64 protein-coding genes (1 of these 64 running past the window's edge) are annotated in these 57,098 nt (G+C 50.4%); 56 read left to right on the top strand and 8 right to left on the bottom strand.

Going from position 1 to position 57,098, the window contains the following annotated elements; all coding sequences use genetic code 11:
* The 33 genes from KB559_RS00320 to KB559_RS00160 all read left to right on the top strand — a co-directional run.
* Positions 1 to 1,011, top strand: partial view of a M24 family metallopeptidase gene (locus KB559_RS00320; RefSeq protein WP_211019607.1) — the 3' portion only. Its footprint begins 63 nt before the window's first position; 1,011 of the gene's 1,074 nt are visible here — the last part of the coding sequence; its start codon lies off the left edge, out of view; it ends in the stop codon at positions 1,009 to 1,011.
* 78 nt (positions 1,012 to 1,089) lie between these two features.
* The gene (gene efp, locus KB559_RS00315) at positions 1,090 to 1,647 is read left to right on the top strand and encodes an elongation factor P (protein WP_211019606.1); all 558 of its coding nucleotides are present in this window, start codon (positions 1,090 to 1,092) and stop codon (positions 1,645 to 1,647) included.
* Positions 1,648 to 1,887: 240 nt separating this feature from the next.
* Positions 1,888 to 3,141: an aspartate kinase gene (locus tag KB559_RS00310; protein WP_211019605.1), complete on the top strand. Its 1,254-nt coding sequence runs from the start codon at positions 1,888 to 1,890 to the stop codon at positions 3,139 to 3,141.
* A 196-nt stretch (positions 3,142 to 3,337) separates the two neighbouring features.
* Positions 3,338 to 3,604, top strand: a complete 267-nt coding sequence (locus tag KB559_RS00305; RefSeq protein ID WP_211019604.1) for a YqhV family protein — start codon at positions 3,338 to 3,340, stop codon at positions 3,602 to 3,604.
* Positions 3,605 to 3,709: 105 nt separating this feature from the next.
* A complete protein-coding gene (gene spoIIIAA / locus KB559_RS00300) occupies positions 3,710 to 4,702 on the top strand; it encodes a stage III sporulation protein AA (RefSeq protein ID WP_211019603.1) in 993 nt (330 codons plus the stop codon).
* On the top strand, positions 4,695 to 5,213 hold the full coding sequence (gene spoIIIAB, locus KB559_RS00295) for a stage III sporulation protein SpoIIIAB (protein ID WP_211019602.1): 519 nt from the start codon (positions 4,695 to 4,697) through the stop codon (positions 5,211 to 5,213). The genes spoIIIAA and spoIIIAB overlap by 8 nt, the downstream gene beginning before the upstream one ends.
* A gap of 60 nt (positions 5,214 to 5,273) precedes the next feature.
* Positions 5,274 to 5,477 carry a stage III sporulation protein AC gene (gene spoIIIAC, locus KB559_RS00290; RefSeq protein ID WP_009225775.1) on the top strand — a complete coding sequence of 68 codons (204 nt, stop codon included), beginning with the start codon at positions 5,274 to 5,276 and terminating at the stop codon, positions 5,475 to 5,477.
* A gap of 12 nt (positions 5,478 to 5,489) precedes the next feature.
* Positions 5,490 to 5,879: a stage III sporulation protein AD gene (gene spoIIIAD / locus KB559_RS00285; RefSeq protein ID WP_211019601.1), complete on the top strand. Its 390-nt coding sequence runs from the start codon at positions 5,490 to 5,492 to the stop codon at positions 5,877 to 5,879.
* A 17-nt stretch (positions 5,880 to 5,896) separates the two neighbouring features.
* Entirely contained in the window at positions 5,897 to 7,090 is a 1,194-nt protein-coding gene (gene spoIIIAE / locus KB559_RS00280; protein ID WP_211019600.1) for a stage III sporulation protein AE, read from the top strand.
* A 34-nt stretch (positions 7,091 to 7,124) separates the two neighbouring features.
* A complete protein-coding gene (spoIIIAF, locus tag KB559_RS00275; RefSeq protein WP_211019599.1) occupies positions 7,125 to 7,943 on the top strand; it encodes a stage III sporulation protein AF in 819 nt (272 codons plus the stop codon).
* A gap of 19 nt (positions 7,944 to 7,962) precedes the next feature.
* Positions 7,963 to 8,607, top strand: a complete 645-nt coding sequence (spoIIIAG, locus tag KB559_RS00270) for a stage III sporulation protein AG (protein WP_211019598.1) — start codon at positions 7,963 to 7,965, stop codon at positions 8,605 to 8,607.
* A 31-nt stretch (positions 8,608 to 8,638) separates the two neighbouring features.
* Positions 8,639 to 9,451, top strand: coding sequence for a SpoIIIAH-like family protein (locus tag KB559_RS00265; protein WP_211019597.1), 813 nt, complete (start codon positions 8,639 to 8,641; stop codon positions 9,449 to 9,451).
* 209 nt (positions 9,452 to 9,660) lie between these two features.
* Positions 9,661 to 10,143, top strand: coding sequence for an acetyl-CoA carboxylase biotin carboxyl carrier protein (gene accB, locus KB559_RS00260; protein ID WP_211019596.1), 483 nt, complete (start codon positions 9,661 to 9,663; stop codon positions 10,141 to 10,143).
* A 59-nt stretch (positions 10,144 to 10,202) separates the two neighbouring features.
* On the top strand, positions 10,203 to 11,546 hold the full coding sequence (accC, locus tag KB559_RS00255) for an acetyl-CoA carboxylase biotin carboxylase subunit (protein WP_211019595.1): 1,344 nt from the start codon (positions 10,203 to 10,205) through the stop codon (positions 11,544 to 11,546).
* Between the two features lie 128 nt (positions 11,547 to 11,674).
* The gene (locus KB559_RS00250; RefSeq protein ID WP_211019594.1) at positions 11,675 to 12,082 is read left to right on the top strand and encodes an Asp23/Gls24 family envelope stress response protein; all 408 of its coding nucleotides are present in this window, start codon (positions 11,675 to 11,677) and stop codon (positions 12,080 to 12,082) included.
* A gap of 79 nt (positions 12,083 to 12,161) precedes the next feature.
* Positions 12,162 to 12,704 carry an alkaline shock response membrane anchor protein AmaP gene (gene amaP / locus KB559_RS00245; RefSeq protein WP_211019593.1) on the top strand — a complete coding sequence of 181 codons (543 nt, stop codon included), beginning with the start codon at positions 12,162 to 12,164 and terminating at the stop codon, positions 12,702 to 12,704.
* An 11-nt stretch (positions 12,705 to 12,715) separates the two neighbouring features.
* The gene (locus KB559_RS00240; RefSeq protein ID WP_211019592.1) at positions 12,716 to 12,949 is read left to right on the top strand and encodes a DUF2273 domain-containing protein; all 234 of its coding nucleotides are present in this window, start codon (positions 12,716 to 12,718) and stop codon (positions 12,947 to 12,949) included.
* A gap of 205 nt (positions 12,950 to 13,154) precedes the next feature.
* Entirely contained in the window at positions 13,155 to 13,610 is a 456-nt protein-coding gene (nusB, locus tag KB559_RS00235; protein ID WP_211019591.1) for a transcription antitermination factor NusB, read from the top strand.
* Positions 13,611 to 13,645: 35 nt separating this feature from the next.
* Positions 13,646 to 14,503, top strand: a complete 858-nt coding sequence (gene folD, locus KB559_RS00230) for a bifunctional methylenetetrahydrofolate dehydrogenase/methenyltetrahydrofolate cyclohydrolase FolD (protein ID WP_211019590.1) — start codon at positions 13,646 to 13,648, stop codon at positions 14,501 to 14,503.
* Between the two features lie 93 nt (positions 14,504 to 14,596).
* Positions 14,597 to 15,925, top strand: coding sequence for an exodeoxyribonuclease VII large subunit (gene xseA / locus KB559_RS00225; protein ID WP_247681521.1), 1,329 nt, complete (start codon positions 14,597 to 14,599; stop codon positions 15,923 to 15,925).
* Complete coding sequence (gene xseB / locus KB559_RS00220; protein WP_211019588.1) at positions 15,900 to 16,157, top strand: exodeoxyribonuclease VII small subunit; 258 nt, start codon at positions 15,900 to 15,902, stop codon at positions 16,155 to 16,157. The genes xseA and xseB overlap by 26 nt, the downstream gene beginning before the upstream one ends.
* Positions 16,150 to 17,061: a polyprenyl synthetase family protein gene (locus KB559_RS00215; RefSeq protein WP_211019587.1), complete on the top strand. Its 912-nt coding sequence runs from the start codon at positions 16,150 to 16,152 to the stop codon at positions 17,059 to 17,061. The genes xseB and KB559_RS00215 overlap by 8 nt, the downstream gene beginning before the upstream one ends.
* A gap of 113 nt (positions 17,062 to 17,174) precedes the next feature.
* Entirely contained in the window at positions 17,175 to 19,085 is a 1,911-nt protein-coding gene (dxs, locus tag KB559_RS00210; protein ID WP_211019586.1) for a 1-deoxy-D-xylulose-5-phosphate synthase, read from the top strand.
* 131 nt (positions 19,086 to 19,216) lie between these two features.
* Positions 19,217 to 20,062 carry a TlyA family RNA methyltransferase gene (locus KB559_RS00205; RefSeq protein ID WP_211019585.1) on the top strand — a complete coding sequence of 282 codons (846 nt, stop codon included), beginning with the start codon at positions 19,217 to 19,219 and terminating at the stop codon, positions 20,060 to 20,062.
* Positions 20,063 to 20,217: 155 nt separating this feature from the next.
* A complete protein-coding gene (locus KB559_RS00200; RefSeq protein WP_211019584.1) occupies positions 20,218 to 20,718 on the top strand; it encodes a hypothetical protein in 501 nt (166 codons plus the stop codon).
* On the top strand, positions 20,715 to 21,164 hold the full coding sequence (gene ahrC, locus KB559_RS00195; RefSeq protein WP_211019583.1) for a transcriptional regulator AhrC/ArgR: 450 nt from the start codon (positions 20,715 to 20,717) through the stop codon (positions 21,162 to 21,164). The genes KB559_RS00200 and ahrC overlap by 4 nt, the downstream gene beginning before the upstream one ends.
* A 44-nt stretch (positions 21,165 to 21,208) precedes the next feature.
* Entirely contained in the window at positions 21,209 to 22,933 is a 1,725-nt protein-coding gene (gene recN, locus KB559_RS00190; RefSeq protein WP_211019582.1) for a DNA repair protein RecN, read from the top strand.
* A 125-nt stretch (positions 22,934 to 23,058) separates the two neighbouring features.
* Entirely contained in the window at positions 23,059 to 24,393 is a 1,335-nt protein-coding gene (gene spoIVB / locus KB559_RS00185; protein ID WP_211019581.1) for a SpoIVB peptidase, read from the top strand.
* Between the two features lie 228 nt (positions 24,394 to 24,621).
* Complete coding sequence (gene spo0A, locus KB559_RS00180) at positions 24,622 to 25,422, top strand: sporulation transcription factor Spo0A (RefSeq protein WP_211019580.1); 801 nt, start codon at positions 24,622 to 24,624, stop codon at positions 25,420 to 25,422.
* A gap of 248 nt (positions 25,423 to 25,670) precedes the next feature.
* Positions 25,671 to 26,000: an ArsR/SmtB family transcription factor gene (locus tag KB559_RS00175; RefSeq protein WP_211019579.1), complete on the top strand. Its 330-nt coding sequence runs from the start codon at positions 25,671 to 25,673 to the stop codon at positions 25,998 to 26,000.
* Entirely contained in the window at positions 25,993 to 26,970 is a 978-nt protein-coding gene (locus KB559_RS00170) for a cation diffusion facilitator family transporter (RefSeq protein WP_211019578.1), read from the top strand. The genes KB559_RS00175 and KB559_RS00170 overlap by 8 nt, the downstream gene beginning before the upstream one ends.
* A gap of 12 nt (positions 26,971 to 26,982) precedes the next feature.
* Positions 26,983 to 27,579, top strand: a complete 597-nt coding sequence (locus KB559_RS00165) for a methyltransferase family protein (RefSeq protein ID WP_211019577.1) — start codon at positions 26,983 to 26,985, stop codon at positions 27,577 to 27,579.
* 57 nt (positions 27,580 to 27,636) lie between these two features.
* Complete coding sequence (locus KB559_RS00160; RefSeq protein ID WP_211019576.1) at positions 27,637 to 27,852, top strand: hypothetical protein; 216 nt, start codon at positions 27,637 to 27,639, stop codon at positions 27,850 to 27,852.
* Between the two features lie 164 nt (positions 27,853 to 28,016).
* Here KB559_RS00160 and KB559_RS00155 read toward each other — a convergent pair whose 3' ends face one another.
* Positions 28,017 to 28,406: a potassium channel family protein gene (locus tag KB559_RS00155; protein WP_211019575.1), complete on the bottom strand. Its 390-nt coding sequence runs from the start codon at positions 28,404 to 28,406 to the stop codon at positions 28,017 to 28,019.
* Positions 28,407 to 28,460: 54 nt separating this feature from the next.
* On the bottom strand, positions 28,461 to 28,754 hold the full coding sequence (locus KB559_RS00150; protein WP_211019574.1) for a DUF2627 domain-containing protein: 294 nt from the start codon (positions 28,752 to 28,754) through the stop codon (positions 28,461 to 28,463).
* A gap of 152 nt (positions 28,755 to 28,906) precedes the next feature.
* Here KB559_RS00150 and lpdA point away from each other — a divergent pair, with 152 nt between their 5' ends.
* The 5 genes from lpdA (at position 28,907) to lipB (ending at position 34,593) form a co-directional block, all read left to right on the top strand.
* Complete coding sequence (lpdA, locus tag KB559_RS00145) at positions 28,907 to 30,328, top strand: dihydrolipoyl dehydrogenase (RefSeq protein WP_211019573.1); 1,422 nt, start codon at positions 28,907 to 28,909, stop codon at positions 30,326 to 30,328.
* Between the two features lie 124 nt (positions 30,329 to 30,452).
* Positions 30,453 to 31,475, top strand: coding sequence for a thiamine pyrophosphate-dependent dehydrogenase E1 component subunit alpha (locus KB559_RS00140; protein ID WP_211019572.1), 1,023 nt, complete (start codon positions 30,453 to 30,455; stop codon positions 31,473 to 31,475).
* A gap of 2 nt (positions 31,476 to 31,477) precedes the next feature.
* Entirely contained in the window at positions 31,478 to 32,464 is a 987-nt protein-coding gene (locus tag KB559_RS00135; protein WP_211019571.1) for an alpha-ketoacid dehydrogenase subunit beta, read from the top strand.
* Between the two features lie 19 nt (positions 32,465 to 32,483).
* A complete protein-coding gene (locus tag KB559_RS00130) occupies positions 32,484 to 33,887 on the top strand; it encodes a dihydrolipoamide acetyltransferase family protein (RefSeq protein WP_211019570.1) in 1,404 nt (467 codons plus the stop codon).
* A 19-nt stretch (positions 33,888 to 33,906) separates the two neighbouring features.
* Complete coding sequence (lipB, locus tag KB559_RS00125; protein ID WP_211019569.1) at positions 33,907 to 34,593, top strand: lipoyl(octanoyl) transferase LipB; 687 nt, start codon at positions 33,907 to 33,909, stop codon at positions 34,591 to 34,593.
* Here lipB and prli42 read toward each other — a convergent pair.
* The gene (gene prli42 / locus KB559_RS25340; protein ID WP_280520358.1) at positions 34,590 to 34,688 is read right to left on the bottom strand and encodes a stressosome-associated protein Prli42; all 99 of its coding nucleotides are present in this window, start codon (positions 34,686 to 34,688) and stop codon (positions 34,590 to 34,592) included. The two genes, lipB and prli42, sit on opposite strands and share 4 nt — an antisense overlap.
* Before the next feature lie 79 nt (positions 34,689 to 34,767).
* Here prli42 and KB559_RS00115 point away from each other — a divergent pair, with 79 nt between their 5' ends.
* Complete coding sequence (locus KB559_RS00115) at positions 34,768 to 35,904, top strand: M20/M25/M40 family metallo-hydrolase (RefSeq protein WP_348772871.1); 1,137 nt, start codon at positions 34,768 to 34,770, stop codon at positions 35,902 to 35,904.
* 85 nt (positions 35,905 to 35,989) lie between these two features.
* Here the strand turns inward: KB559_RS00115 and KB559_RS00110 are convergent, their stop codons facing one another.
* The gene (locus KB559_RS00110; RefSeq protein ID WP_211019567.1) at positions 35,990 to 36,784 is read right to left on the bottom strand and encodes a hypothetical protein; all 795 of its coding nucleotides are present in this window, start codon (positions 36,782 to 36,784) and stop codon (positions 35,990 to 35,992) included.
* 76 nt (positions 36,785 to 36,860) lie between these two features.
* Positions 36,861 to 37,007, bottom strand: coding sequence for a Z-ring formation inhibitor MciZ (locus KB559_RS00105; RefSeq protein ID WP_211019566.1), 147 nt, complete (start codon positions 37,005 to 37,007; stop codon positions 36,861 to 36,863).
* Positions 37,008 to 37,090: 83 nt separating this feature from the next.
* Here KB559_RS00105 and KB559_RS00100 point away from each other — a divergent pair, with 83 nt between their 5' ends.
* From KB559_RS00100 to spoIIM, 3 genes are all read left to right on the top strand, one after another.
* A complete protein-coding gene (locus KB559_RS00100; protein WP_211019565.1) occupies positions 37,091 to 37,654 on the top strand; it encodes an NUDIX hydrolase in 564 nt (187 codons plus the stop codon).
* A 5-nt stretch (positions 37,655 to 37,659) separates the two neighbouring features.
* On the top strand, positions 37,660 to 38,853 hold the full coding sequence (locus KB559_RS00095; RefSeq protein WP_211019564.1) for an endonuclease Q family protein: 1,194 nt from the start codon (positions 37,660 to 37,662) through the stop codon (positions 38,851 to 38,853).
* Positions 38,854 to 38,932: 79 nt separating this feature from the next.
* Positions 38,933 to 39,571, top strand: a complete 639-nt coding sequence (spoIIM, locus tag KB559_RS00090; RefSeq protein ID WP_211019563.1) for a stage II sporulation protein M — start codon at positions 38,933 to 38,935, stop codon at positions 39,569 to 39,571.
* 81 nt (positions 39,572 to 39,652) lie between these two features.
* Here the strand turns inward: spoIIM and KB559_RS00085 are convergent, their stop codons facing one another.
* Positions 39,653 to 40,126 (bottom strand): GNAT family N-acetyltransferase, encoded by a 474-nt coding sequence (locus KB559_RS00085; protein WP_211019562.1) that lies wholly within the window; start codon positions 40,124 to 40,126, stop codon positions 39,653 to 39,655.
* Between the two features lie 544 nt (positions 40,127 to 40,670).
* On the opposite strand from KB559_RS00085, the gene KB559_RS00080 reads away from it, so the two are divergent.
* The 3 genes from KB559_RS00080 (at position 40,671) to KB559_RS00070 (ending at position 43,035) form a co-directional block, all read left to right on the top strand.
* Positions 40,671 to 41,687, top strand: a complete 1,017-nt coding sequence (locus KB559_RS00080) for an ATP-binding cassette domain-containing protein (RefSeq protein ID WP_211019561.1) — start codon at positions 40,671 to 40,673, stop codon at positions 41,685 to 41,687.
* Complete coding sequence (locus KB559_RS00075; RefSeq protein ID WP_211019560.1) at positions 41,684 to 42,499, top strand: ABC transporter permease; 816 nt, start codon at positions 41,684 to 41,686, stop codon at positions 42,497 to 42,499. The genes KB559_RS00080 and KB559_RS00075 overlap by 4 nt, the downstream gene beginning before the upstream one ends.
* 161 nt (positions 42,500 to 42,660) lie before the next feature.
* Entirely contained in the window at positions 42,661 to 43,035 is a 375-nt protein-coding gene (locus tag KB559_RS00070) for a hypothetical protein (RefSeq protein ID WP_211019559.1), read from the top strand.
* A 158-nt stretch (positions 43,036 to 43,193) separates the two neighbouring features.
* Here KB559_RS00070 and KB559_RS00065 read toward each other — a convergent pair whose 3' ends face one another.
* A complete protein-coding gene (locus KB559_RS00065) occupies positions 43,194 to 47,129 on the bottom strand; it encodes a discoidin domain-containing protein (protein ID WP_211020185.1) in 3,936 nt (1,311 codons plus the stop codon).
* Positions 47,130 to 47,589: 460 nt separating this feature from the next.
* Here KB559_RS00065 and fur point away from each other — a divergent pair, with 460 nt between their 5' ends.
* The 11 genes from fur to deoD all read left to right on the top strand — a co-directional run bounded on the left by fur (position 47,590) and on the right by deoD (position 56,924).
* The gene (gene fur, locus KB559_RS00060; RefSeq protein WP_211019558.1) at positions 47,590 to 48,066 is read left to right on the top strand and encodes a ferric iron uptake transcriptional regulator; all 477 of its coding nucleotides are present in this window, start codon (positions 47,590 to 47,592) and stop codon (positions 48,064 to 48,066) included.
* 169 nt (positions 48,067 to 48,235) lie between these two features.
* Positions 48,236 to 48,472, top strand: coding sequence for a DUF4227 family protein (locus KB559_RS00055; RefSeq protein WP_211019557.1), 237 nt, complete (start codon positions 48,236 to 48,238; stop codon positions 48,470 to 48,472).
* 19 nt (positions 48,473 to 48,491) lie between these two features.
* A complete protein-coding gene (xerD, locus tag KB559_RS00050; RefSeq protein WP_211019556.1) occupies positions 48,492 to 49,502 on the top strand; it encodes a site-specific tyrosine recombinase XerD in 1,011 nt (336 codons plus the stop codon).
* 69 nt (positions 49,503 to 49,571) lie between these two features.
* Positions 49,572 to 50,759, top strand: coding sequence for a phosphopentomutase (deoB, locus tag KB559_RS00045; RefSeq protein WP_211019555.1), 1,188 nt, complete (start codon positions 49,572 to 49,574; stop codon positions 50,757 to 50,759).
* An 18-nt stretch (positions 50,760 to 50,777) separates the two neighbouring features.
* Positions 50,778 to 51,605, top strand: a complete 828-nt coding sequence (locus KB559_RS00040) for a purine-nucleoside phosphorylase (RefSeq protein WP_211019554.1) — start codon at positions 50,778 to 50,780, stop codon at positions 51,603 to 51,605.
* Between the two features lie 21 nt (positions 51,606 to 51,626).
* Positions 51,627 to 52,958 carry a pyrimidine-nucleoside phosphorylase gene (locus KB559_RS00035; RefSeq protein ID WP_211020183.1) on the top strand — a complete coding sequence of 444 codons (1,332 nt, stop codon included), beginning with the start codon at positions 51,627 to 51,629 and terminating at the stop codon, positions 52,956 to 52,958.
* Positions 52,959 to 53,201: 243 nt separating this feature from the next.
* The gene (locus KB559_RS00030; protein ID WP_247681485.1) at positions 53,202 to 54,398 is read left to right on the top strand and encodes a D-alanyl-D-alanine carboxypeptidase family protein; all 1,197 of its coding nucleotides are present in this window, start codon (positions 53,202 to 53,204) and stop codon (positions 54,396 to 54,398) included.
* A gap of 89 nt (positions 54,399 to 54,487) precedes the next feature.
* Complete coding sequence (gene spoIIAA, locus KB559_RS00025) at positions 54,488 to 54,841, top strand: anti-sigma F factor antagonist (RefSeq protein ID WP_211019552.1); 354 nt, start codon at positions 54,488 to 54,490, stop codon at positions 54,839 to 54,841.
* Complete coding sequence (gene spoIIAB, locus KB559_RS00020) at positions 54,838 to 55,290, top strand: anti-sigma F factor (protein ID WP_211019551.1); 453 nt, start codon at positions 54,838 to 54,840, stop codon at positions 55,288 to 55,290. Before spoIIAA ends, spoIIAB begins: the two co-directional genes overlap by 4 nt.
* A gap of 11 nt (positions 55,291 to 55,301) precedes the next feature.
* Positions 55,302 to 56,057, top strand: coding sequence for an RNA polymerase sporulation sigma factor SigF (gene sigF, locus KB559_RS00015; protein ID WP_211019550.1), 756 nt, complete (start codon positions 55,302 to 55,304; stop codon positions 56,055 to 56,057).
* Positions 56,058 to 56,216: 159 nt separating this feature from the next.
* On the top strand, positions 56,217 to 56,924 hold the full coding sequence (deoD, locus tag KB559_RS00010; protein ID WP_211019549.1) for a purine-nucleoside phosphorylase: 708 nt from the start codon (positions 56,217 to 56,219) through the stop codon (positions 56,922 to 56,924).
* A gap of 89 nt (positions 56,925 to 57,013) precedes the next feature.
* On the opposite strand, the gene KB559_RS00005 is transcribed toward deoD, so the two are convergent.
* Positions 57,014 to 57,098: IS3 family transposase (locus KB559_RS00005; RefSeq protein ID WP_211020181.1), on the bottom strand; the 85-nt coding region annotated here is incomplete at its 5' end.

The raw sequence follows: 57,098 nt of genomic DNA, 5'->3' as shown, positions 1-57,098 counted from the left end.
TGGATTACCGGTGATGTGAACCGCCGCTATTTGACGGGCTTTACCGGTTCATCAGGATATGTTTTGATCACGATGCATAAAGCTTTTCTGTTGACGGATTTCCGTTATATGACTCAAGCTGCCGAACAGGCTGCCGGGTTTGAAATCGTGGAGCACGGTGCTTCCGTAACGGATAGTCTTAAGCAGCTTCTTGCCGCAGAAGGCATCAAACGGCTTGGTTTTGAGGAAGATATTGTGGTATTCTCCACTTATCGCGCATACGAGCGCGAGCTGCAGCCTTGCGAGCTGGTACCCGTGACGGGACTTGTGGAAGGCTTGCGTCAATTCAAGGACGAAGGCGAGTTGTCTTTGATGAAAGCGGCGGCAGATTTAGCCGACCGGACCTATCTGCATATGCTCGAACAGCTTAAACCGGGTGTTACGGAATGGGACATGGCGCTCGAGCTTGAGACCTTTATGCGCAAGAATGGCGCATCAGGCCCTTCCTTTGATACAATCGTCGCTTCAGGAGAACGTTCGGCCATGCCGCATGGGGTGGCGAGCGGCAAAGTCATTCAAAAGAACGAATTCGTGACGCTGGATTTCGGCGCGTTGATGAACGGATATTGTTCGGATATTACGCGTACCGTGTTCATCGGTGAACCCTCCGCGAAGCATCGTGAAATTTATGACATTGTTCTCGAAGCACAGCTTCACACGTTGGAATTTCTTCGTCCAGGCATGACAGGCCGGGAAGGGGACGCACTGGCTCGCGATATAATTACTCGTTACGGGTATGGCGACCAGTTCGGACATAGTACAGGCCATGGTCTTGGGATGGAAGTGCACGAGAATCCGCGGGTGTCGAAACTGAGCGATACGGTATTGCAGCCGGGGATGGTTGTAACGGTGGAGCCCGGTATTTACATTCCTGGCTTCGGCGGCGTTCGGATTGAAGACGATGTCGTTATTACCGAGACCGGAGTACGGCGTTTGACGGAGTCGACCAAGGATTTTATCGTTTTAGGCTAGGAATGTCATGCAATACTGAGGAATGGGTAATTTTAAATTAATAATAAATAGTTTAACCCACTTGAGGAGGTTCTTTTAGTGATTTCAGTAAACGACTTTAAAACAGGCTTAACCGTTGAGGTAGACGGCGATATTTTTACAGTTCTCGATTTCCAGCATGTTAAACCAGGTAAGGGTGCGGCTTTCGTTCGCTCCAAATTGAAAAATCTCCGTAACGGCAACACAGTAGAGAAAACGTTCCGTGCAGGCGAAACGATCGGGCGTGCGTTGATTGAGAACCGTGACGTACAGTATCTGTATGCCAGTGGTCAAGACCATGCATTCATGGATAACGAAACCTATGACCAGTTCACGTTGTCGGAAGAACAACTGAAATGGGAACTGAACTTCTTGAAGGAAAACATGAACGTGAAGATCGTCAGCTACCAAGGCGAGATTCTCGGTATCAACTTGCCGAACAGCGTTGAGCTGCGCGTCGTGGAAACCGAGCCGGGGATTAAAGGCAATACCGCAACAGGGGCTACCAAGAACGCCAAGGTTGAAACTGGACTTAACGTTCAGGTGCCGCTCTTCATTAATGAAGACGATGTGCTGCTGATCGATACCCGCGAAGGAAAATATATTTCCCGCGCATAGCCGTAAGTTCGGCAGGTCTGCCGGAATTATACAGGACTTATGTTCCGGCGCCGTCCTCCATCCTTTTCGGGTGGGGGAATTTTTTCTATATTCCGAAGTTTTATTGTATTGTCATCAAAAGCATTGACTTCTTTCCGGGCTTTCGTATTATACTGGGTTAAAGCGTTACGATAGAAAAATGCAAAGAAACCCGCAGGTTAAGCTTGCAGGATAGGATGAGCATATTAGGGAGGGTCCGATTTGGCTTTATATGTAATGAAATTCGGAGGAAGCTCTGTTGGGGATACGGAGCGGATGCAGCGCGTCGCCAAACGCGTCGTGGCTAAACAAGAGGAAGGACATCAGGTGATCGTAGTCGTCTCCGCTATGGGAGACACCACGGACGACCTGATCGACCAGGCAAAACTGCTGAATAATGAGCCTCCTTTGAGGGAAATGGATATGCTGATGACGACGGGCGAGCAAATCTCGATCGCGCTGCTGTCGATTGCGATTCATCAGCTTGGCAAGAAAGCTATGTCGTTTACAGGCTGGCAGGCGGGATTCCGCACAGAATCAGAACATGGGAAAGCCCGGATTACGGATATCCGGCCAGAACGCGTCATTCGTGCGCTGGAAGAAGGCAACATTGTGGTCGTGGCCGGTTTTCAGGGCATGACGGAAGACGGAGAGATCACCACCTTCGGCCGCGGCGGCTCCGATACGACGGCCGTAGCCCTTGCGGCGGCGACAAATGCAGATTTCTGCGAGATTTATACGGACGTCGACGGTATTTATTCCACAGATCCCAGAATTGTTAAGAATGCTCGCAAGCTGGATGAAATTTCTTATGATGAAATGCTTGAACTGGCTAACCTGGGGGCGGCGGTCCTCCATCCCCGTGCGGTGGAGTATGCCAAGCATAATCAGGTTTGCCTCATCGTTCGCTCCAGCTTTAACCATAATGAAGGTACAGTAGTCAAGGAGGAAGTCAATATGGAACAAGGTGTAGTTGTCAGCGGTATTGCTTACGATAAAAATGTAGCCCGGATCAGCATTCTCGGCGTGTCCCACGTACCTGGCGTACTAGCCAAAGTATTCGGATCTCTTGCCGAAGCTAAAATCGACGTCGATATTATCGTACAGAGCGGCGTTACGGACGGAAAAGCGGATTTCAGCTTCACTGTGGCACTGTCCGACCGTGAGAAGGCGCTGAACGTATTGAGCGGTATTCGCGGAGAGCTGCCGTTCCAGGAAGTGACTTCCGAAGACAATCTGGTAAAAGTGTCGATCGTCGGCGCCGGCATGGTAAGCCACCCTGGCGTGGCCGCTCAAATGTTCGACGTCATTTCCAAAGAGGGTGTAAACATTAAAATGGTCAGCACCTCGGAAATCAAAGTGTCCTGCGTCATTGAAGGAAACAAACTGCATGAAGTCGTTAAGGCGCTTCATACTGCCTATGGTCTCGATACGGAAAGCCAAGTATTTGTGGGCGGCCCACAGGACCGCCGGTAATTATCGGAGTTTTTCTTCAATTTAATAACTAGAGTAGAGCTGTTCCTTTAAGCGGTATTCCGCTTCAAGGGACAGCTTTTTTTGTTTAGACTCTCTTTTCTTGGATTCTGGCAGGAGCGCTGCATACTAATAGAAATAAAATGGTGGGCTTGGGCATATCGATATAAGAGCACATAGGGACAAGAAGGAGGTTATTATGCTTGATAAATTCGTAACCGGCATGGCTTCGCTCCGAATATTCTCGGGGACCATCGAAATATTGGCCGCACTGCTCATGCTGAAATTGGGGCGTGTCGACAAAGCGCTTGCGGTAAACTCCGCACTGGCTTTTGTCGGTCCTAGCGTTTTGATTATTACGACCTCGATCGGGCTGGCCGGCATGGCGGATAAGCTCTCCTGGGGGAAAATGATATGGATCGGCTGCGGCGTCGCGTGTCTCTTAATCGGCATTTTGAAGAAATGATAGATTTACCGTCATAAACATGAAGTACAAGCATAAATATGATGTATAACCCAGAGAATGATTACACATTTCGATTTACGAGAAAGAAGGTTTGGGGGTACGCCTATGGACCAAAGCTGGCTAACCGTATTTCCCGACAATCTCCGCGTCCTGCTGGCCAAGCTTCCGCCCAGTCTGTACGCAGGTCTGGAGGAGGTTCGAATCCGGGAGGGGCGCCCGCTTGAAGTGAACGCCGGCGGACGTTACTATTTTGTGACTCCAGAGGGAGGAATGACCCGTGAGCCCGGCGCCGCTTTCATTCCGGGGAAGCAGGACGGAAACCGGCTGCTGGATCTGATTACGAATCATTCGCTCTACACGATGGAAGAAGAGCTGCGCAAGGGCTTTATCACCATCGCGGGCGGGCATCGGATCGGACTGGCTGGCAGGACTGTCTTAAGCGGGGGCAAGGTGGAGCACCTCCGGGATATTAGCGGATTCAATATCCGGATAGCGCGGGAAATCCGAGGGATCGCCGATCCCATGATGCCGCATCTTCTGGATTTTAAACAACACAGTGTATTTCACACCTTGATTCTATCCCCTCCCCAGCACGGAAAAACGACCCTGATCCGAGATTTGGCACGCCAAATCAGCAGCGGAACCTGGGGACACTCCGAAGCGAAGTGGCCCGGCCTCAAGGTTGCGGTCATCGACGAGCGCTCCGAAATTGCGGGAAGCAAGCGGGGAGTGCCGAGCTTCGATGTCGGACCGAGGACGGATGTCATGGATGGCTGTCCGAAAGCGGAAGGCATCATGATGATGATCCGTTCTATGTCGCCGGACGTACTGATTGTGGACGAGGTGGGACGGCCGGAAGATGCGGAAGCGTTGGCCGAAGCGCTTCACGCCGGAGTTCGGGTCATCGCCACGGCGCATGGCTCAAGCATCGAGGATCTGGCTTCCCGCCCCGCCCTGTCGAAACTGTTCGAGGCCTCTTTCTTCCAGATGTACGCCGTGGTGAGGCGAAGTGAGCGTGGAATGGCTTTCCGCCTTTGGGACGGAAAGAGGAGAAGGGTGCAGGATCCGGAATGGAAGGGCAGGGAAGATCATGCTTAAAATTCTGGGAGCTGTCCTAGTCATAACGGCAGCCACGCTCTCCGGCTGGATTCAGGCCCGGCAGTATGCGAACCGGCCTACCCAGATCCGCAAGCTGATTCTGGCGCTCCGGCGTCTTCAGACGGAGATCATGTACGGCTTTACGCCTCTGCCTGACGCGCTCCAGCGCATCGGGGAACAGAGCGGCGATCCGATCAAGTCGATCTTCACCGGGGCTTCCACCGACATGAATCCGCCGTTCAACCGGACGGCGCAGGACAGTCTTCAGGCCGCCATTGAGAGCAACTGGAAGTATACGGCAATGAAAGCGGCGGAGAAGGATGTGCTGAACCAACTGAGCTTCACCTTGGGAACAAGCGACCGGAAGGACCAGCTCGGTCACATCGCGACTGCGGTCCGTCAACTGGAAAGCGAGGAAGCTGCGGCACGGGAAGAGCAAAACCGCTATGAAAAAATGTTCAAAAGCCTGGGGCTGCTGTGCGGAGCGTTCATCGTCATTTTGTTCTACTAAATCCTCAACCCTCCCTACTCCTGTTATCGCCTGTGAATATGATAGCGAGGTGCCAAATCAATGAACATAGAAGTGAACGCCATTTTTCAAATCGCGGGCATCGGAATCATTATCGCCATGATTCACACCGTACTGAAGCAGATGGGCAAGGAAGACATGGCCCATTGGGTGACACTGATCGGTTTCGTGGTCGTACTGTTTATGGTCATCCGGCTGCTCGACAGCCTGTTTCAGGAAATAAAATCGATCTTCCTGTTCCAGTAGGTGATATAAACCGTGGAAATGATTCAGATCGTAGGACTTGGACTCGTAGCGACGGTGCTGATCCTGGTCATTAAAGAACAAAAGCCGTTGTTCGCTTTCTTGATCGCCGCATGCACCGGCATTTATATATTCATGTACCTGATCGGCAAGATTGGCGGAATTATTGAAGTGCTGGAACATCTCGCGGAATCTTCAGGAGTACAGATGATTTACCTGAAGACAATTCTAAAAATCATCGGTATTGCCTATATCGCAGAATTCGGAGCGCAAATCGTGAGAGACGCCGGACAGGAAAGCATCGCCTCCAAAATCGAGCTGGCAGGCAAAGTGTTAATTATGGTTTTGGCCATTCCGATTATTAGCATCATTATCGAGACAGTCATCAAACTGCTGCCGGCTTAAGCGAAGGTGGGACAAGAATGAAAACGAAGGATTCCGAATGGCGGCTAAAAACAATGTTCCTGATTATCTTCGGCTTTCTGCTTCTCTGGACGCCCGTCCGGGCGATGGCTGAAGGTCCGGCCGGGGATTGGATGCAGCGCCAGGCGGAGGAACTTCCCACCGATCAGGTGGAGACGTACTGGCAGAGTTTGATGAAAGATTACGGCGGGTTCTTCCCGGACGGGAACATGCCTTCCTTTATGGATATGCTCTTTTCTCAGGATCAAGGTTTTTCGGTGCAGTCGGGATTGACGGGGTTGCTGCGCTACATGTGGCAGGAGGTGCTGTATAACGGACACATTCTCGTGACGATCGTCCTCCTCTCCGTATTCAGCATGATTCTCGAAACGCTCCAATCCGCTTTCGAACGCAATCAGGTCAGCAAGATAGCCTATTCGATCTGCTACATGGTCATTCTTGTTTTGGCCATAAACAGCTTTAATGTAGCGATAAAGTACGCTACCGGTGCGATTACCGGCATGATCGACTTTATGATGGCGATGGTCCCTCTATTGTTCACACTGCTGGCTTCCATGGGAAATGTGGTGACCGTGTCGGTAACACATCCGCTTGTCGTCTTCATGGTGCATACCGTCGGCACGGTAGTTCACTCCGTCGTGTTTCCGATGTTGTTCTTCTCTGCTGTGCTTCACATCGTGAGCTCCTTGTCCGACAAATATAAGCTGACTCAGCTCGCCAACATGCTGCGGACCATAGCGATGGCATTGCTCGGCATATTGCTGACGGTGTTTCTGGGAGTGATCTCGGTCAAGGGCATTACGGGTTCTGTAGCCGATGGCGTCACACTGAGAACAGCTAAGTATCTTACCGGCAATTTTGTTCCGGTGGTAGGTAAAGTATTTGCGGATGCAACGGATACCGTTATCTCAGCTTCCCTTCTTGTCAAGAACTCCATCGGGCTTGTCGGAGTGATCATCCTGCTATTCCTCTGCGCCTTCCCGGCGATCAAAATCCTGACGCTGGCGCTAATTTTCAATCTATCGGCCGCCGTTATGCAGCCGCTGGGAGGATCGCCGATCGTAACCTGCCTCGAGACGATAGGAAAAAGCATGCTTTACGTGTTTGCGGCGCTGGCGGCGGTGGGAATGATGTTTTTTCTGGCGATTACGATCATGCTTACGGCCGGCAATGTCACGGTGATGATGAGATGACCCGGAAAAGTTCGGGCGAGGATGTGAATGTGGAGTGGACTTTCTAGCGGAATGGCTGAAAGAAATTATAATCGTAGTTTTGATTGCAGTGTTTATCGATTTGCTGTTACCGAACCGCGCGATGGAACGGTATGTAAAATTTGTGGTCAGCTTGCTGATCTTGTTGACCCTGCTGTCTCCGGTCCTGCGAATCTTCTCCTCCGACGCGAAGCAGAAGATTGAAACCGCATTTGCGGGCAGCTGGAACGACCAGGACGGCGGGAATACTGCAAACAGCACAGAAGCAATCCTTCTACAGGGAGAGCAGCTTAGAAAGCAACAAGAAGCGGAAGCCCTGCAGTGGGCGGGCGAAGAGGCTGCGAGGCAAATGAAGGAACAGATAGAGCGGACAACGGGACAGCCGGTGGAACGGGTGACGGTTACTTTGACGGAAGAGAAGGCTGCTTCAAAGAAGGATGCTGACACAAAAACGGAAGGGACCGGGCCTTCTATTAAGCAAGTGGAAGTCGTCATGAGAGAGGTCTCGGAAGGATCGGAGCAGGCCGAAGCCGTTGAAAGCCGAAAAATCGAGATACAGCCCGTTGAGAAAGTGAAAGTGGATATTGACGGTGGTTCCGAGGGGTCCGTCAATCCAAGTGACAGCAAGAATTTGGATCCAGTGACAGAAAGCGATGATATTCAGGCCAGCGAGGCAATGGCCGAAACGGAAAACGCCATATCATCGAACCGTGAAGATCAGCTCGAGCAGCGGCAACTCCAGTCCATCCTGGAAGGGAAGGTCGAAGAGCTGCTGTATCGGGAATGGGGAATATCCCCGGAATTCGTTACCGTAAAGAGCGGAAACGGGAAATAACGTAAAGGGGGTGAGGCTGATGCCGGGATGGCTTAAGAAACTGGAGCAATGGATCGGCAAAGGCGCTGATGGTAAAAAACGGAGCCAGACTTTTCGTTTGCTGCTGATCGTAGGCCTGATAGGGCTGGCGATCATGCTGTTCAATTCTTTTGTCAATGTGAAACGGGTGGAGCCCGGCGGGGAGGGGAGAGAGCCTCCGGTTATGCAGGAAATGCCGGATTCAACCTTTGCCGGGGGCAGTCCGGATGACAGCTCCTTCTCAAAAATTGAACTTTCCTTGGAAAGCAAAACGAAAGAGATATTGGAAAAGATCGTTGGCGTCGGCGCAGTCGATGTGATGGTCACGATCGATTCCACGGAAGAGATCATCGTCCAGCGCAATATGAAAGATACCCAGGAAATGACGGAGGAGACTGACGCGGACGGTGGGAAACGAAATGTCACTCAGTACTCCCGCGATGGCCAAATCGTCACTTACGACGCCTCCGGGAATGAACAGCCCATCGTAACAAAGAAGATTAAACCTAAGGTCCGAGGGGTGCTGATTGTTGCCAGGGGCGCCGAAAACAAGACCGTCAAAGCATTGATTGTCGATGCCGTCGAGAAAGGGCTGAATGTTCCGGCTTACCGGATTTCCGTCGTTCCGCGGAAGCAAGCACAATAATATCCAATCTATTTATTAGGAGGAATATTCAATGAGATCGAAAAGACAAACGGTATGGCTGGTATCTATGCTTAGTTTGATGGTGGTTTTATCCGCATACTATCTCTTCACCGAGGACAGCCCGGCGAAAAATCAGGCAGCCGACGGCAAACAGGTGTCCACCATGGATAAGGGGATGACTCAGGAAACAGTAACTGACAGCGGCTTAGGCCAAGATGGAGAAGTGATTCTTTCGGAAGTCGTTACCGATGGCGAGCAAAGCCCGGTTATCACGGACGAAGAAGCCGCCACGGATCCTGTTGCAAATTCCGGGGGCGCTCCAGACACTGAAAAAACTGCCGATAGCTCAGATCCAGGCAAAGACAGTGCCGTAAAAGAATCGGATGGCAAAAAGGAAGAAGCGGCTGGGAAAGATGGCGATTCCTCCACTGCCGGAAATACGGGCACCGGTGATGAAGATGTGCTGAAGCAGCTGGAAACGCAGGGGGTAACTGCGACAGATTCTCTGACCGCTTATCAGTTCCAGCGTAATGCCGAGAACATCAAAAAGCAGGATGAATTGGTGCAAGCGATCAATGACGGAAGCAAAACGCTGGAAGAAGCGGCTATGGCTCAAAAAGAACTCAGTGCATTAGAAGAACGAGAAGAAAAAATATATTCGATCGAAGAAAAATTACAACAAAAATACGCGAATGCCGTTGTCGAAGAAACGGATAACAAATATAAAGTGCTTGTCGTTAGCGAAAAATTGGAGGCTAAAGACGCAGTAGGCATTATGGACCTGGTTATCAAGGAACTCGGCGTTTCCCAAGATAAAGTCAGTGTCCAATATATAACGCAATAGTGAACATTGGGCGGTAAATACAAGAATATCGAATAATGGCGACATGCGAAAACCGTGTCGTATGGAGAAGAGTCCAAGGAAATCTTGGACTCTTTCCATTTTAGTCGATTGTGATATAATACATAAAGTTAAGTGATGGGTTACTTCAAAATGTTTGATTTGAGAAGGCCAAGGCTTTGTTTGAAAAAGCTGAAGGAGTGAAAAAGCACATGTTTAAATTGGATGAAATCAAGGAATTGATTGAACTGTTGGACAAAACGTCCGTGCAAGAACTTGAAATTGAGAACGAAGGCGCTCGTCTATGCATTCGGAAGCCTATCAAGACCGAATTGGTCCAAGTGCAGCCGACGGTTGTTTCCGGAACCGCGCCTACAGCAGTACCGGCGGTATCGGCTCCGGCAGTAATTACAGAGCCCGAAGCAGCTGTAAGTCCTGGGGAAAAGGCAGCAAACCTACATACGATTGTGTCCCCAATGGTTGGAACGTTCTACCGGGCAGCATCTCCAGACGCTAATGCGTTTGTGAACATCGGAGATAAGGTAGGCGAGAAAACGACGGTTTGTATTATTGAGGCGATGAAGCTGATGAACGAACTGGAAGCCGAAATCAAAGGCGAAATTACCGATATTCTCGTAGAGAACGGACAACTCGTCGAATACGGACAGCCTCTCTTTCTGGTGAAGCCGGAGTAATTTGCGTACCTGCGGCTGCTTAATGAAGCGCGGTTAGCTTTCAAGGAGGATGGGAACTAGTGAAATTTCATAAAATACTGATTGCGAACCGCGGCGAAATTGCGGTTCGAATTATTCGTGCATGCCGCGAGCTGGGGATTTCCTCCGTCGCGGTATACTCAGAAGCGGACAAGGATTCTCTCCATGTCCGGCTCGCGGACGAAGCGTACTGCATCGGCCCGACCTTATCAAAGGACAGCTACCTGAACTTTACGAATCTGATGAGCGTGGCCACGTTGACGGAATGCGACGCCATCCATCCGGGTTACGGATTTTTGGCTGAAAATGCGGACTTCGCGGAAATTTGCGGCTCCTGCAACATCACCTTTATCGGTCCGTCTCCCGAAGCGATCACCAAAATGGGTGATAAAGCGGTGGCGAAGCAGACGATGAAGGAAGCGAACGTTCCGGTCATTCCGGGTTCCGACGGATTGGTTGACGATCTGGACCAAGCGATGGCGGTAGCCCGCGAAATCGGTTATCCGGTCATCATTAAAGCTACGGCCGGTGGCGGCGGTAAAGGCATTCGTATTGCCGAGGATGAGGAGTCGCTGGTCAAGCAGATCACGACGGCTCAACAAGAGGCACAAAAAGCGTTTGGCAATGCCGGTGTCTACCTGGAGAAATTTTTGACGGGTATGAAGCATGTCGAGATTCAAATTATAGCCGATAAGCACGGGAATGCTGCTTATCTTGGCGAACGGGACTGCTCCGTGCAGCGACGTCGCCAGAAACTGGTCGAAGAAGCCCCTTGTCCGGTGCTCTCTCCCGAAAAGCGTAAAGAAATGGGCGAAGCTGCCGTACGGGCGGCGCTGGCGGTAAATTACTCCGGTGCGGGTACGCTTGAGTTTCTGCTTGGTCCGGACGGCCAGTTCTACTTCATGGAAATGAATACGCGGATCCAGGTTGAGCATCCCGTTACGGAAATGGTCACTGGAATCGACCTTATCCAGGAGATGATTTCGGTTGCCGAAGGCAATCCGCTTTCCTTTACACAGGACGAAGTCAAGCTGAACGGCTGGTCGATCGAATGCCGGATCAATGCGGAGGATCCTTCCCGCAATTTCATGCCTTCTCCGGGCAAAATCGGATTTTACCTCGCTCCTGGCGGACCGGGCGTTCGTGTTGACAGTGGGGCTTATCCGGGATATACCATCTCGCCATACTATGATTCCATGATCGCGAAGCTGATCGTATGGGGAGCTACCCGGGAAGAAGCGATTGCCAAAATGAAGCGGGCTTTGGCCGAATTCGCCATTGAGGGAATTCATACCACCATTCCGTTCCATCAGAAATTGCTGAAGCATCCCGTGTTCCTAAAAGGGGATTTTGACATTAAATTTTTGGAAGAACACGAGATTTAGAAACAAGTCTTCCGGTTTGTCATAATGACCCCGAAATGATATAGTATTTATAATAAGTGCGCGGTCTTTAGCTGTAAAATTGAGAGCTATAAAGGGAGCGTCATACTTATTGAGAGGTGGATGATAGAATGAGTTCTTTACCTACGGAATTCGAACGGACAGAGATCGGCGAGATTCAAATCGCACCTGAAGTGATTGAAGTAATTGCAGGTCTGGCCACCGTCGAAGTAAAAGGTGTAGCGGGCATGAGCGGCGGCTTTGCCGGCGGTATTGTCGAGCTGCTCGGACGGAAGAATTTGTCCAAAGGCGTCAAAGTGGAAGTAGGCCAGAAAGAAGCGGCCGTCGATGTATCCGTTATCGTAGAATACGGTCACAGGCTGCCTGAAGTGGCTACGGAAATCCAGCTTAACGTCAAGCGTTCTATTGAAACAATGACCGGGCTGACTGTGGTGGAAGTCAACGTACATATTCATGACGTTATTTTCAAAGCAGCGGAACGTAACGAAGAAATTGAATTGAGCCATCGGGTGAAATAATACCTGGCACCAAACCCCCGACCTCCGCGTCAGGGGTTTACTATAGTTTCAGACATTTGATAAGGGGGCTGTTCCCGTCGTGGCCAAAATTTTGGACAGACTTCTGCTGTTTGTATACAGCTTGAGTATCGCAATACTATCCGTATTAGCCATCCTTCTGCTTACGGATACGGTACCTTTTTCCCTAAGCAGTCTGGAGGAAGACAAAGGTCTTTTTATTGCGACAATTGTGGTTTCTGCGATCCTCTTCTTAATCAGCATCCGGTTCTTCTACATTTCAATTCGCCGCGACCGGCGCTCGCTTACGTCGATTGATCAGCGGACCGAATACGGCGATATTCAGATTTCCACCGAGACGATCGAGAATCTGTCCTATAAAGCGGCATCCCGCGTACGTGGCATCCGTGAAGTGAAAACGAGAATCCGGATTACGGAAGCGGGTCTGGACATTATGGTCCGGGCGATGGTTGACGGCGATTCTTCCATACCGGCCTTGACCGAAGAAGTGCAAAAGCAAGTTCATGATCATGTAGAGGAAATTACGGGGATACCGGTGTCTTATGTGTCGGTGTATATTGCGAACCTTGTCCAGTCGCCTGTCATGAAAAGCCGGGTTGAATAGGGGGAAGCGCCGTGTTTTGGAAGCAGTTGTGGGAGAGTCACAGGGGGCGCCTGCTCGGGCTGGCGGCGGCCGTGTTTTTATGCCCGATCTATCTGTTTTTCGGATTTTGGAACATGATGTTCTGCGCCCTCTTACTGTTTGTCGGGTATACCGTCGGCAAGTACAAGGATTTGGACCAAGGGTCCTTCTTGCCATGGGGGGAACTGAAGAACTGGCTGGCTTCGCGCTGGCGCCCATTTAAATGATTCCTGTGATATGCTTTCTCCGGAAAAAGAGCACCGTCTTCATCTTGCCCGTTTTGTGGAGAGAGCATGTTACAGGTTTTTTTGCGTAATGAAGGCCGTTGTAAATTTTCAGAAGGCTCATCTTTTTAAAATAAGGAAATTGTGATGATCCAAGCGTTTTTGGCTCATCATTAAGATAGGTTCAACTTAATCAAGGAGGCAGTCCATGAAACGGAGATTGGCGAGAGAAATTGCGGTGCAAAGTTTGTATCATATGGAAATGAACGAGGTTGAAGCTGAGGAAGCGGTGACGATGCTGTTGGCCGAAGCGGCCGGCGAGAATGAGGGAGAAGTCGAGGTTACCGATTTGACCGGGGCTAAAGCCAAGGATTTCATTTTGGAGCTCGTGAACGGAACGTGGAGCCGGAAGGAAGCGATCGACGGACTGTTGTCCGATTATTTGAAAGGCTGGCAAATCAGCCGCTTGTCCAAGGTTGATCGTCAAGTACTCCGTCAAGCCGTGTATGAAATGATTTTCCGTGATGATGTTCCCGGGAAAGTAGCGGTGAATGAAGCGATTGAGCTTGCCAAACATTTCGGTACAACGGAGTCCGGCAAATTTGTCAACGGTGTGCTCGGTAAGATGATACAGGACTTGGATCAGCTTAAGGCCAAGATCTAAACATATATAAACAAGCCATAAAAGGAGAGGATATCATGTCAGCACCACTCATTAACGGTAAACAAGTTTCGGAAGAGATCCGGGGAGCGCTTCGCGGCGAGGTCGAGCTTCTGACGAAGCAGGGATTAACCCCTGGTCTCGCGGTTGTTCTCGTCGGGGAAGATCCGGCTTCTCAGGTATATGTCCGGAATAAAGAGAAGGCATGTCATGACCTCGGCTATTACTCGGAGGTTCATCGTCTGTCTGCATCGACGACCCAAGAAGAGTTGTTGGCTCTTGTGGACAAGCTTAACCGCCAAGACAATATTCACGGCATACTCGTGCAATTGCCGCTGCCTAACCATATAGATGAGAAGTCTGTGATCAATGCGATTGCTGTGGAAAAAGACGTAGACGGCTTCCATCCAGTGAACGTCGGAAACCTCGTGATCGGGGACGACAGCCTGCTGCCGTGTACACCGGCAGGAGTGATTGAGCTTATCAAACGGACAGGAATTGAAATGGCCGGAAAGCATGCCGTAGTTATCGGCCGCAGCAATATTGTCGGCAAGCCGGTATCCCTTCTTTTGCAGCGGGAGAACGCCACGGTGACGATGTGTCATTCGCGGACGGCCAACATGAAGGAATTGACGCAGCAGGCGGATATTCTAGTAGTGGCAATCGGGCGGGCCAACTTTGTTGACGCGTCGTACGTGAAGCCCGGTGCTGTGGTTATCGATGTGGGCATGAACCGTTTGGAGAACGGCAAACTGGCCGGCGACGTGGATTTTGAATCCGTGAAGGAAGTTTCCGGTCCGATTACGCCGGTACCTGGCGGTGTGGGCCCGATGACGATCACGATGCTGATGCAAAATACGCTGATCGCGGCAAAACGGTTAGGCGGGCTGGCTTAGTAAGAACATTAGGACCCAGGCCAGAGCGGAAAGGGGGAAAGCCCCGTGGAACAGCGCGTTTTATCCATCAAAGAATTGAACCGGTACATCCGGATGAAAATGGAGTCGGACACCTTATTGTCCGAGGTGTGGATTCGCGGCGAGATTTCGAATTTCACGCACCACTCGAGCGGACATATGTACTTTACGTTGAAGGATGAAAGCAGCCGGATCAAGAGCATCATGTTCGCGACGCATAACCGGCGGCTTCCTTTCATTCCGAAGGAAGGCGCCCGGGTAATCGCCCGGGGGAACGTCACGGTTTACGAACGGGACGGCCAATACCAGTTCTATGCGACGCATATGCAGCCGGACGGCATCGGCAGTTTGTATCTGGCTTACGAGCAATTAAAGAACAAGCTGGAAGCCGAAGGTCTGTTTGCACCGGGACGGAAGCGGGCGTTGCCGCGGTTTCCGCATGTGATCGGCGTTATTACATCGCCGACCGGAGCGGCTGTCCGCGACATTCTTACGACGCTGCAGCGCCGTTATCCGCAGGCTTCCGTCGTCCTGTACCCGGTATTGGTGCAGGGGAAGGGAGCGGCTCCTTCGATCGTCAAGGCGATCCGGACGATGAACGAGAGCGGCGAGGCCGACGTCTTGATCGTCGGCCGGGGCGGCGGCTCGCTGGAAGAGCTGTGGGCGTTCAATGAAGAGCCGGTCGCGCGCGCGATTTACGAATCGGAGATCCCGGTCATTTCGGCGGTGGGGCACGAAACGGACTTTACCATCGCCGATTTCGTCGCGGATTTGCGCGCCGCTACGCCCACCGCCGCCGCCGAGCTCGCCGTGCCGCACACGGCCGAGCTGAAGGCGCAGCTGCGCCAGCGCGAGCAGATGCTGCAGCAGGGCTTGCAGCATCGCCTGGCCCAGGCGCGCGAGCGGCTCCGCCGGCTCCAGCAGTCGCCGGCCATGCGGCAGCCGCAGCGGGCGCTGCTCCAGCACGCGGAGCGGCTGGATACGCTGAAGACGCGGCTACAGGCGCGGATGATGTCCCGCAAGGAGCTGACGGATGCCCGGCACGGCCGGCTGCATCAGCGTCTGCTGCGGTACCATCCGCAGGAGAGCTTGCTCTTCGCGAAGCGTCGCCAGAGCGAAGGAGACCGGCTGCTCCGCCAGGCGATGACCGCCCTCCTGCGGGACAAATCACAGCAGCTGACGTCCGGAATCCGTCAGTTGGATATGTTGAGTCCTTTGAAGGTTATGGGACGGGGATACAGCCTGGTGTATGACGAGCAAGGCAAAAAGCTGATCAAATCGATGAATGATGTGGAACCCGGCGATATGGTGAAGGTTAAAGTCACCGACGGGGAACTGGATTGCCAAGTATGGGGCATGCGGAAAGGAGCAGGTGACGATGGCGGAGGAACAACAGGGTCTTAATTTTGAAGAGGCGATGAATCAACTGGAAGATATCGTTTCCCAACTTGAGCGGGGAGACGTGCCGTTGGAACAGGCGATCGATCTGTTCCAAAAAGGTATGCAGCTGTCACAGCTTTGCAGCCAGAAGCTGTCACAGGTGGAGCGCAAGATCGAAATGATCGTGGAAACGGACGGAGAGATCACCAAGAAGCCGTTCAATTCTTTGGCAGAGGAGAGCGATTCGCTTGGATAAGGCTTCGGGTACTTCGATTCAAAGCTATATCGGAGAGATTTCGGGGCTGGTTGGTTCCCGGCTCGAGGAGTTTCTGCCGGGAGCCTGGAACGTACCTGAACGGCTTGCGAAGTCGATGCAATACTCACTGATGGCCGGGGGCAAACGGCTGCGGCCGTTGCTCGTCGTTGCCGCGGCGGAGTCGCTGGGAGCGAGCCGTGAGGCTGCGCTGCCCGTCGCCTGCGCCGTGGAAATGGTACATACCTACTCGCTGATCCATGATGATTTACCGGCAATGGATGACGATGATTACCGGCGCGGCAAGCTGACGAACCATAAGGTGTTCGGGGAAGCAATGGCGATCCTAGCGGGTGACGGACTGTTGACCCATGCTTTTTACAGTGTCGTTCAAGCCTCGCGCCAGTATGGAATCAGCGCCGAAAGCGTTCTGTCGATCATTGAAGAACTCGCCGTATATGCCGGACCATCCGGTATGGTAGGCGGCCAGGTTGCGGACATGGAAGGTGAACAGGGACTTACCGATCTGGAACAGCTTCGGTATATCCACGAGCATAAGACCGGGGATCTAATCGTCTTCTGTTTGAAGGCCGGAGGCCGGATCGCGTCAGCCTCGGAAACGCAGCTCGCCGCACTCGAAACGTACGGGCGTTCGATCGGTCTCGCTTTTCAAATTCAGGACGACATTCTGGATCTTGTGGGCGATGAGACCAAGCTCGGCAAAAAAACGCAGAGCGACGTGAAGCAAGGAAAGGTTACCTATCCTTATTTTATAGGCCTGGAGGCATCTCGCGCCGAAGTGGACCGGTTGACCCGCTCCGCCAAAGACGCGATAACCGAAGGTAACATTCCGAACCCGGATCATCTGCTGGCCATCGCCGATTATTTATTGCAGAGAGATCATTAATGGGGTCATTTTCGACAATTCCGGATCATGTGCTATAATAAAGGCTATTATCAACAAGTTTATGTTTTAAACTTACACAGACAGAAATCCATATAGGAAAGCGGGGAATTTGGGTGCTGCTTTCGCAAATTAAAGGGCCCGGCGATTTGAAGTCATGTTCGATTGAGGAATTGACTCCGCTTGCGGCCGAAATTCGCCAATTTTTAATTGAAAAGCTCTCAATCACGGGTGGACATTTAGCTCCCAATCTGGGCGTGGTCGAACTGACCATCGCGCTGCATTATTGTTATAACAGCCCGCAGGATAAGTTTATTTTCGACGTAGGCCATCAGGCTTACGTGCACAAAATTTTAACCGGCCGGATGGACCGTTTCGATACGCTGCGGAAGCAAAACGGACTTTGCGGCTTTGTGAAGCGTTGCGAGAGTGAGCATGACGTCTGGGAAGCCGGTCATAGCAGCACTTCTTTGTCGGCGGCCATGGGTATGGCTTTGGCTCGTGATCTTAAAGGTGAGCAGCACAAAGTGGTAGCCGTTATCGGAGACGGAGCGCTTACCGGAGGCATGGCCTTCGAGGCACTGAACCATATCGGGCACGAAAAGAAGGATCTCATGGTGATCCTGAACGACAACGAAATGTCGATCGCGCCTAATGTCGGCGCCATGCACAATTATTTGACCAAAATCCGTTCGGACCGCAATTATTTGCGTGCGAAGGACGAAGTGGAACAATTGCTCAAGAAGATTCCTGCCATTGGCGGCAAGCTGGCGAAAACGGCGGAAAGAGTAAAAGACAGCCTGAAGTATTTGATGGTATCAGGCGTGCTGTTCGAAGAGCTCGGGTTCAAGTATTTAGGACCGGTCGACGGGCATGATCTTCCGGGGCTTATCGACTCTTTTAATCAGGCTAACAATGTTAAAGGCCCTGTACTTGTTCATGTACTGACTACGAAGGGCAAAGGATATACGCCTGCGGAGGAAGACTCCTTTAAGTGGCATGGGATTACTTCCCCGTACAAAATCGAATCGGGCCAGCTGCTGAAGGCCGTTGGAAATCCAATGTATACCGAGGTATTCGGGGAGACGCTGATCGAGCTGGCCGAACAGGACGACCGGATCGTTGCGGTAACTCCGGCTATGCCTGGGGGCTCCGGATTGGTTAAATTCGGAGAGCGGTTCCCTGGACGAATGATCGATGTAGGGATCGCCGAACAACATGCGGCCACGATGTGTGCCGCGATGGCGCTGGAAGGGATGAAGCCGGTCTTTGCCGTGTATTCCACCTTCATGCAGCGTGCATATGATCAGATCGTTCATGACATCTGCCGTCATAATGCGAATGTCATGTTCGCCATCGACCGGGCAGGATTTGTCGGAGCCGATGGGGAAACGCATCAGGGCGTTTTCGATATCGCCTTTTTGCGCCACATTCCGAACATGGTACTCATGATGCCAAAAGATGAGAATGAACTGCGCCATATGATGAAGACGGCTCTGGAATACAACGACGGGCCGATCGCATATCGGTACCCACGCATCAATGTTCCTGGCGTTCCGCTGGACGAGAAGCTGGTTCCGATTCCAATCGGAAGCTGGGAAATGCTTCGCGAAGGGGAAGGGCTGGTCATCATGGCCGTTGGGCCGATGGTTCAGGTCGCCGAGGAAGCCGCCGAGATGCTGAAACGGGAAGGCATTCAGGCCGCGGTGGTCAATGCCCGGTTCTTGAAGCCGCTGGATGATAACATGCTGCTGAGTCTGGCTCGTCGTCCCGGAAAAATGATCGTACTGGAAGAGGCGTCCCAAGCAGGCAGTCTGGGCAGCGCGGTGCTGGAATTTTATGCGGAGCACGGACTTTCAGGTCTCGATATCAGCCTGATGGGAGTTCCGGACCGATTCATTGAACACGGAAGCATCAAGGAACAATTGCAAGAAGTCGGTCTGACGGCGGAGAATGTTGTCGGTGAAGTTCTTAAGTACCGCTCCGGCCAGCAGTTTGCATTCGGCAAAAAAGCGAAGCCTTTTTAAGCTAAACGAGATATGAAGAACCATAAATCAAGAATGATTCAACAGCTTTTAAAATAGGGATGGTGAATGCTCGCAGACGGACTTTCCGTCCGCGAGTTTCTCCTTTCACCGGGAAAAGTCAGGAGAATTCGATGTCTGTATCCAAAGAACGTATCGATGTCCTGCTTGTGGAGCAGGGCTTTTTTGAAAGCAGGGAGAAGGCGAAAGCCGCGATCATGGCGGGTCTCGTCCTCAGCGGGTCGGAGAGGATCGAGAAAGCCGGAACAAAGGTACCCCGTGATATTCCGCTAACCGTAAAAGGATCGGTCCATCCCTATGTGAGCAGGGGCGGGCTGAAGCTGGAAAAGGCGCTTAGAACATTCGGCATCGATTTGAACGGGCGGACAATGCTCGATATCGGATCCTCTACCGGAGGCTTTACGGATTGCGCTCTGCAAAACGGAGCCGATTACGTATATGCCATCGATGTCGGATATAATCAGCTCGATTGGTCGCTTCGGAACGACGAGCGTGTCAATGTGAAAGAACGGACCAACTTCCGGTATATGACGCCCGATGATTTGGATGGGCCGACACCGGATTTCGCAAGCATCGACGTTTCGTTTATTTCGCTGAAAATCATTCTGCCTCCCCTGCTGGAGTTACTGAAGCGGCCGGCAGATATCGCGGCGTTGATCAAGCCGCAGTTTGAAGCGGGACGAGACAAGGTGGGGAAATCCGGCGTAGTTCGCGATTCCAAAGTGCATCTTGAGGTGCTGGAAACGGTGCTTGGTTTCGCTGTGGAGCTTGGTTTTGCTCTGAAAGGACTCACGTTTTCCCCGATTACCGGCGGTGAAGGCAATATTGAGTTTTTGGCGCATTTCGGCCTGAACGAAGAGCCGGGTTCAGACGAAACAGGACCGGAGCAAATAACAGAAATGTCACGGCGCGTGATTGAGGAAGCCGCGCGGACATTTCATGCGAACCCGTCGAAATGACGGGTTTTTGATTTTTGGATATTGCCAACGGAACAGGCGTTCCCCTATAATATAAATATCTCGAGACATGACTTTATTGCTGACCTATATATTGTTCCTGATTGACAGGAGCTGAGGATTCTTGCGTCGAATAAGTCAGTTGAGGTGATTGAGTTATGGGGGATTATTCCGACGGTCTGCTGATGGTTGTCATTGCGGGGATCGCGCTGTATCTCGGCTATCGCGGTTTCCGCTCATGGGTCCGCAAGCCGTTTACTTTGCGCTCAGGGATCGGATTCATGATGAACGAGGAGATTGTGGAGCATCCGGCCGTAGATGTGCTGGAGACAGCCGGTTATGAGGTGGTCAGTGACAAGCTGAAGGTACCGCTTGCTTTTAAAGTGGATGGCCAAATTCTCCATAGCCGATTGTTTATCGACTATATCGCGGTCAAAGATGGGGAATTCTATCTGGTAAGAACCGCGCGGGAACGATTGCCCATCGAATGGACAGGCAGCGGCCTCCGAAGAGATCTGTTACCTTATCTGCTGCTGTATCCCGAGTGTGCGGGATTGCTGTATGTGGATAGTGAGCAGGGAACCCTCAAAGAAATTGCCTTAACGACAGACGAAGATGAAGACGAATCAGCCCATGAAGGGCCATGGAGGACGTTATGAAGGGTCAAAGACATATCAAAATACGTGAGATTATAGCAAACAAGGAAATAGAAACCCAGGACGAGCTGGTCGAAGCGCTAAGGAATGCGGGTTTTCAAGTAACCCAAGCCACGGTGTCCAGGGATATTAAAGAGCTTATGCTGATCAAGGTTCCGACGGATGACGGCAGATATAAGTATTCCATGCCAACCGCACAGCGGTACAATCCGGTTCAGAAGCTCCAACGCGCTTTGGTCGACAGCTTTGTTCATATCGATCATACCGGCAATCTTGTCGTCGTGAAATGCCTTCCAGGGACAGCCAACTCGGTCGCCGTCCTGCTCGACAATATGGAATGGCCGGATTTGCTCGGTACGATATGCGGGGATGATACGATCCTGATGATTTGCCGGGATGAGGAATACAGTCAGTTCGTGATCAAACAGATCATGAACTTCATTTCATAAGTAGTACCTTCTATATTTTTGCGTTCGAAGGGAGTTGTCGTTGCGTGCTGGTCCATTTAAGTATACGTAATTTGGCTGTGGTTGAAGCGGTGGATATTACGTTCCATCCGGGGTTTCATGTATTGACCGGGGAGACGGGCGCCGGTAAATCGATCATAATTGATGCTCTCGGGCTTATTGCCGGCGGTCGCGGTTCCTCGGATTTGATCCGTTACGGCTGCGATAAGGCCGAAATGGAGGCTTCATTTGACTTGCCTGAAGGCCACTCTGTTTGGGCCACTCTGGCAGAGTTCGGCATCGGGGGCGACCCTGCCGAGTCGCTGATCATCCGGCGGGAAATCAGTGCCCAAGGGAAAAGCACGGCCAGAATCAATGGACAGCTCGTTAATTTAACGATGCTCCGTCAAATCGGGGAAAGCCTTATTAATTTACACGGACAGCATGAACACCAAACCCTGCTCCGTCCCGAACGCCATCTTGAGCTTCTGGATGCCTACGGAGCGAATGAGATCGGGCCCGTTAAAGCGCAATACCAGGAAGCTTATTCGGGTTTCGTTAAAGTAAACAAGGAATGGAATGAGCTCCGTAATACGAGCCAGCAGGCATTGCAGATGCTGGATCTGTATCGTTTTCAGCTGGAGGAAATTTCTGCGGCGGGTTTAAAACTCGGAGAAGATGAATTGCTTTCGGAAGAAAAGGTCAGACTATCCCATAGCGAGAAAATGATGGATTCCATCTCTCAGGCCTATGACATGTTGTACGGAGCTCAGGGGCTTGAGGCGGTAGCCAAGGCGATCTCGCGGTTAAACGAGGTTGCGTCTTACGACAGCAAACAGGTTAATCCGCTGCTTGAGCAGCTTCAATCCGCTTATTATCAGCTGGAGGATGCTTCGTTCAGTTTACGGTCTTACCGCGAGAACATCGAATTTAATCCCGAAAGACTGGAAGAAGTGGAAGACCGGCTGAATATGATCTCCACCTTACGCCGCAAATACGGGGACAGCGTGGAAGGAATTTTGGAATATTACGATAAAATCCGGCGAGAAACGGATACACTTGAAAATAAAGACGAACTTTTGGAACAGCTTCAACTCCGTCGGGAAAAGCTGCTTACAGGATTGATGGAAAAGGCAGTTGAATTAAGCGAGGTCCGCGCAAGAAAAGCCGAAGAATTAGCCGGTCAGATTGAGAACGAGCTGAAGGACCTGCAAATGGGCAGAACTTCCCTCCAAGTGAAGTTGGCTTGGAATGAAGATCCTCACGGTATTGAATGGAATGGTCAGAAGTTGCGTCCGGGCAAGCAAGGGATCGACAACGCTGAGTTTCTGATTTCCCCGAATCCGGGCGAGCCGCTCCGGCCGTTAAGCAAAATTGCCTCCGGAGGAGAGCTGTCGCGGATTATGCTGGCGCTCAAAAGCATTTTTGCAAGGCATGACGAGGTGCCTGTACTTATATTTGACGAAGTGGATACCGGTGTCAGCGGGCGTGCGGCTCAGTCGATCGCAGAGAAGCTGTACCGTTTGTCTCAGACATGCCAGGTGTTCTCCATCACGCATTTACCGCAAGTGGCTTGCATGGCGGATCAACAGTATCTGATCGAGAAGGTTGTCGAGGAAGGCCGGACGATGACCCGTGTTGAACAGCTTTCGGAAGAAGAGCGGGTAATGGAGCTGGCCCGCATGCTCGGAGGCGTAGAAATTACGGAAAAAACGAAGCATCATGCCCAGGAAATGCTGAATTTGGCCAAGGCGCAGAAGTTCCCGGTTTAAAGGGAAGTGGTGTGCCGGGACAATGATTGACAGTAATAAAAGGCCTGACCCGGGGTATCTTATAGGTACGCAATTGGCGACCACCTTTTCGTCAAGCGAAAGAAGCTAAGGGAGCGTGAAAGCCGTTGAACCCGAACCTCAGGAAAAGACTGCTCGGCCTTTTATTTGCCTTCTTCTTTTGTTTTCTTGGTACCTCCGCGGCTGAAGGCCGCCTACCGCAACTGCCCGATGAACTTCGTTTGTTTCAAGGGCAGGGCCGGCAAATCCATCTTGCTTTGCCGGTACAGGCAAGTGTCAGTGTAGATCGGCCCGACGTCGTCATGCTGAACGGTCAAGCGGTGCCGACCATGAAGGTATCCTTAGGAGACCCGCTAAACTTATCGTCCTTACACAGCGGAGAAGCCAAGCTTCGCATGAAATTATTCGGTCAAATCCCCCTCAAAACCGTAAAGGTTAATGTAATTCCCGATTTGAAAGTCATCCCCGGCGGTCAAACCATCGGCGTCAAAGTGAAATCGGCCGGAATCTTGATTGTCGGCCATCACCAAGTGAATGACAATAACCGGAGAGTTTCCCCGGGTGAAGCCGCCGGATTGCAGGTCGGCGATTTAATTACGCACATTGACGGCGTTCAATTAAAGGACGTTAAAGATGTTGCCGAAATTGCCGGAAAAGCGGGAAAAGCAAACAAACCGATGAAAATCACTTATAAGCGGGGCGGAAAATCGTTTAACACGTCGTTGACCCCCGCGTTTGACGGGCAGGACCGTGCCTGGAGAATGGGTCTGTACATTCGGGATTCGGCGGCCGGTGTCGGCACGTTGACGTTTTATGCGCCGGATCAGGGCGTATACGGGGCCCTGGGACATATTATTACGGATATGAATACCCAAACTCCGATTGTCGTGGGCAGCGGAGAAATCCTTCAATCGAGCGTAACCTCGATTTCCAAGAGCGAAAGCGGCGAGCCTGGTGAAAAACGCGCACATTTCGTTAAGGAAGGAAAGACATTGGGGAATATTGAGCGCAACACGCATTTCGGCATTTTCGGGAAGATGGGGCAGAACCCGGACCATAGTGTGTATCAAGCGCCAATTCCGGTTGCCTTCTCGGAAGAGGTCAAAGAGGGTCCGGCTGAAATTTTGACGGTCGTCGAAGGGCAAAAGGTGGAAAGATTCAAGGTCGAAATCGTTCATGTATCTAAGCAAAATGCCCCGGAGACCAAAGGGATCGTGCTTAGAATTACCGATCCTAAACTGATCGATAAGACCGGCGGGATTGTCCAAGGAATGAGCGGCAGCCCGATTATTCAAAACGGTAAGTTAATCGGCGCGGTAACTCATGTTTTTGTCAACGATCCGCGTTCCGGTTACGGATGCTTTATTGAATGGATGCTTCAAGATGCCGGCATTTTACAAGGAAATCAGGAGAGCTCTTCCCAAAATCTTAAGGCGGGTTAATCGCCTTAAGATTTTTGCTTTAAATCGGATTGGACGATGGTTTTTGTCGAATAAAAATGAATCAGATAAAATTGTGTAAATAAATGTATCATTATATATCAACATAATAAAAAAATAAAGAAAAATAATTTTCGACAGAAGGAATTTACTTTTGCGTGTCGAATCCTTATTCTGGAAGAAGAGAAAATAAAAATACTTAATCATTTTACTTAAGGAGGACAAAAGTCGGTGCAGAAAATTGAAGTGTTATTGGCGGATGATAATCGGGAATTTACAAATTTGCTCGCGGAATATATTTCGGGGCAGGACGATATGGTCATCTCGGGGATTGCTTACAATGGTGAAGAAGTGCTGGAGATGATCGACAATGCTCCTAAAGTTCCGGACGTGTTGATTTTGGACATCATCATGCCGCATTTGGATGGACTCGGTGTACTGGAGCGTTTGCGCGACCTTAATCTGAACCCGCAGCCGAAAATCATTATGTTGACCGCTTTCGGCCAGGAGAATATCACACAACGTGCCGTCCAGCTCGGGGCATCGTATTACATCCTCAAACCATTTGATATGGAAGTTCTGGCTAACAGGATTCGCCAACTTGTCGGCGTACAGACGTCCAGTGGAACTACATCCACGCCATTTACGAAATCCAATGTGGTGCCGTTAGGAAAAGGAAAGAATCTGGATGCAAATATTACGTCAATCATTCATGAAATCGGAGTTCCTGCACATATTAAGGGATATCAGTATTTGCGCGAAGCTATAACGATGGTCTACAATAACATCGAAATTTTGGGGGCTATTACAAAAACCTTGTATCCGGCGATCGCAGAAAAGTTCAAAACGACACCATCCCGCGTCGAACGCGCCATTCGCCACGCGATCGAAGTCGCTTGGACGCGCGGCAATATCGACTCCATTAGCCATCTTTTCGGATATACGATCAACATCAGCAAATCCAAACCGACGAACTCCGAGTTCATCGCGATGGTGGCTGATAAGCTGAGAATTGAGCATAAGGTGTCGTGAAAGGATCCGATCCCCAAAAGGGATAAGGAATAACGGGTTAAAATGATGCAGACATCCAGAACGACTTTGCATACAGATATCAATATCATGTTGCATGCCGTATTTTTAGCTGTGAATCTCCTTTATTGGTTAAGGCTTACTCAACCAGTAGAGGAGATTTTTTATTATTTAAGCATTGACAATATATACCGTTAAGACTATTCTATATATGAGCATATGCTCATATACGAATTCAGGAGTGATTCATGATGGATAAAAATACGCATTCTTTTTTAACGGACACTACCATTGACAGCGTATCGACGATTTTTAAAGCATTGGCCGATCCGACGCGTATCCGGATTCTATACCTACTGTCGGAGGAAGAGTGCTCCGTTACGCACATGACTGAGGTTTTGGGGTTATCGCAATCCGCCGTATCTCACCAACTAAGCTTTTTGCGGAATTTGCGGCTTGTGAAATTCAGAAGATCCGCGAATACGATGTATTATAGCTGCGATGATGATCATGTTATTTCGTTGTTAAGTCAAGCGATCGAGCATGCCAATTGTGATGAGGGAGGCGAAGGACATGCATAATCATAAAAATCATGAGCACAATCATGGCCATCATAACCATTCCCATGGTCATTCTCACAGCCATGCTCATGGACATCATCACGGAGATCATCATTCAGCAAGATCGGGCAACAAGAAAGGCATTCTCATTGCACTGCTAATTACGGCCTCGATAGCTGTTCTGGAGTTTTTTGGAGGGTTGATTACCAACAGCTTGGCCTTACTCTCCGACTCCGGTCATATGCTCAGCGATGCCAGTTCTCTGGTGTTAAGTCTTATTGCGATCTGGTTTGCCGCACGCCCGGCATCTTCCCGGAGAAGCTTCGGTTATTACAGAACCGAGATTCTCGCCGCTCTGCTAAACGGGATTACATTGTTCATCATCGCCGGTTTTATCATCAGGGAAGCCTACGGCAGATTTTTCGATCCGCCGACTGTGTCCACCGGGCCTATGATGCTGATTGCCTTTATCGGTTTGGCTGCAAATCTGGCCAGTGCCTGGGCGCTGCTTAAGAAAGGCGATGTTAAAGGAAATATCAACTACCGGAGTGCTTATTTGCACGTCCTGGGTGATGCGCTGGGATCTGTGGGGGCTATCTTGGGCGGTATCGTAATGTGGGCTTTCGGCTGGTATATTTTTGATCCGATCATAAGTGTTCTTGTCGCATTGTTGATTCTTAAAGGGGCATGGGGCGTCATAGCCCAGTCGCTGCACGTGCTGATGGAAGGAGTGCCGGCATCCATCGACCAGAACAAGGTCAAGGAAGATTTGGAGCGAATTATGGGTGTCCAAGAGGTTCACGATTTGCATATTTGGTCGATTACTTCGGGCATGGATTCTCTTAGCTGCCATTTAGTGATCGGTGAGCAAGAGGATCAGCAAAGGATACTACAAGAAGCAATATCGATGTTGGAGGAGCAATATCGGATTACTCACGCCACGGTTCAAATTGAAACCCCGTTGATTCGCCATTCACCACTGCTGGTGTAGGAGATGAAGGAAATGGATATCAAAGACGTGAACAGTCTAATTCTATTTTTTACTTTTGTTATAAGTTATTTCATGAAACTCGTTCTGTTATCCAGAAAAAATCGGATTACCGCCAATGTATTGGGCAAAGGAAACAAGCCGCCTGCTACTGTGATCGTAGAAACGGCCGTCAAAATATCATCGTTTTGTTGGGCGATCTTATGGTTCTTGAATAGCTTGGGAATCGGGACTTATCGTTCCATCCCATTTGCCCGTCCTGTCGGATGGATGGGGGTTATCGTGGCTGGTATCGGTTTGTGCGTCTTTATCGCAGCGATGTTATATATGAAAACATCCTGGCGCGTTGGCATCGATAAATCCACCGAAACGTCACTTGTAACGAACGGCATATACCGTTATAGCAGAAACCCGGCTTTTACCGGCTTCGACCTGATGTTTATCGGCTTCATGATGATGTACCCAAACCTGCTCGCGCTTATAGTCGGTGTCAGCAATTTGTTCTTCTTCCATCTGCTGATCATTCAGGAAGAAAGACATTTGAAGCAAACCTTTGGAGAAACTTACAACCGGTATGTCCGCGATACGCCCCGTTATCTGTGGTTTATATAAACAATTGTACGTGGTACAATGAACATGTTTTGAGCCAGAGATTGAGGAGGGGATAAGATGCCGGACAACAACGATTTGAACTTGGGTCCCCATCTGGAGTTATTGCAGCATCCCGCTTTAAACAAAGAAGAGCAGGACCTGATTAAGGAGCTTATTGAAAAGACGCAAAGCCTGAATGCGGAGAATGTCAGGCTGCGTAAAACAATTCTCCGGCTTTCCGCAGGGAGCAGCCCGAGAATGTCCAGCAAGCTGAGAGACGCCTTGTATGAATAAGGCGAAACCATCATAAGAAAAACGTCTATCGATGTACTTTCACGGAAGCCAGACCGCGTTTAGCGGAAGTTGTTCTTGCGATATCAGGCAGCTAATGCTACGAAGTTTATACATTCTGACATCTAAAAAAAATCTTTCCCACGAAATTGCGCGGGAAAGATTTTTTAATTGCCGGCTTTGTCCGGTTCCTGTTCCGTTGGGTCGTCTTTCGTTCGAAGTCCGCGTTGACCTCCCGTTCGCGGGAACATAATCCCGGCCGCAATTTCGAAGATCGTGCCAAAGGTAAGACCGATACCTGCGAACACGTAAACCATCGTGAATACTTTTCCAAGCGAGGTTTGAGGGACAAATTCGGGATGGCCGACTGTAGTCAGGGTAACTACACAGAAATAAAGGGCGTCGAGCCAAGGTAGATGTTCCACTTTAACATAGAATAAGGTACCCGATAACAAAGTGGCTGCGATCAGGAAGATCAGCACTTGAAAATGATGCTTCTTGAACGAATGACGCAGGCCGCTGAGCAGGCGTTTTAATGTCAGTACAAAAGATAGCATGTCCCACTCCTTACGGCTCGTTCAGCTAGACTTAAGATTCATTCAACCGGCAATTCAGGGCCGTGTTTCTGCAGCCTGCTTGCGGGCTTTTTTTCTAGGTCCGACATAATTCCGCTTGCGGTCCCTGAAGAAAATCCAGCCTCCAAGAAATCCGATACCGACTGCAAACAGCAGCAGGCCGACCGTAAAGTTCAACCAGTCGAACGTAACGGCGGAGAGAGTATCGTCTCCATGATCGGACATATATATAAACAAAGCGTCCTTCATCTTTAAAAAGCCGGTCATGGCGGCGATGCCGGGGATGACCAAAATGATGACGGCGATAAACCTGGAGATCATCAGTTTCATCGGATCAGGCTACTTCCTTTCGTCAAAACTTATTTTTATTATCATACCGTTTTCTTTAAATTCTGTCCATTTAGGAGCTTATTTGTATTAGGCTAAAAACAAGGTACAATGGTAAAAGATTATTATTCAATAAGAATGGTGGAGTGTAAATTATGACTATTTCATGCGATGTGGCGGTACTCGGCGGCGGAACCGGAGGTTATATCGCGGCGATCCGCGCGGCCCAGCTTGGCAAGGAAGTCGTGATTATAGAACAGGACAAGCTTGGCGGAACCTGCCTGCACCGGGGCTGTATTCCAAGCAAGGCGCTGCTTAGAAGCGCGGAGCTTTATGCCCAGATGAAAGATAGCGCCAGTTTCGGAATTGAGACGAGCGGCGTTACTCTGGTATTCCCGAAAGTGCAGGAGAGAAAACAGGGAATCGTCGATCAGCTACATAAAGGCGTTCAATATTTGATGCGTAAAAATAAAATCCAGGTTCTCCAAGGGAAAGGCCGGGTTATCGGACCTTCGATCTTCTCGCCCAAGAGCGGAGCCGTGGCGGTTGAACTGAGTGACGGCGAAATGGAGACCGTAGTTCCGGCCAATCTGATCATCGCCACAGGTTCCCGGCCTCGTTTCCTTCCCGGCTTGATCCCGGACGGCAAGCATATCCTTAGCAGCGATGAAGCTTTGTCCATGGAGGAGCTTCCGGAATCGATGCTGATTGTCGGCGGAGGAGTGATCGGCGTAGAATGGGCATCCCTGCTAAATGATTTTGGCGTTCAGGTCACGGTCGTTGAAGCGGCGGATCAACTGCTCCCGGCCGAGGACGAAGAGGTGGCACGCGAGCTGCAGAAACAGCTGCAAAAGCGCGGAGTTACGGTGATGACCGGAGTTAAAGTATTGACTGATTCGTACGAAGTGAAGGACGGCCTCGTACATATTTCCGCGCAGCGCGGGGATGATGTGACTATCCTGCAAGGGGACAAGCTGCTGGTGTCGGTAGGCCGGCAGGCCAACGTGGAAAATATCGGACTCGAAAACACCGATATCGGCCTGCAGCAAGGCTTCATCCGTGTCAACGAGCATATGCAGACGACGGAGCCGCATATTTACGCGATCGGCGATTGCATCGGGGGGCTGCAGCTTGCGCATGCGGCCAGTCACGAAGGTCTGGTCGCCGTGAACCACTTGGCTGGCGAAGCATCCCACGCCTATGAGGCATACCAGGTACCGCGCTGCGTGTATACGCGTCCGGAAGTTGCATCCGTAGGAATTACCGAGAAGGAAGCCAAGCAGCAAGGCCGGGAAGTGAAAACCGCCAAAGTACCTTTTTCAGCTATCGGTAAAGCGCTGGTGCAGGGAGAGCGCGAAGGCTTCGTAAAAATCGTGGCCGATGCCGTCACCAATGATCTTGTCGGCGTTCAAATCATCGGTGCACATGCAACCGAATTGATCGCACAGGCAGCTCTGGCACAATTGCTGGATGCGACGCCTTGGGAAATCGGACAAGCGGTATTTGCCCATCCTTCGCTTTCCGAAATTATCGGAGAAGCGGCGCTCGCAGTGGAAGGACGCTCATTATCCCTTTGATGTAACTATTATATTTTCTTTTTAGGCCGAAAGGGATTATAATAAGGTTAACCCAAGTCTTAGTACCAGGTTTTAAGATGAGATTAAAATCAGGCGAGGGTGCCAATTAAAGGAGGTAACTCCCATGAATGCAAAAAGTTCAATTAAAACTCAGCCAAAACATGAGCAGCTCGGATTGTCGGATGCCGAAGTGGTCGACATGTACAAATATATGCTGCTCGCGCGGAAATTCGATGAACGGAATTTGTTGCTGCAGCGGGCGGGCAAGATTAACTTTCACGTCTCCGGTATCGGACAGGAAACGGCGCAGGTAGCTGCGGCGTTTGCGCTTGACCGTGAACGGGACTATTTTTTGCCATATTACCGCGATTACGGCTTTGTGCTTACTGTCGGCATGAGTCTAAAGGAATTGATGCTGTCGGCGTTTGCCAAGGCGGATGATCCGAATAGCGGCGGCCGTCAGATGCCGGGCCATTTCGGTTCCAAGCGGCTTCGGATCGTAACCGGGTCGAGTCCGGTAACAACGCAAGTACCACATGCGGTCGGAATCGCGCTGGCTGCCAAAATGCAGAAGAAAGACATCGTATCTTATGTAACCTTTGGAGAAGGCTCCAGCAATCAAGGAGATTTCCACGAAGGCTTGAATTTTGCCGGGGTACAGAAGCTGCCGGTCATTTTCATGTGTGAAAACAACCAATACGCGATTTCCGTACCGATCAAGAAGCAGCTCGGCGGTAAAGTGTCCGACCGTGCGCTAGGTTATGGATTCCCGGGAATCCGCGTCGACGGTAACGATGCGCTCGAAGTGTACAGAGTCGTTAAAGAAGCGCGTGAACGTGCTGTCCGCGGCGAAGGGCCAACCTTGATCGAAGCGATGATGTACCGGCTTTCACCTCACTCTACTTCCGATAACGATCTGGCTTACCGGACGAAGGAAGAAGTCGATGAGAACTGGAGAAAAGACGGGATTCCGAAGATGAAGCAGTATTTGGTGGAAAATGGCTTGTGGAGTGAAGAACAGGATGAGGCGCTGAGCAGGGAGATTTCCCAACAGCTTAAAGAAGCGATCGAATCGGCCGAATTGGCTCCGTTTCCGAAACCGGAAGATACGCTCCTGCATGTGTATGCCAGCGAAGGGGAGGTTTAATCATGCCGGTAATGGAATATATCGATGCGATCCGTCTCGCGATGAAGGAAGAAATGGAGCGGGACGAGAACGTATTTGTACTTGGGGAAGACGTCGGTGTAAAAGGCGGCGTATTTACGACCACCAAAGGGTTACAGGAACAGTTCGGTGAACTGCGCGTGATGGATACTCCGCTTGCGGAATCGGCCATTGCCGGCGTGGCCATCGGTGCCGCGATGTACGGCATGAAGCCGATTGCCGAAATGCAGTACTCCGATTTCATGCTTCCGGCTACAAATCAGATTATTAGCGAAGCGGCCAAAATCCGTTATCGCTCCAATAACGATTGGAACTGCCCTGTCGTGGTCCGCGCACCGATCGGCGGCGGGATATTCGGCGGGTTGTACCACTCGCAGTGTCCGGAGTCGATCTTTTTCGGGACACCGGGATTGAAGATCGTCGCTCCTTATTCGGCCTACGATGCCAAAGGATTACTTAAAGCGGCTGTCCGGGATCCGGATCCGGTCCTGTTCTTTGAGAATAAAAAGTGCTACAAGCTGATTAAGGAAGACGTACCGGAAGACGACTACATCGTGCCGATCGGTAAAGCAAATGTATTACGCGAAGGTACTGATATCACGGTGATCGGCTATAGTTTGCCGTTGCACTTTGCGATGCAGGCAGCAACTGAGCTGGAAGCCGAGCAAGGAATCAGCGCTCACATTCTGGATCTTCGCACGATCCAGCCGCTCGACCGCGAAGCGATTATTGCAGCCGCTCGCAAGACTGGCAAGGTACTTATTGTTCATGAGGACAATAAAACGGGCGGCGTCGGCGCCGAAGTGGCGGCGATCATCTCCGAAGAGTGCCTGTTCGAGCTGGATGCGCCGATCCAAAGACTTTGCGGTCCGGACGTACCGGCGATGCCTATCAGTCCGCCGATGGAAAAATTCTTTATGCTGAGCAAGGATAAAGTTAAAGAAGCTATGACGCAATTGGCGCTTTTTTAACAAATGGGAGTGAGTAAATATGTCATCCAATAAACAATTAACCGATGTCCTTATGCCGCAGCTTGCGGAATCGCTTGTATCGGCTACAATCGGCAAATGGTTGAAGAAGCCGGGCGACAGAGTAGAACAATATGAACCGATCTGTGAAGTCATCACGGATAAAGTTAATGCCGAGATTCCGTCCACTCTGGACGGTATCATGGGCGAATTGCTTGCGGAGGAAGGCCAGGAGATTTCGGTCGGTACGGTCATTTGCCGGATTGAAACGGAGTCTGCGGACTCCGCTCCTTCAACTGCTGCAGGAGGCCATTCTCAGACAGCGGCTAGAACCCCGGCTGCTGCGTCAACTGCTTCGGCATCCTCGGATCAGTCGCAACGGAGCCGTTACTCTCCGGCCGTACAAACGATGGCCGCGGAGCATAACATTGATTTGCGCAACGTACCGGGAACCGGTTTGGGCGGCCGCATTACACGGAAAGACGTATTGAATTATCTCGAAAACGGCGGAGCCGGATCTTCGGCCCCTGTGGCGCAAGCGCCGACGCAGCAAGCGCAATCCGTTTCGGCTCAACAGCCTCAAGCTCAGCAACCTGCCGTACCGACGTCCAGTCCCGGCGGCATTTCAGCGGACTTGAGCCGCGCAGCCTTCGAGCCTGTCCGCCATTCCGGTCTGCATTTGACCGAAACGCCGCGGATTCCGACGATCGAGGTAGAGGGCGGGGACCGCTCGGAGTATTTTATCGACGTAACCCCGATCCGCAATACGATCGCAACCCGGATGCGCCAAAGCGTCTCGGAAATTCCTCATGGCTGGATGATGATCGAGGTCGACGTGACCAATCTGGTCCAACTGCGGAACAAAATTAAAGACGAGTTCAAGAAAAAGGAAGGCGTCAACCTGACCTACCTCGCCTTTTTGCTTAAAGCGGTAGTCAGCGCCATCAAAGATTATCCGATCATGAATTCGGTATGGGCCGTTGACAAAATTATCGTGAAGCGGGACATTAATATTTCTCTGGCTGTAGGTACGGAAGATTCCGTGCTGACGCCGGTTATCAAGAAAGCGGATCAGAAGAACATCGCAGGTCTGGCTCGTGAAATCGATGAGCTTGCCACCAAGGTGCGTGCCGGTAAGCTGAAGCTGGACGATATGCAAGGCGGTACCTTTACCGTGAACAATACCGGATCCTTCGGATCTATTTTGACCCAGCCGATCATCAATTACCCGCAAGCTGCGATTCTGACTTTTGAATCCATTGTGAAAAAGCCGGTCGTCATCAACGATATGATCGCGGTTCGCTCGATGGCCAACTTGTGCCTGTCGCTGGATCACCGGATTCTGGACGGCGTCATTTGCGGACGTTTTATGCAGCGGGTTAAAGATAATATGGAGAGCTACTCCCTGGACACTCAAGTCTATTGATTTGGAGGACAAAATCAGCATGACGAAATCCATTAGCATCTCATATATCGGAGAAATGGAATACGGGGAAGCTTGGGACAAGCAAAAGCAAATTGTAAAAGCGATGGATGAACAGCAGCAGGAGGAACACCTGCTGCTTCTTCAGCATCCGCCGACCTATACGATCGGCTCGCAGCGGCATCCCGAGCATTTGCTCCTTGGGCCCGACCAGCTTCGCGAACGGGGCATTTCCCTGTTTGAAATCGACCGGGGCGGGGATATTACATACCACGGTCCCGGTCAACTTGTCGGTTATCCGTTACTGTGGCTCGACAGCAGTAAAGGGCTTGACCTGCACGGGTACTTGCGGGACCTGGAACAGGTTATCATTGATTACTTGGGAGCATACGGAATTAAAGGATCAAGAAAGCCGGAATATACCGGCGTCTGGGTCGGGGACGAAAAAATTTGCGCTATCGGCGTGAAATTCAATAAATGCCGCCACCGCAAAGGGTTTATAACGAGTCATGGCTTTGCCTTTAACGTCAAGCAGGGGATTCAGGAAGAAGGGTTTCGGGGAATAATCCCGTGTGGCATTCAGGAATACGGCGTTACTTCCCTGGAGGATGTTACCGGACGTAATTTCACGGTAGAGCAGGCCGCAGAGGGGATTGTCCCTTATTTTAATGACCTGTTTGGCTATTCCGGATCTTTAAACCTGGTTTAGCGAAGGAAAATAGGTTCCAATAAAGCAAGTAGTGTAGAAGCTACCATCGCGAACAGCATTAAATATACAACGACTTTAAGCCACTTTCTTTGCATAATGTATATAACTCCTTCTTGGATTGATTTTGAACAGTCTATCTTATTTTATCGTAAAAATGAAAGTGAGGAAAGTCCAGTGATCAACAAGGACAGAGTGATTGCCCAGTTTCTGGAACTGGTGCAAATCGATAGCGAAACCAAACATGAGCGTCAAATTGCGGACATGCTGAAAGCCAAGTTCACGGAGCTTGGGCTTGATGTTGTGGAGGATGACTCCGCATCCCGGACCGGCCACGCGGCAGGGAACCTGATTGCAACACTGAAAGCTAGCGGAGATTCGGGATCTTCCGCAGCTCCCTTTTTGTTTACCTGCCATATGGACACGGTAGCTCCAGGAAACGGAATCAAACCAATCGTAAGCGAAGACGGATGGATCCGCAGCGACGGTACGACCATTCTCGGATCGGACGATAAAGCGGGAGTTGCGGCTTTGCTTGAAGTTATTCAGGTGCTGCGGGAGAACAATCTGCCGCATGGACAAATTCAATTCGTCATTACAGTAGGAGAAGAGTCCGCGCTCACCGGTTCCAGAGCGATGGATGCCGGCCAGCTGGATGCGAAGTACGGCTTCGCGATCGATTCCAATGGGGAAGTGGGTTCCATTTGCATCGGGGCGCCAACCCGCGCACAAATCGATATTGAGATTTACGGCAAATCGGCGCATGCCGGCGTAAATCCGGAGGATGGCATCAGCGCGATCCAGGTAGCGGGCAAAGCGATTGCCAGAATGAATTTGGGGCGGATCGATGAGACGACAACCGCGAATATCGGAAAATTCGAAGGCGGGGGCGAGACGAATATCGTTCCGGATTACGTTAAACTGTATGCGGAAGCCCGGAGCACCTCGCTTGAGAAAATCAACAAGCAGATCGAGAGCATGAAGGAAGCGGTTGAAGCGGTCTGCCGGGAGTATGGAACGAAATTTGAATTCAGCAGCGATCTTGCCTATCCGGCATTCCACTTTAACGATGACGACGATGTAGTCGTTCTGGCGAAAAAAGCGGCCGTTCAGCTTGGGCTGTCAGGCAGCACCTTCATTTCTGGCGGCGGCAGCGATGCCAATGTATTTAACGGTTTCGGCATTCCAACCGTCAACCTGGCGGTCGGATACGAAAATATCCACACCACCGAAGAGCGGATCAAAGCTGCCGACATTGTAAAAGTGGCTGAATATGCTTTGGAAATTGTCGCTCAGTCCCTGAAAGTCAATTAATGAATCGCTTCATTTAAGTTACAAACAGCCGCCAGTTAGCTATTCGCTGATTGGCGGCTGTTATGATTTAACCTATTGTATTTCGCTAATGAATAACTTTAGACGGCTGAGGAGGGAGGTTCCGGCTTTGAGCGGGGCTCCAGCTTGTATGCCAATTCGTACTGTGAACAATGTTCAGGGCCTCGGAAATATCGTTCAAATACTTCTCAATCCTGAGCTGTTCTTCTTCTCCGGGGCGATAAAGTTCTATGCGTCCCATTAGTCGGTGCATCGTCGTATGTAAATAGCATGAGCTTGCGGCAAAACGTGCCTTTGCCAAATCCGGAAATTGTTCGGCAAGCCGTTCAAAGATGGCGGCAGCTTCCTCGAATCGACCTTCGTCATGCAGTATTTCACCCAAAATATAAGCGGGACGTGTAAAGGGAGGTTGTGCCTCCTTCAACATTGTAGCATTCAGCTGCATTAACTTGGACTTTGCTCGTTCCACGTAACCTTCAGTATATAGTGAGATAATTAATTCGCAATGTTGGTAAGTATCGTATGTATCGTTACCTCCGGCTAATTCGTCTGCAAGATCCAACAGACCCAGCTGGACGGAACGCTGAATGAGGGCGGAGATTAATTCGTAGGTGTTGGCTCCGGAATGAGGCAAGGACTGGACGGAGACATCTCCCAGGCATAAACGGGCCAAAAGCGAAAGCTGCTCCAATGATTCCGCAAATTCTTCGGAGAATGGCCGATCGTTGTTTTTCCATTCCAGAATTGTATCTAAGGCTTGTTTATGCTCTCCGCAACGGATGAGGTGCTCCAAATTTAGAAAAGATATATCGTCACCAAGCGAAACGGAAACCGAATGATTTGTTTCTTCGTCTTTCCACATAGACTTCAAATTCACCCCTTTAACCATTAACCATCTGTATATCGTTTGAACACTAATGTTGTCGATTCAAGTCGATTTATTTTAAGCCGGAGCTATGCAGTTGAATGAAGTCTTTGACTTTAGTGCTTCCGCCAGCTTCTTTTTTCCATTGGGACAGTAGAATTCGAACTTGCCAGGCTTTGCCTCTTGCGGTCATCACATTGCTGGAAAAATGACTTTTCATGGAACTGCTCCTTTTCTGCAGGTTTGGTATAATAACACCATATGTTCGAAACGGACAAGTTATGACAGGGAGGATGATTTGAAATGACAAACGAGAAATTGCAGGAAAAAACAATCTCCACCGAGCCGGTATTCAGCGGTAAAGTGATTTCTTTGCAAATCGATACGGTAGAACTGCCTGACGGAACAGAGGCGAAGCGCGAAATAGTGCGCCATCCGGGGGCCGTGGCCGTACTGGCGGTGAAGGATGGACGGTTGCTGCTTGTGGACCAGTATCGGCAGGCGATGGCTCGCTGCGAATTGGAGATTCCGGCGGGCAAGCTGGAGAAAGATGAAGATCCCATGGAGGCGGCAAAACGGGAACTGCAAGAAGAGACGGGATACCGGTGCGGTAAAATTACGAAATTGCATTCTTTTTATACCTCTCCGGGTTTCGCGGACGAGATCATCCATTTGTATGTGGCTGAGGATTTGACGGCAGGAGAAATGACACCGGATGAGGACGAGTTTCTGGAGGTTATCGAAGCCTCGTTCGATGAGGTGCAGCAGTATATAGCGGAAGGCCGGATTGCCGATGCCAAAACGATTTTGGCGGCATATATCTGGCAGCTTCAGCTTGCACAAACAACGGAGCAAGGACGGAAATGACGATGATGAATAGCGAACTGTCGTCCTTTTTCGCGGACCTGCACATTCATATCGGAAGAACCGGACAAGGGGCGCCGGTCAAAATAAGCGGAAGCCGGGATTTGACGTTTGCGAATATCGCAAAGGAGGCGGCGGATCGTAAAGGGATCAATCTGGTCGGTATTATCGACTGCCACTCACCGGGGGTTCAGGAGGATATCAGGTTAAGCCTGCAAACCGGAGAAATGGAGGAATTACAAGAGGGCGGGATTGCTTACAAAGGAACTACCATTTTGCTCGGCAGTGAGTTGGAAATTCGCGAACCCGGCATGGGGCCGGCCCATTTGCTGGTGTTCTTCCCGGATCTTGACACAATGACTTCCTTTACCGGCTGGCTGGAGAAAAGAATGAAAAATATTACGCTCAGCTCCCAGCGGGTATACGCTCCGGCCAAGGTTTTGCAGGAAGAGGTATATGCCAGAGGCGGTATGGTGATTCCGGCGCATATTTTCACGCCTCATCGGAGTATTTATGGCAGCTGTGCTCCCCGGTTGGACCATGTGCTTGACCCGGATCTGATCAGCGCCGTTGAACTTGGCCTTAGTGCAGACCACGAGATGGCGGGATGGATCAGCGAACTGGACAACTATACGATTCTGACCAATTCGGATGCCCATTCGCTTGGTAAAATCGGGCGGGAATACAACGAGCTGATCCTGCGGGAGCCGAACTACAGGGAATTCGAAAAGGCGCTAAAAGGCGCCGAGGGCAGAAAGGTTGCCGGAAATTATGGACTGAATCCCCGGCTGGGGAAATACCATAGAACTTATTGCGGGGGTTGCAGCTACATTATTGACGAATCGGAAACGGCCGTCGAGCGCTGCCCTTATTGCGGAAGTCCGAAGCTCGTCCGAGGCGTGCTGGACCGGATCATCTCGATCGCAGACCGCACTGCGCCGCAAGTGCCGAGCCATCGCCCGGCATACCATTACCAGGTGCCGCTTGAGTTCATCCCCGGTTTGGGTCCGGCCAAGCTGGAGCTCTTGCTGAAGTCTTTTGGCACGGAGATGAACATTTTGCACCAGGTACCTGAGACCGCTCTTGCCGGCGTTGTCGGCGAGGAATTGGCCGGTAAAATCGCTGCGGCACGCTCCGGTAAGCTTCAGCTTGAATCGGGCGGCGGCGGAATTTACGGCAAAGTCTCCAAAACGCAGAAGTGACGGAAATATAGCATACCAAATAAGGCTTGTTCATAGATTAGTATAAGCTTAATCGTGAACAAGACAGGGGGCCTACCGTATGCTTCAACCTATCCGCCACACTCTAAAGGATCAAACACCGCTCTATATATTTGTCGGCGTACTATTTTTAATGGGAGTCGTATTTGGAGCGTTGATGGTAAATGCGCTGACGTTGGAGCAGCAGCAGGATTTATCCCGTTATTTAGGCAACTTTTTCGTATCGGTGAACGAAGGGGGAGAAGGCTTTATGCCTCAAACCTACTGGGAAGTAGCCGGTTTGCACTTGAAATGGCTCGGTTTGATCTGGCTGCTCGGGCTTTCCGTGATCGGTCTGCCGGGCATTCTGATTCTGGATTTTCTGAAAGGCGTGTTGATCGGTTTTACCGTAGGATGCCTGGTCGGCCAATATACATGGAAAGGGCTGCTGTTCGCGCTGGTCTCCGTCGCTCCGCATAATCTGATCGTCATCCCGGCCCTGCTGATCAGCAGTGTGGCCGCCGTGAGCTTTTCTCTGGGGATCATCCGCAGCAGGGTGCTGCTCCACCGTAACGGGAACGTCTCACGTCCGTTCCTGTCTTATACCGGTCTGACGCTGACCATGGCGGCGGTGCTTATGGCGGTTTCTTCTTTTGAAACCTGGGTTACCCCAACGATGATGGCGTGGGTTACGCCGATGATCGGGCAGAATGCATTGTAAGTGCTGGTATATCAGGACTTGACTGCACTTCCAGATTAAAAAAAATCATGAAAAAATCGAATTTACGGCGAATACTCAGAATCAAGAATGCTTCCGAAGTGAACTTTCACTTTCAGAAGCATTTTTTTCTTTCAACTTTAAATGAAGAATAGGATACGGCCGGCCTGAACTATCAGTTTCATCTTCGCTTACAACAATAAATCCATGTTTAAGATAAAATCTTTTTGCTTGCTCATTGTCCTTATTTACATCAACAGATTCTACTTTGAAGTCATTGATAAGTTTTCTTAGGATTTGGGTTCCATATCCTTTTCCAATTTCATCAGGATCCAAAAATAACATTTCAAGATGATGGTTGTTAATGGATGAAAATCCAATGGTTAAATCATCGATATACCAAATCAGCACGTCAAGATGAGGTAAATACGAAGGGATTTCTTCTTTTATATCTTGCAAATCCTCAAATTTAACAAAATCATGAGTTGCAAACACCGACTTTTCCCACAGTTTTAATATATCTTCATAGTCATTGGAAGTGGCTAGTCTATAATTCACTGTTGATCATTTCCCTCCGTCTTTTCTTTTTTTCTCAATATAAATCCAGGTGTAGTATGTTATCCAAAATGCAAAAACAGGAATAAAGGCATAAAACCTTTTTTCATATGAAAGAGTGAAGAATAGAATGAATGTTAAAATCAGAAATGGCGCTATGAGTATAAGGTATTTCTTTAAATGCATTCTAACCCCTCCTCGATAAACTACATACATCAATACATTATCATTGTTTAGCAATTTTCAGGAGAGGTTTTTGTGTTTATGAATTGACTATAGAGTGGATGAAGTGTCACTTACAGGCTGTCGAGATAATCTCGGCAGCCTTCTTTAATTATTTGAGGCTATTCGCCTGTTTCCCTCAAGATTCTCAACGATACACGCCGACGTTTTCCGTCTGCAGACCGACCCGAATACCGCCTCCGGAAGGTTTTAGGGGCTGGCTATGAAGCCATATAATTCAAACATACGAACACGAACCTGTTTAAATTCAGTTTAAATTTGCGGGTTATTGTTTCAAGCATAAATTCGGATTGGAGATGTGGGGATGAACAAAAAACATAACGACGAGTGGGCAGTCGAAGCTCGGGGGCTTGTAAAACTGTTCGGTGACAACCGCGCTGTGGACGGTGTTGACTTGAACGTTCGCGCCGGTTCGATTTACGGTGTGCTAGGTCCGAATGGAGCGGGTAAAACAACGACGATTCGCATGTTAGCGACATTGCTGCGTCCGGATACCGGGGAGGCACGTATCTTCGGACACGATGTCGTGAAGGAGTCGCATATCGTACGGCAGCTCATCGGGGTAACGGGTCAATACGCTTCGGTTGATGAGTCGTTAAGCGCCACCGAGAACCTGATTATCTTTTCACGATTGCTCGGACTGGGGAGTGCGGAAGCCCGGCGCAAGGCGAGTGATCTGCTGGAGGAATTCGGTCTGACCGAAGCGGCGAAACGTCCGCTGAAGCATTTCTCGGGAGGCATGCGCCGTCGGCTCGATTTGGCGGCCAGTCTCATCGCGCAACCTCCGCTCATTTTCCTGGACGAACCGACGACTGGGCTGGACCCGCGAACGCGTTCGCAAATGTGGGATACGATCCGCCGTTTGGTGGACACAGGATCGACCGTGCTTCTCACCACGCAATACCTCGATGAAGCGGACCAACTGGCAGACCGCATCGCGGTGATCGATCGGGGACAGGTTGTTGCAGAGGGTACGGTGGATGATTTGAAAGCATCCGTCGGCACCTCGGCGCTCCATCTGCGGATCGATCAGGAACAGGATATCGCCTATGCCCGTGAAATTGTGGAACAGGTGCTTGATGTTCGAGCCAGTGTAACGGCGGAAGCCGGCAAGATTACGTCGCCTTTGACGGATCCCGATCAAGTGACCGACCTGCTGGTAGCTCTTCGTAACCGGGGAATACGGCTAACCGAAATTAGTGTGCAAAAGCCGACCTTGGACGAAGTATTTCTGACGATCACGGGTCAAGGTGGAAACGAGAACAACATCGGTCCACAAACTTCAGAACCATCGAAAAGAGCGGAGGAAGTAAGAGTATGAAGCAAGCATCGATCATGAAAAATACCGGGCGTCCATTAAAAAATCACTCAAGTTTCGGTCAGGCGCTTCGTAATTCGTTGACGATGGCCTATCGGGGGCTCTTGAAGATCCGCCGCACACCCGAGCAGTTGTTTGACGTGACACTTCAGCCCATTCTTTTTACTCTAATGTTTACGTATATATTTGGCGGCGCCATCTCAGGAGATGTACAAAGTTACTTGCCGATTATCATCCCGGGGATTCTGGTGCAGACGGTCATCAGCACCTCGATCGTCACAGGCGTTCAGCTTCGCGAGGATATGGACAAAGGCGTGTTCGACCGGTTCAAATCGCTGCCGATCGCCCGTATAGCACCATTGGCGGGGGCCTTACTCGCAGATACAATTCGCTATGCGATTGCCACCGTTCTTACCTTTGTTATGGGGTATCTCATGGGCTATAGTCCCGAGGGCGGTTTTGGATTCATCGTTATCGCCGCTTTACTAGTTATTGTTTGTGCATGGGCAGTCAGCTGGATTTTTGCCTTTTTCGGCGTCATCGCTCGTACGGCTGCAAGCGTGCAGGGGATTTCCATGATGGTACTGTTCCCGCTCACGTTTCTTTCCAACGCTTTCGTACCAGTGGAAACCATGCCGAATTGGCTCCAGTGGTTCGTGCAGATCAACCCGATTTCGCACCTTGTCAGCGCTGTCCGTGAACTGGCCAATACCGGTATAATCGGCACGGAGTTCATCCTTTCTCTCGTTAGCGCCGCCGCCATCGTGGTCGTCTTCGCACCGCTGACAGTACGCGCCTATATGCGCCGCACATAAGAAAGTCCCTTCCGCCGGTTTGGCGGAAGAGACTGAAATCTTACTTTCTGTTACCTGTCAGACGGTAAGAGAAATAAGGAATAGTAAATTACTGGATTAATAAAATTGTAACGGGAAGAAAATGAGGTGATTTTATTTTAGAAAAACTCAGGAAAATTAATTTGAAAACTGCTGTATTTATGGGAATTATTTTTTACTCTTTGACTATCTTAATCCACTTTCTTATTCTAAGCAAAAGTATTCCATTCACATGGGTTAATGGTGGAAGGTCTGAATCATTCGCTGAACAGCTACCAATATCTTTTATAAATATCGTTATTTCTATTATTGGTGTAGTTTTTACGTTGATTGTTGGTAGAATTAAACTATATAAATACAAAAGAGAAATAACCGTTATATGTTGGTTTTTTGTTGTACTTTGGTCTTTTGGATTTATACAACAATTGTTTGGAACACCTTTTGAAAAAATCGTTTGTTCGTTAGTATTGCTTATTGGAGTTATCTCGAACTTGCGTATGGCGATTGAAAAAAAATAGATATAATTATTTAATATCTTGTGAACAATTACACTTAAAGTAAAAGGGTTCGTTAGTTTAACTAGCAAATATTATAGAAATGGAAGTTCCGCAAATTGGGAACTTCCATTTTTATAAGTCATATCAACATTAAACTTTAACAGAGCCAAATTAATAAATCACCAGTTATTCCCTGACACTCTGATTACGTTGAAATTAGGGCTCTTGTTTTCACCGTAAATCGCCGTAATCCCCGGATTATTGATTTTTACATTGGTGAAGCTCGCTGACCCTACCGCCGGTCCTTGCCCGTCTTCCGCCTTGGCTACCAGTTTAATGCCATAGCGGGTCGGGTTATTGATCGTGATATTCTCCAGGCGGATATTTTGCATCTGGAGGTTTTCCGGAGCCTTGGACTGGAACATCAGCCCGAAGTATACCGGATTGTTGATGTCCACATTTTTTACAAGGATGTTCTTAAGGTCTCTGTCGCCGCCATGGAACCAGATGGCTCCGAAGTTTTGGTAATCGTTTATTTTGTCATCGGCTCCGTTGCTGGTCCAGAAATCCCCGCCGGTACGGTCTAAGGTCACTCCGTCGATGACAGTATCCAGCGCCCCAAACCCTAACGTATTATAACCGAAGCTCAAGCTGCTGATGGTAACGCCGGGGTATGTCAGCGTATCCGCGCCGTACAAGTTTTGGAACAGGTTATCTTGACCGCCATAAACGGCAAAAGCTGCCGCGCGTCTGACGTTTGTGGCTGTGAGATTAGTATATTTATTGCCGACATTGTACGAGCCGCCTGCATCGACCGCGCTAAATAAGGCAAAGGAATCGTCCCCGGTTCCCCGGGCATAGTTGTTATCGATAATATTGTAAGAAGATCCGTTTGTCATATTGATGCCGTCGGCGAACATATTTTTAATCCGGTTGTTTTTAAAAGTATTATGTGAAGAATTCACTCCCCAATAGAGACAAACGAAATGCTCGGCCCAGACGTTATCGATGGTAACGTTCTGCATGCCATTCCCGTCAATGAATTTGCCCGGTCCGTCTACCCTGTAGATATAATTGCCCCAAGCGGACAGATTCTTGATGGTAGATCCGTTGGCGGCGGAGCTAATATTAAAACCGACATCGGTGTTTGTTTGATTCTGAGGAGCTGTCAGCTTTGTATGCCAAGGACCAGCGCCAATGATTTCAGTAGCTCGACCGTATAAAAAGATTTTTGATGAAATCGTCCATTCGCCGGCCGGAATGAAAATTCCTTTCTTGCCGGGATCTTGCCGGAATTCGTTCAGCGCCTGCTCAATGGATTTCGTCCCGGAAACCTGGACGTATTTGTCCGGATCCGGATTTGAAGCCGGCGGGGCGACGTTTTCCGTTTCGATCATATCCACATAAATCCATGGGACATCGCCGGCGTCCTTCTGGATTTTGATTTTGGTCCCGGCCGGATAGACCTGATCAAGCAGCAACTGGGCATCTTCGTAGAGCCAGTAAGCTTTGGAGCCTGAATTTTTGTATCCGAGATCCCCAAGCGTGCTGGGGGTTGCGTAGAGATAGGAGAATTTCGATGTGACGGTAAAGTTTCCTTTGTCGATGCCGTCTGCATAAATGCTGATCGTTCCGGTCGTGTTTTCCGCGACGGCGTTACGAAGAACGAAGGCGTTAGCCGGTGAGGTGAGCGTAAATTCCACATATTCACCAGGGGCATCCAGATAAACGGCTGATCGCCCGGAAGCCTCCCCGGCAAAGTCGCCCGGCGTAAAGTTCGGAGCCAGTCTTGTCCCGTTTGTGTCGTTCGAGGAGACTTCTGCTTCAAGGATGGTAAACGGCATATTCGCACCTCGACCGGAATATAAACTGGCCGTGCCGATATTATTACTTTGCTTGATGGCCGCTTCGTTTGCATCGCTCGCGATCGTTGTTGTCACCGTATAGCTGCCGTTGACGGCAGTCCAGGTGCCCATTGCGACGTTGGCGGACGCTCCCGCAGCCAGAACCCCGTTATAGGCCCCGTTAAAAGTTTGAACCGTATTGCCCGCTCCGTTCTTTAATACGGTTGTAATGCTGTGGGCTCCGCTGGCGGAAGCGATATTCCCTTGGTTTTTGAGGTTCACGGAGAAGGTAACGGTGTTGCCCGCGCTTGGATTGCTCGGTGTCCATGAAGTTGTTCCGATCAAATCGGAGCTTTGAACCGAACCGACTACGAGCGGGGAGGAATGGGTGTAATTATTATTCGTGTTATCGATCTCGACGACGACGTTGCCTTCGTCTGCTTTGGCGATCACTTCATATGAACCGGCGTTCCGGGGTCCGACGTTGGCAGAGACAACGGTAGATGCCCCCGCGGCGAGCGGGCCGACGGAAGCCGTTCCGGCCAAGGAGCCGTCCAGATAAAAGTTCACATCTGTTGCCGAGGCGGCCGCTGTACCGATATTTTGGACGGTGGCTTGCAGCGTAATGCCGTCGGTTTCACTCGGAGAAGCAGGGGACCAGGAGATGCCGTTGACTGTTAGATCCGGGTTTGGAGCCGGTGTACCGAAGATCTGGAATTCGGCGACTTGTCCGGCTGGAGCTCCGGAATTGGCCGTAAACCGGAGTTGCAGGCTGCTCGCCGTCGCATTGACGGGAATCGTCACTGTATTTTGCGAAGCAGGATTAAATGTATATGAAGCAGAGGAGACCAGATTATTGAAAGTCGTGGAATTTTGAGCATGTCCAAGGACTTGAATACTCTGTGTGCGCGTTGACCATGAGCTGGCGGGATTGAGCTTGATTACGATCTTACTCACATTGGCATTGGCTCCAAGGTCTACGGTAAGTGTGCTTGGATGTCCGCTGCCTTCCCAATAAGTGCTTGTATCGTTGTCGTTGGCATTGGCCGCCACAAAGGTGAAGGTGGAGGAAGAGGCGGTAATCGGCTTGCCGATAGCAAGGTTCTTCTCAGTGCCGCTGTCCGACCCGTTGCGCGTTACTGAGTTGCTTGGAGAGGATGCGTTGCCTGCGGCATCTTTGGCGATTACGTAATAGGTGACAGTCGCGTTTGGAGGTTGCTGGTCCGTATACGTCAGCGTAGAAGCGTTGACGCTGACGCGGAGCTGGTTGTTTGCGAATATGTCATATCCGGTAACGCCGACATTGTCGGTAGCCGGGCTCCAGGAGAGTTGAACAGTTTCCGAAGTTGGTTGTGTGTAAGCGAGATTGGATGGAGCCGTCGGTGGCTGATTATCGGCGGGGGTTCCGCCCGGTGTGAAATTGATCCAGTTAATATTGAAATCGTATCCGCTGGCATAAATGCGAAGCGTTTGCGGCCCGGCACCAAGCGCCACGGTGGCCGTAACGGTTTGCCAATTTTGCCAGCCTCCGGTGTTCGGGATCGCTGTGGTAGCTAGCGTCGTTCCGCCGGTTTGGAGTTGAATCTCACCCGTGCCTGAGTTACTGGCTACCCGATACTCAACGGTGTAGATACCTGCGGTTTGCACGTTTACATTATAGTCCAGCCAATCGCCGGTGTGGATCCATCCCACATTAAGGCCGCCGCCGCTATCCCCGGTAGGCTCGGTTTCAATTCCGTTCATCCCGCTGTAGTTTTCCGCTTCGATCTTGCCCGGAATAACCGATGCCTCGGCTTGCAAAGCTCCGTAGACTTCCAGTTCGGAGAGCTGCGCCGCCGGCCAGCCGGTATTGGCGGTTACGCTGATCCGCACGTAGCGTGTGTCGGTTGCCGGGAAATCGACGGTCGACTTATTCCCGCTGTTTGGATCGAACGTATAGCTGGCCGCTGGCTTAAGATCCGTGAAGCTTGTTCCGTCTGTGCTGCCTTGTACGGACAGGGTTTGCGAACGGCTCTCCCATCCGGCCGGAAGTTTAAGTACAACTTGGTCAATTCGGATTGTGTTGCCAAGATCGACCTGTACCCATTGCGGAAAGGCATTGTTCGTGCTCTCCCAGTACGTACCTGAGTTACCGTCAGTTACATTGGACGCAGCATATACATCGGCATGTCCGGATTCAGCCACCGGTTTGCCTGCGGCCAAATTGGGGCCGCCTGCTGCGTGAACAGAAGCGGGTGACCCTAAAGAGACAAGGAACGATCCGGCAAGCATAGTTACGATGCAAACCCACGCGATAAAGACTCTTTGGCTTTTCACGATGTTATTCTCCTTTCATATTTAAAATAACTTTGCAGCTTAACTCCAACACTAAATTCCATCACCACCCTTATTTACATTTTTACTGACTAAATTCCAATGTAAGCGATACCATAAAACTTCAAATCCCTCCTTCTATTATTTTGAAATAAATCATTTACATAAAGATCATAAATCGGGAGAGGATGCCAAATATAGTAGTGATTCTATTGAAAAGATGTGCAAGATTAAGAATCTTGCAGTGAAGTAATTCATAGAGAAACTTCTTTTGCCAAATTTATTTTCCTAGCTTCGGCTTGGACCAGCTTTACATCCGGCGCAGGCTCCAGTAAATGTTTGACTTTGTTGATTCGGACCCCCTATAATGAAAGAAGTGATTTATAGCGCAAGTTGCGGCAATCCTGGGGGGGAGAACATGGAAGCAAAGATCGATAAAATTAAACAGCAGCTGCAATCCCACGGTTATAAATTGACGCCCCAACGGGAAGCCACGGTTCGAGTTCTGCTAGAAAATGAAGATGACCATCTCAGCGCGGAAGATGTATTCATGCTGGTAAAGGATAAGGCTCCCGAGATTGGCCTGGCTACCGTATACCGGACGCTGGAGCTGCTTAGCGAGCTTCATGTGGTTGAGAAGATTAACTTTGGGGACGGGGTTGCCAGATATGACCTGCGTACCGATACGACCAAGCATCACCACCATCACTTGATTTGCGTGCAATGCGGGGCGATGGACGAAATCCGTGAAGACTGGCTGGGTCCATTAGAGGAACGGCTGGAGAAGGAATTCAATTTTACGGTGCTTGATCATCGTTTGGATTTTCAAGGCATTTGCTACCGTTGCAAAGACAAGAACGGGGATCAGCCGGGTAACGGCGGCAAGAAATCATAATAACATGAATGCAAGCTCCGAACGGCCGGACCGTTAGGGGCTTTTTTTAACGTGCTCGAGGGATCTTCAAAACCTGCATATACACCTAGCTCTCTTTATATACTGTTACAAATAGTGTCCAGGCTCCTATTGCAATGATAGGAAAATGGGTAAAGAAAGAGGGAGAGTTATGGTTATCTCGGTTCGCAGAATGCTGAGAACTCTGAAATATTTGCTCGTTTTTGTCGCATTGGCCTATACTTTATATAAAGGTCTGGGATTACTTGATGCGTATGTTTATCCCTTGGATAAATACCGGGTACCGGACGGATCCGCCGTTAAAGTGTTCCTTGCCGGGAGTGCGGAGGGCCATGAAGCGGAAACGATGGCAGAACGGTTAATCCTGTTTTTTTGGTACGGGGAATAGCGACTTTGGCAGCAGGGAAATGAGATCATGTGTGGAATTGAACAATAGAGTGCCACGGGTAAGACATCATTCGACGTTACGAAAGGAGGCGCTGAACATAGAACGATATGCAGCCTCTTTTATTTCATATTTGGCCGGGCAAAAAGATTTAAGCAACTCGACACTGGAAAGCTATAAACGTGACATACGCCAGTTTCTGGACTATTTGCACGACAAGGAAACCGAAGATTTACGGGAAGTTACCAGAGCGGGAATTCTGCTCTATTTCTCCGCGCTTCGGGAAGAGGGCAAGGCCCCGGCAACGATTACGAGGATTTCCGTGGCGTTGAAGGCCTTTTTTCAGTATCTTCTCCAAGAGCGGGTCATTGATCAAGATCCACTTATTACAGTTAAAATGCCGAAATTCGACAAAAGTCTGCCGGCTGTGCTAACGGTGGAAGAAACGGAGCTGCTGCTCCGTATGCCGGACTGCAATCACCCACTAGGGCTTAGGGATAAAGCCATGCTTGAATTGTTGTATGCTACCGGAGTCCGGGTGAGCGAACTGATCTCGCTGAATATGGAAGATATCGATACGAATGTCCGCTTCTTACGCTGCTCAGGGGATACAGGCAAAGAACGTATCTTGCCATTTGGAATAGTGACCGTGGATTGGGTGGGCCGATATTTGCGCGAGGTCCGGCCTGGCTTAGGCCCGAGCGGACCGCAAGACCCCTTGTTTCCAAACCGTTCCGGAGGGAAGATGAGTCGGCAGGGCTTTTGGAAGGTGATTAAGAAGTACGGCGTTGCGGCGGGGATATCCAAAGAAATTACGCCGCATACGCTGCGGCACTCGTTCGCTGTCCATTTGCTTGAAGGCGGGGCGGATGTTCGTTCGGTGCAGGAGATGCTCGGACATGCCGATCTTGCCACGATCCAGATGTACCTTAATCATACCCGTCCCAATATCAAAACGGTTTATGATCAATTTCATCCAAGAGCCAAGGGCAGCGTTGAAGCTTGGACCGGTCAATCGTCAACATCGCAATAAGCCGGGAAAGAGAATGGATTTGGGACAAGCAGGGATAACTAACAAGCAAAGATTGAAGGAGTGAAAGACATGCATAATGAGAACGGCTTCGATAAAATTACCGTGATTGTGCTGGACAGCGTAGGTATCGGGGAACTGCCCGATGCTGATAAATTCGGGGACAAGGGTTCCCATACCCTGGGTCACATTCTGGAGAAGGTGCCCGGCACTCGTCTGCCCAATATGCAGAAACTCGGCCTCGGAAATATAGCGGAACTTCCCGGACTTGCTCCGGCGGAGCAACCGGCGGCCTATTTTGGGAAAATGGCTGAGGTTTCGTCCGGCAAGGACACGATGACAGGCCATTGGGAACTGATGGGCCTTAAGATCGAAACTCCGTTCCAAACGTATCCGAACGGTTTCCCGCGCGATCTGGTTGCTCGGTTTGAACAGGAAACGGGCCGGAAAATGATCGGAAACAAGCCGGCTTCGGGAACGGAAATTTTGGACGAGCTCGGCGAAGAGCATATGAAAACGGGAGCGTGGATTGTCTATACCTCCGCAGACAGCGTGTTTCAGATCGCAGCCCATGAAGAGATCATTCCGCTGGAGGAATTGTACCGGGCGTGCGAAATTGCCCGCCGGTTGACGCTCGAGCCGGAGCACTCGGTTGGACGCGTCATCGCGCGGCCTTTTGTCGGAGAGCCGGGAGCTTTCAAGCGGACGCCAAACCGTCATGATTATGCGGTAAGCCCGCCTGAACCGACTGTCCTGAACGCTTTGAAAAATGCGGACAAGGATGTGATCTCCGTTGGGAAAATCAATGATATTTTCTCCGGCGAAGGCATCACCGCTTCCTATCCGACGAAGAGCAACAGACATGGTATCGACGAGACGATTCGCCTAATGGGCGAATCGTTCAACGGCTTGCTGTTTACGAATCTTGTCGACTTTGATTCCTTGTACGGGCACCGCCGCGATCCGGAAGGTTATGCGCGGGCGCTGGAGGAGTTTGACGCTTCGGTTCCGGATTTGCTGGCGCAAGTCGGCGAACGCGATCTGCTCGTTATTACGGCGGACCATGGGAATGACCCAACGCACTCCGGCACCGATCATACACGTGAATATGTGCCGTTGCTCGTTTACGGAAAAGGGTTGTCCGCACCGGGAAGCCTTGGCGTCAGAGCGACCTATGCGGATTTGGCGGCGACGATCGCCGATAATTTCGGCGTACATGCCAGCGAGCACGGAAAGAGCTTTTTGCAGCTATTGAAATAAGAAACGGGAGAGATGACGATGACTACGATACTCACGATTGGCATGATACGGGAAGCTGCGGATTATATCCGCTCAAAAACGAAAACCACTCCAAAAGTAGGGCTGATCCTCGGATCGGGGCTTGGCGTGCTTGCGGACCATATTGAAGAAGCAACAAGCATTCCTTACCACGAAATCCCTTATTTCCCTCAGTCCACCGTGGAGGGACATGCCGGTGAATTGATGATCGGCACCTTAAACGGAACTCCAGTTGTTCTAATGAAAGGCCGTTTCCATATGTATGAAGGATACGGCCCGGAATTGACGGCTTTTCCAGTCCGGGTTATGAAAGAACTCGGGGTGCAGACGCTGTTGGTTACGAATGCAGCGGGCGGGATTAACACGTCCTTCCAGCCGGGCGATCTCATGCTGATCTCGGATCATATTAATTTGACGGGGACCAGCCCGCTCATTGGACAAAACGATAATGAACTGGGTCCTCGTTTCCCTGACATGTCGCAAGCCTATAGCCGCAGACTGCGGGAATTGGCCCGTAAAACGGCGGAGCAGAACGGGGTTCCACTTCAGGAAGGCGTTTATGTGGGGTTGCTTGGCCCATCGTACGAAACTCCGGCTGAAATCCGTATGCTGCGCACTTTAGGTGGTGACGCGGTCGGCATGTCGACGGTATCGGAAGTTATCGTTGCAAGACATGCGGGCCTCGAGGTGCTTGGAATTTCTTGCATCAGCAATATGGCGTCGGGAATTTTGGACCAGCCTCTGTCCCATGACGAAGTTATGGAAACTACAGACCGTGTCCGGGAGAAATTCCTGAGCCTGGTGCTCGCGATTATTCCTGCAATGTAATTACGGGAGGTGAAGATGAAGATGAGAGCAGTTGATCTGATCCGCAAAAAGAGAGACGGCCAAGAGCTAAGCGGCGAAGAGATCGGTTACCTGGTCAAAGGCTACAGTAACGGAGAAATCCCGGATTATCAAATGGCAGCCTGGGCAATGGCCGTTTACTATCAAGGGATGAGCGCTCGGGAAACCGCCGATTTAACGCTGTCCATGGCCGCGTCCGGAGACATGATCGACCTCAGTTCCATTCATGGAATCAAGGTTGATAAGCATTCGACCGGTGGTGTTGGGGATAAGACAACGATCGTCATTGGTCCCCTTGTGGCGGCAGCCGGGGTACCGGTCGCCAAAATGTCAGGCCGGGGTCTCGGTCATACCGGGGGCACGATCGACAAGCTGGAGGCGATTAGCGGCTTCTCCGTGGAACTGGGGCAGGAGCAGTTTTTCCGCCAGGTGAACGAGATCGGTCTTTCCGTGGTCGGGCAAAGCGGAAATATGACTCCTGCCGACAAGAAGCTGTACGGCCTGCGCGATGTAACGGCTACAGTGGATTCAATTCCGCTGATCGCCAGTTCGGTCATGAGCAAGAAAATCGCTGCGGGTGCGGATGCGATTGTGCTTGATGTCAAGACCGGCAGCGGCGCGTTCATGAAAACGCTGGACGATTCGATCCGGCTGGCCAAAGCTATGGTCGATATCGGCACCCAGGTTGGACGCAGCACCATCGCTGTCATCAGCGATATGGATCAGCCGCTTGGCTATGCGATCGGCAATGCGCTCGAAATTCAGGAAGCGATTGCGACGCTGCGCGGAGAAGGGCCGAAGGACTTGGAGGAAGTTTGTCTGATTCTCGCCTCCCATATGCTCGTTCTTGGCGGCAAGGCAGAGACGGAAGAAGCTGCACGGGCGATCCTTCAGGAGAAGCTGGCCAGCGGAACCGCGCTGGACAGACTGAAAATGCTGGTAGAAGCCCAAGGCGGGGATATCACGCAAATCGAGAACCCCGAACTATTGCCACAGGCTGAGCTTCAAGTGGAAGTGAAGGCCGAGAAAGGCGGCTTCGTCGAGTCGATTCAAGCTGAAGAAATCGGCATTGCGGCGATGCTCCTCGGAGCTGGTAGGGAGACCAAGGATTCGGTGATCGATTTGGCGGCAGGCCTTACGCTTCGCAAGAAAATCGGCGATCCGGTCGAGGTCGGCGAAGTGCTGGCGGTTCTTCACTTGAATACTCCGTACGAGAGTCGTCTGGAAGAGGCGAGCAGTAAGGTGAGAGAAGCTTACGGAATATCCGAAGACAAGGTGCCTCGCAGACCGCTAGTGTTTGCGTTGGTAACGCCGGAAGGCGTTCGGAGATTTTAGCGGAATAAGGGGCTTTAAGCAACACAGGTTCGTGGATACAAAGGTGCGGGAGTGAAGTTACTCCTGCGCCTTTTTTTATGCAAATTTTAATACATAGGCGGTTGAACCCATCTTAATTTCTCTCGCTAGCTCCCCTTTCGTTCAACTAAACTCTTTAATGATCCCTATCAGGAATAATATGACAAGAATTAGCCCATACTAGGTTAGCAGAATCCTGATTTTTATTGAAAAGGGGGACTAATGTTGAAAAAGCGGTTGTTAATTGGATTTACAGCATTGATTCTCGCGTTCCAGTTTTGGCCTGCCACCGGGTTTGCCAATCACGGAGGACCGCATGAGGAAGTCGCGGCAGACGAGATCGCATTGGCCGGGAACGCCCTATCCGCCGTTTTAATCGATGCGGATACGGGGACGGTAATCTACGAGAAAAAGAGTCATGAACAGCTGCCACCGGCCAGCATTACCAAGATCATGACGATGCTGCTTACGATGGAGGCCATTGATAAGGGCAAGCTGAAGATGACCGACAAAGTTATGGCAAGCGAATATGCTTCCTCTATGGGCGGTTCGCAGATCTTTCTGGAGCCCGGCGAAGAAATGACGGTCGATGAATTGTTAAAAGGCGTAGCGATGGCTTCCGGTAATGATGCGTCAGTCGCGCTTGCCGAGAAGATCGCCGGTACGGAAAAGGCGTTCGTTCAGATGATGAACGACAAGGTGAAGGAGCTTGGGCTGAAAGACACCCATTTCTCCAATTGCAACGGATTGCCGGCGGACAATCATTATTCGTCCGCGCATGACATTGCCATGATGAGCAGGGAGCTGCTGAAATACGAGGGCATCACCAAGTATACCGGTTCCTATCAGGACTACCTCCGTAAACAATCCGAGAAACCGTTCTGGCTGGTGAATACGAATAAGCTGGTCCGGTTTTATAGCGGGGCGGACGGTCTGAAAACCGGGTATACTTCGGAGGCTAAATTTTGTCTGGCGGCAACCGCCAAACGGGACGGACTCCGGTTGATAGCCGTAGTTCTCGGGGAACCGAACACGAAGACACGGAACAGCGAAGTATCCGCTATGTTCGACTATGCATTTTCCCAATATGCCCTGCATCCGATCTACAAGGCAGGCGAAATTATCGGCAAGGTTAAAGTGACAAAGGGAGAAACCTCCCAATTGGAACTCGCTGCTTCCAAGACGATGAGCGTACTCATCAAGAAGGGAACCGAGCCGGGTTCGATTACGCAAAAGCTGGAAGCACCGGAGAAACTGGCCGCACCGGTTAAACAGGGGCAAGTTATCGGCAAGCTGGTTGTCTATCAGAACGGGCAAGCGCTGACGGAATTTGAACTGAAGGCGGCTTCCGACGTCAAAAAGGCCGGCTGGTGGACCATGTTTAAACGAACGGCCTCTCATTTGTTTTTTGTAGATTCGTAGCGGTTTTCTTCTAGTTTTGTCACAGGGGAGGAATCCACAACCGGGTTGTAGAATTGTTGTGTTCATGTCAGGGAGGAGAGTGAACAGACGTGAATTTGAAAATGGAAATGGAAAGACACCGGGAAACACTTGTAGTTCGTTTAGTCGGAGAGCTGGATCACCATACGGCGGACGATGTCCGAATGACTTTGGATGAAGAGATCGGCCGCGGGATCTGCCGCCATCTTGTTCTCAGCCTCGAGTCTTTGCAGTTTATGGACAGCTCGGGCATCGGAGTGATTTTGGGCAGATACAAGCTGATTAAACAAAAGGGCGGCCGTATGGTCGTTTGCGGGGTAAATCCGCCGGTCTACCGGCTGCTTGAGATGTCAGGTCTGTTCAAGATCATGTCCGTCTACGAGAACGAGAGCACCGCTCTTTCGGAATTGGAGGTCGCCCTATGAGTCAGACCGACCGCAATTTCATGACGCTGCAATTTGCCGCTAAGTCGGAGAATGAATCGTTCGCCCGCGTGACTGTCGCTGCCTTTGTGTCTCAATTGGATCCGACCATGGATGAAATCACCGATTTGAAGACGGTGGTCTCCGAAGCGGTCACCAATTCCATTATTCATGGATATGACGAAGATCCGGAAGGTATCGTTACGATCTCCGCGTCTATCGAAGGCGATACGGTGACTCTCGTGGTGGAAGACAAGGGCAGGGGGATCGAAGATCTGGAGTTAGCCAAGCAGCCGTTGTTTACGTCGAAACCGGAGCTGGAGCGGTCCGGCATGGGTTTCACGATCATGGAGAATTTTATGGATGAATTTGATGTCACCAGCGAGATGGGCGGGGGTACTTCCATCCGGATGAAGAAGAGGATTGTATCTAAGAAAGCTTTGTACAATTAGGGGTTGGAGCTATGGATGCCGAAGTGAAGCAAGCCTCGAGAGAGTATTTGGACGACACGGAAGTGAAGCGGTTGATTGCTCTGAGCCAGAACGGGGATTCCGCGGCCAGAGACCGGCTTGTAAACTGCAACATCCGGCTGGTTTGGTCAGTCGTGCAGCGTTTTATGAACCGGGGTTACGAGCCTGAAGATTTGTTTCAGATCGGATGTATCGGACTGCTGAAATCGGTCGATAAGTTCGATCTCAGCTATGACGTGAAATTTTCAACCTATGCGGTTCCGATGATTATCGGTGAAATCCAGCGCTTTTTGCGTGACGATGGTACCCTTAAGGTAAGTCGCTCGCTCAAAGAAATGGCGAATAAGGTACGCAAAAAGAAAGATGAGCTGTCCAAGCTATTGAATCGGCTTCCTACCGTAAAGGAAGTGGCCGCAGAGCTGGGAGTCACCCCGGAAGACGTCGTGTTTGCCCAGGAGGCGAACAAGCCGCCGGCGTCCATTCATGAGACCGTATTTGAAAATGATGGGGATCCGATCACGCTGATGGATCAAATCGCCGACGAGTCGCAGGAACGCTGGTTCGATAAATTGGCGCTCCATGAAGCGATCGACGGATTATCGGAAAGGGAAAGGCTGATCGTATATTTGCGGTATTATCGCGACCAGACTCAATCCGAAGTTGCCAACCGGCTTGGTATCTCGCAAGTACAGGTATCGCGGCTGGAGAAGAAAATTTTGCAGAGCATTCGCGACCAGATCGCGCAATAGCACAAATTTTACAGGATCCCCTTTAAGCAGATCGTCGCAATAAGCGGCGGTTTGTGAAGGGGATTTTTCAGCGTCAATGACCGGATATACTCGCAAGGAAAGAGGACATCTTATATACTAGAAGTAGATTCGCCATCTAAAACAGAAGGAGATCATAACATGAGCGTACATATTGCAGCCAAACCAGGCGAGATCGCAGAAACTATTCTTTTACCGGGGGATCCGCTCCGGGCCAAGTATATTGCCGAAACGTATTTAAGCGACGTGATTTGTTATAACGAAGTCCGGGGGATGCTTGGATTCACGGGCACCTATCAAGGGAAAAGAATCTCTGTGCAAGGCAGCGGGATGGGAATTCCGTCCATTTCGATTTATGCGAATGAACTGATTCGGGATTACGGAGTGAAGAACCTGATTCGCGTCGGCACATGCGGCGGCATGCAGGAGCATGTCCATGTCCGCGACGTTATTCTGGCTCAAGCTTCCTGCACCGATTCCAGCATGAACCGTCATGTGTTCGGCGGCTTCGACTTCGCTCCGATTGCGAGCTTCCCGCTCTTGAAAGCGGCTTATGACCGCGGGGTGGAAAAAGGATTGAAGCTGCATGTCGGGAATATTTTTAGTTCGGACATGTTTTATAGGGACGATACGACCGTAACTCAACTGCTGATGAAATACGGCGTGCTTGGCGTAGAGATGGAGACGACCGCACTATATACTCTTGCCGCCAAGTATGGAGTCAATGCGCTGACTATTCTGACTGTTAGCGATCATTTGCTTACCGGTGAGGAGACCACTTCGGAAGAACGGCAAACCACCTTTAACCAGATGATGGAAGTCGCCTTGGATACAGCTGCAGCGCTATAAGGCAACGGGAATTCCACGAATATAAAAAAAAGCACCGCCGAGGTGATTAAACTGGTACCCTTGTCAAGGACACTTAAAAAAGAGAAGGCTTAGGCAACAGACAATAGATGATTCCTGTACTGAACAGGGGTCATCTTTTTTAATCCCCATTGATACCTGTGATGGTTGTAATAT

Source organism: Paenibacillus sp. Marseille-P2973, assembly GCF_018101095.1.
GTDB classification, from domain to species: Bacteria; Bacillota; Bacilli; order Paenibacillales; family Paenibacillaceae; genus Fontibacillus; species Fontibacillus vini.
This window is presented reverse-complemented; position numbering and strand designations above follow the sequence as displayed.

Bases quoted from the DNA above. Each gene is read 5' to 3' on its own strand.
- spoIIIAA (WP_211019603.1), top strand. From the start codon at position 3,710: ATGGACCAAAGCTGGCTAACCGTATTTCCCGACAATCTCCGCGTCCTG.
- folD (WP_211019590.1), top strand. From the start codon at position 13,646: ATGTCAGCACCACTCATTAACGGTAAACAAGTTTCGGAAGAGATCCGG.
- lpdA (WP_211019573.1), top strand. From the start codon at position 28,907: ATGACTATTTCATGCGATGTGGCGGTACTCGGCGGCGGAACCGGAGGT.
- KB559_RS00150 (WP_211019574.1), bottom strand. From the start codon at position 28,754: ATGAAACTGATGATCTCCAGGTTTATCGCCGTCATCATTTTGGTCATC.
- KB559_RS00205 (WP_211019585.1), top strand. From the start codon at position 19,217: ATGTCTGTATCCAAAGAACGTATCGATGTCCTGCTTGTGGAGCAGGGC.
- KB559_RS00100 (WP_211019565.1), top strand. From the start codon at position 37,091: ATGACAAACGAGAAATTGCAGGAAAAAACAATCTCCACCGAGCCGGTA.
- xseA (WP_247681521.1), top strand. From the start codon at position 14,597: ATGAAAATGGAGTCGGACACCTTATTGTCCGAGGTGTGGATTCGCGGC.
- xseB (WP_211019588.1), top strand. From the start codon at position 15,900: ATGGCGGAGGAACAACAGGGTCTTAATTTTGAAGAGGCGATGAATCAA.
- spoIIM (WP_211019563.1), top strand. From the start codon at position 38,933: ATGCTTCAACCTATCCGCCACACTCTAAAGGATCAAACACCGCTCTAT.
- KB559_RS00175 (WP_211019579.1), top strand. From the start codon at position 25,671: ATGGATAAAAATACGCATTCTTTTTTAACGGACACTACCATTGACAGC.
- prli42 (WP_280520358.1), bottom strand. From the start codon at position 34,688: ATGCAAAGAAAGTGGCTTAAAGTCGTTGTATATTTAATGCTGTTCGCG.
- KB559_RS00160 (WP_211019576.1), top strand. From the start codon at position 27,637: ATGCCGGACAACAACGATTTGAACTTGGGTCCCCATCTGGAGTTATTG.
- spoIIIAC (WP_009225775.1), top strand. From the start codon at position 5,274: ATGAACATAGAAGTGAACGCCATTTTTCAAATCGCGGGCATCGGAATC.
- spoIIAB (WP_211019551.1), top strand. From the start codon at position 54,838: ATGAGTCAGACCGACCGCAATTTCATGACGCTGCAATTTGCCGCTAAG.
- KB559_RS00105 (WP_211019566.1), bottom strand. From the start codon at position 37,007: ATGAAAAGTCATTTTTCCAGCAATGTGATGACCGCAAGAGGCAAAGCC.
- KB559_RS00055 (WP_211019557.1), top strand. From the start codon at position 48,236: ATGGTTATCTCGGTTCGCAGAATGCTGAGAACTCTGAAATATTTGCTC.
- KB559_RS00250 (WP_211019594.1), top strand. From the start codon at position 11,675: ATGAGTTCTTTACCTACGGAATTCGAACGGACAGAGATCGGCGAGATT.
- KB559_RS00135 (WP_211019571.1), top strand. From the start codon at position 31,478: ATGCCGGTAATGGAATATATCGATGCGATCCGTCTCGCGATGAAGGAA.
- KB559_RS00170 (WP_211019578.1), top strand. From the start codon at position 25,993: ATGCATAATCATAAAAATCATGAGCACAATCATGGCCATCATAACCAT.
- accB (WP_211019596.1), top strand. From the start codon at position 9,661: ATGTTTAAATTGGATGAAATCAAGGAATTGATTGAACTGTTGGACAAA.
- KB559_RS00035 (WP_211020183.1), top strand. From the start codon at position 51,627: ATGAGAGCAGTTGATCTGATCCGCAAAAAGAGAGACGGCCAAGAGCTA.
- KB559_RS00065 (WP_211020185.1), bottom strand. From the start codon at position 47,129: ATGCTTGCCGGATCGTTCCTTGTCTCTTTAGGGTCACCCGCTTCTGTT.
- KB559_RS00140 (WP_211019572.1), top strand. From the start codon at position 30,453: ATGAATGCAAAAAGTTCAATTAAAACTCAGCCAAAACATGAGCAGCTC.
- ahrC (WP_211019583.1), top strand. From the start codon at position 20,715: ATGAAGGGTCAAAGACATATCAAAATACGTGAGATTATAGCAAACAAG.
- KB559_RS00265 (WP_211019597.1), top strand. From the start codon at position 8,639: ATGAGATCGAAAAGACAAACGGTATGGCTGGTATCTATGCTTAGTTTG.
- xerD (WP_211019556.1), top strand. From the start codon at position 48,492: ATGAGATCATGTGTGGAATTGAACAATAGAGTGCCACGGGTAAGACAT.
- KB559_RS00155 (WP_211019575.1), bottom strand. From the start codon at position 28,406: ATGCTATCTTTTGTACTGACATTAAAACGCCTGCTCAGCGGCCTGCGT.
- KB559_RS00075 (WP_211019560.1), top strand. From the start codon at position 41,684: ATGAAGCAAGCATCGATCATGAAAAATACCGGGCGTCCATTAAAAAAT.
- spoIIIAE (WP_211019600.1), top strand. From the start codon at position 5,897: ATGAAAACGAAGGATTCCGAATGGCGGCTAAAAACAATGTTCCTGATT.
- KB559_RS00040 (WP_211019554.1), top strand. From the start codon at position 50,778: ATGACTACGATACTCACGATTGGCATGATACGGGAAGCTGCGGATTAT.
- KB559_RS00080 (WP_211019561.1), top strand. From the start codon at position 40,671: ATGAACAAAAAACATAACGACGAGTGGGCAGTCGAAGCTCGGGGGCTT.
- KB559_RS00130 (WP_211019570.1), top strand. From the start codon at position 32,484: ATGTCATCCAATAAACAATTAACCGATGTCCTTATGCCGCAGCTTGCG.
- KB559_RS00095 (WP_211019564.1), top strand. From the start codon at position 37,660: ATGAATAGCGAACTGTCGTCCTTTTTCGCGGACCTGCACATTCATATC.
- KB559_RS00110 (WP_211019567.1), bottom strand. From the start codon at position 36,784: ATGTGGAAAGACGAAGAAACAAATCATTCGGTTTCCGTTTCGCTTGGT.
- spoIIIAB (WP_211019602.1), top strand. From the start codon at position 4,695: ATGCTTAAAATTCTGGGAGCTGTCCTAGTCATAACGGCAGCCACGCTC.
- fur (WP_211019558.1), top strand. From the start codon at position 47,590: ATGGAAGCAAAGATCGATAAAATTAAACAGCAGCTGCAATCCCACGGT.
- KB559_RS00200 (WP_211019584.1), top strand. From the start codon at position 20,218: ATGGGGGATTATTCCGACGGTCTGCTGATGGTTGTCATTGCGGGGATC.
- lipB (WP_211019569.1), top strand. From the start codon at position 33,907: ATGACGAAATCCATTAGCATCTCATATATCGGAGAAATGGAATACGGG.
- nusB (WP_211019591.1), top strand. From the start codon at position 13,155: ATGAAACGGAGATTGGCGAGAGAAATTGCGGTGCAAAGTTTGTATCAT.
- sigF (WP_211019550.1), top strand. From the start codon at position 55,302: ATGGATGCCGAAGTGAAGCAAGCCTCGAGAGAGTATTTGGACGACACG.
- spoIIIAG (WP_211019598.1), top strand. From the start codon at position 7,963: ATGCCGGGATGGCTTAAGAAACTGGAGCAATGGATCGGCAAAGGCGCT.
- KB559_RS00305 (WP_211019604.1), top strand. From the start codon at position 3,338: ATGCTTGATAAATTCGTAACCGGCATGGCTTCGCTCCGAATATTCTCG.
- KB559_RS00165 (WP_211019577.1), top strand. From the start codon at position 26,983: ATGGATATCAAAGACGTGAACAGTCTAATTCTATTTTTTACTTTTGTT.
- deoD (WP_211019549.1), top strand. From the start codon at position 56,217: ATGAGCGTACATATTGCAGCCAAACCAGGCGAGATCGCAGAAACTATT.
- deoB (WP_211019555.1), top strand. From the start codon at position 49,572: ATGCATAATGAGAACGGCTTCGATAAAATTACCGTGATTGTGCTGGAC.